Annotated in this window: 41 protein-coding genes and 1 tRNA gene (1 of these 42 only partly in view); 5 read left to right on the forward strand and 37 right to left on the reverse strand. The window is 45.1% G+C overall.

Annotation, left to right across the window (positions count from 1 at the left end):
- The 21 genes from RS891_RS31395 to rpsF form a co-directional block, all read right to left on the reverse strand.
- On the reverse strand, positions 1–321 hold the 5' end (the start) of the coding sequence (locus RS891_RS31395; protein WP_315794119.1) for a hypothetical protein. 465 nt of this gene lie to the left of the window's left edge; 321 of the gene's 786 nt are visible here — the first part of the coding sequence; it begins with the start codon at positions 319–321; the stop codon falls past the left edge of the window.
- 225 nt (positions 322–546) lie between these two features.
- Positions 547–1833, reverse strand: a complete 1287-nt coding sequence (locus RS891_RS31400) for an adenylosuccinate synthase (protein WP_076287194.1) — start codon at positions 1831–1833, stop codon at positions 547–549.
- Positions 1834–2278: 445 nt separating this feature from the next.
- Positions 2279–3640, reverse strand: coding sequence for a replicative DNA helicase (dnaB, locus tag RS891_RS31405; RefSeq protein ID WP_062327745.1), 1362 nt, complete (start codon positions 3638–3640; stop codon positions 2279–2281).
- Between the two features lies 1 nt (position 3641).
- Positions 3642–4085: a 50S ribosomal protein L9 gene (gene rplI / locus RS891_RS31410; protein ID WP_024629550.1), complete on the reverse strand. Its 444-nt coding sequence runs from the start codon at positions 4083–4085 to the stop codon at positions 3642–3644.
- Entirely contained in the window at positions 4082–6070 is a 1989-nt protein-coding gene (locus RS891_RS31415) for a DHH family phosphoesterase (protein ID WP_113053304.1), read from the reverse strand. Before RS891_RS31415 ends, rplI begins: the two co-directional genes overlap by 4 nt.
- 11 nt (positions 6071–6081) lie before the next feature.
- Complete coding sequence (locus RS891_RS31420; protein WP_076287681.1) at positions 6082–6993, reverse strand: DUF2232 domain-containing protein; 912 nt, start codon at positions 6991–6993, stop codon at positions 6082–6084.
- A 5-nt stretch (positions 6994–6998) separates the two neighbouring features.
- On the reverse strand, positions 6999–7301 hold the full coding sequence (locus tag RS891_RS31425) for a MazG-like family protein (RefSeq protein ID WP_024629547.1): 303 nt from the start codon (positions 7299–7301) through the stop codon (positions 6999–7001).
- Between the two features lie 264 nt (positions 7302–7565).
- The gene (locus RS891_RS31430; protein ID WP_063567369.1) at positions 7566–7991 is read right to left on the reverse strand and encodes a CBS domain-containing protein; all 426 of its coding nucleotides are present in this window, start codon (positions 7989–7991) and stop codon (positions 7566–7568) included.
- Positions 7992–8175: 184 nt separating this feature from the next.
- Entirely contained in the window at positions 8176–9210 is a 1035-nt protein-coding gene (locus tag RS891_RS31435) for an LCP family protein (protein WP_063567370.1), read from the reverse strand.
- A gap of 320 nt (positions 9211–9530) precedes the next feature.
- The gene (locus RS891_RS31440; protein ID WP_315794121.1) at positions 9531–11120 is read right to left on the reverse strand and encodes an MFS transporter; all 1590 of its coding nucleotides are present in this window, start codon (positions 11118–11120) and stop codon (positions 9531–9533) included.
- Positions 11121–11354: 234 nt separating this feature from the next.
- Entirely contained in the window at positions 11355–13775 is a 2421-nt protein-coding gene (locus tag RS891_RS31445) for a S9 family peptidase (protein ID WP_315796504.1), read from the reverse strand.
- Between the two features lie 164 nt (positions 13776–13939).
- On the reverse strand, positions 13940–14830 hold the full coding sequence (locus tag RS891_RS31450) for a D-alanyl-D-alanine carboxypeptidase family protein (RefSeq protein WP_113053307.1): 891 nt from the start codon (positions 14828–14830) through the stop codon (positions 13940–13942).
- A 248-nt stretch (positions 14831–15078) separates the two neighbouring features.
- Entirely contained in the window at positions 15079–16905 is a 1827-nt protein-coding gene (locus RS891_RS31455; protein ID WP_315794122.1) for an oligopeptide ABC transporter substrate-binding protein, read from the reverse strand.
- Between the two features lie 19 nt (positions 16906–16924).
- Positions 16925–17830 (reverse strand): ABC transporter permease, encoded by a 906-nt coding sequence (locus RS891_RS31460; RefSeq protein ID WP_113053309.1) that lies wholly within the window; start codon positions 17828–17830, stop codon positions 16925–16927.
- A 29-nt stretch (positions 17831–17859) separates the two neighbouring features.
- The gene (opp4B, locus tag RS891_RS31465) at positions 17860–18822 is read right to left on the reverse strand and encodes an oligopeptide ABC transporter permease (protein WP_099857737.1); all 963 of its coding nucleotides are present in this window, start codon (positions 18820–18822) and stop codon (positions 17860–17862) included.
- Between the two features lie 7 nt (positions 18823–18829).
- Positions 18830–19762 (reverse strand): ABC transporter ATP-binding protein, encoded by a 933-nt coding sequence (locus tag RS891_RS31470; RefSeq protein ID WP_113053310.1) that lies wholly within the window; start codon positions 19760–19762, stop codon positions 18830–18832.
- Positions 19763–19766: 4 nt separating this feature from the next.
- Positions 19767–20765 (reverse strand): ABC transporter ATP-binding protein, encoded by a 999-nt coding sequence (locus tag RS891_RS31475; protein WP_113053368.1) that lies wholly within the window; start codon positions 20763–20765, stop codon positions 19767–19769.
- A 732-nt stretch (positions 20766–21497) separates the two neighbouring features.
- On the reverse strand, positions 21498–22091 hold the full coding sequence (locus RS891_RS31480) for a M15 family metallopeptidase (RefSeq protein WP_315794123.1): 594 nt from the start codon (positions 22089–22091) through the stop codon (positions 21498–21500).
- Positions 22092–22311: 220 nt separating this feature from the next.
- On the reverse strand, positions 22312–22584 hold the full coding sequence (rpsR, locus tag RS891_RS31485; protein ID WP_062327715.1) for a 30S ribosomal protein S18: 273 nt from the start codon (positions 22582–22584) through the stop codon (positions 22312–22314).
- Between the two features lie 55 nt (positions 22585–22639).
- A complete protein-coding gene (gene ssb, locus RS891_RS31490) occupies positions 22640–23125 on the reverse strand; it encodes a single-stranded DNA-binding protein (protein WP_024629535.1) in 486 nt (161 codons plus the stop codon).
- A gap of 48 nt (positions 23126–23173) precedes the next feature.
- Positions 23174–23467: a 30S ribosomal protein S6 gene (gene rpsF / locus RS891_RS31495; protein WP_024629534.1), complete on the reverse strand. Its 294-nt coding sequence runs from the start codon at positions 23465–23467 to the stop codon at positions 23174–23176.
- A gap of 201 nt (positions 23468–23668) precedes the next feature.
- On the opposite strand from rpsF, the gene RS891_RS31500 reads away from it, so the two are divergent.
- The gene (locus tag RS891_RS31500) at positions 23669–23863 is read left to right on the forward strand and encodes a YjzC family protein (protein WP_024629533.1); all 195 of its coding nucleotides are present in this window, start codon (positions 23669–23671) and stop codon (positions 23861–23863) included.
- A gap of 420 nt (positions 23864–24283) precedes the next feature.
- On the opposite strand, the gene RS891_RS31505 is transcribed toward RS891_RS31500, so the two are convergent.
- From RS891_RS31505 to RS891_RS31520, 4 genes are all read right to left on the reverse strand, one after another.
- Positions 24284–24374: transfer RNA gene (locus RS891_RS31505), tRNA-Ser, on the reverse strand.
- Between the two features lie 111 nt (positions 24375–24485).
- A complete protein-coding gene (locus tag RS891_RS31510; RefSeq protein ID WP_113053313.1) occupies positions 24486–24695 on the reverse strand; it encodes a DUF951 domain-containing protein in 210 nt (69 codons plus the stop codon).
- Positions 24685–25623 (reverse strand): mechanosensitive ion channel family protein, encoded by a 939-nt coding sequence (locus RS891_RS31515; RefSeq protein WP_315794124.1) that lies wholly within the window; start codon positions 25621–25623, stop codon positions 24685–24687. Before RS891_RS31515 ends, RS891_RS31510 begins: the two co-directional genes overlap by 11 nt.
- A 14-nt stretch (positions 25624–25637) precedes the next feature.
- Positions 25638–25901 carry a putative Se/S carrier protein gene (locus RS891_RS31520; protein WP_181586567.1) on the reverse strand — a complete coding sequence of 88 codons (264 nt, stop codon included), beginning with the start codon at positions 25899–25901 and terminating at the stop codon, positions 25638–25640.
- 116 nt (positions 25902–26017) lie between these two features.
- Between RS891_RS31520 and yyaC the strand changes: the two genes are divergently transcribed.
- Positions 26018–26623 carry a spore protease YyaC gene (yyaC, locus tag RS891_RS31525; protein ID WP_099857731.1) on the forward strand — a complete coding sequence of 202 codons (606 nt, stop codon included), beginning with the start codon at positions 26018–26020 and terminating at the stop codon, positions 26621–26623.
- Here yyaC and RS891_RS31530 read toward each other — a convergent pair.
- The 12 genes from RS891_RS31530 to rpmH form a co-directional block, all read right to left on the reverse strand.
- On the reverse strand, positions 26598–27098 hold the full coding sequence (locus tag RS891_RS31530; RefSeq protein WP_315794125.1) for a DUF4446 family protein: 501 nt from the start codon (positions 27096–27098) through the stop codon (positions 26598–26600). The genes yyaC and RS891_RS31530 overlap by 26 nt on opposite strands.
- A gap of 235 nt (positions 27099–27333) precedes the next feature.
- The gene (locus RS891_RS31535) at positions 27334–28494 is read right to left on the reverse strand and encodes an aminotransferase class V-fold PLP-dependent enzyme (protein ID WP_315794126.1); all 1161 of its coding nucleotides are present in this window, start codon (positions 28492–28494) and stop codon (positions 27334–27336) included.
- Between the two features lie 155 nt (positions 28495–28649).
- Positions 28650–29495 carry a ParB/RepB/Spo0J family partition protein gene (locus tag RS891_RS31540; RefSeq protein WP_113053316.1) on the reverse strand — a complete coding sequence of 282 codons (846 nt, stop codon included), beginning with the start codon at positions 29493–29495 and terminating at the stop codon, positions 28650–28652.
- Positions 29488–30249, reverse strand: a complete 762-nt coding sequence (locus RS891_RS31545) for a ParA family protein (protein ID WP_024629525.1) — start codon at positions 30247–30249, stop codon at positions 29488–29490. The genes RS891_RS31540 and RS891_RS31545 overlap by 8 nt, the downstream gene beginning before the upstream one ends.
- A 185-nt stretch (positions 30250–30434) precedes the next feature.
- Positions 30435–31253 carry a nucleoid occlusion protein gene (gene noc, locus RS891_RS31550; RefSeq protein ID WP_076287180.1) on the reverse strand — a complete coding sequence of 273 codons (819 nt, stop codon included), beginning with the start codon at positions 31251–31253 and terminating at the stop codon, positions 30435–30437.
- 762 nt (positions 31254–32015) lie between these two features.
- The gene (rsmG, locus tag RS891_RS31555) at positions 32016–32738 is read right to left on the reverse strand and encodes a 16S rRNA (guanine(527)-N(7))-methyltransferase RsmG (RefSeq protein WP_063567385.1); all 723 of its coding nucleotides are present in this window, start codon (positions 32736–32738) and stop codon (positions 32016–32018) included.
- Positions 32738–34627 (reverse strand): tRNA uridine-5-carboxymethylaminomethyl(34) synthesis enzyme MnmG, encoded by a 1890-nt coding sequence (gene mnmG / locus RS891_RS31560; protein WP_113053318.1) that lies wholly within the window; start codon positions 34625–34627, stop codon positions 32738–32740. Before mnmG ends, rsmG begins: the two co-directional genes overlap by 1 nt.
- Positions 34628–34848: 221 nt before the next feature.
- On the reverse strand, positions 34849–36225 hold the full coding sequence (mnmE, locus tag RS891_RS31565; RefSeq protein WP_113053319.1) for a tRNA uridine-5-carboxymethylaminomethyl(34) synthesis GTPase MnmE: 1377 nt from the start codon (positions 36223–36225) through the stop codon (positions 34849–34851).
- Positions 36226–36447: 222 nt separating this feature from the next.
- Entirely contained in the window at positions 36448–37149 is a 702-nt protein-coding gene (gene jag, locus RS891_RS31570; RefSeq protein ID WP_113053320.1) for an RNA-binding cell elongation regulator Jag/EloR, read from the reverse strand.
- Complete coding sequence (locus tag RS891_RS31575; protein WP_076287175.1) at positions 37146–38030, reverse strand: YidC/Oxa1 family membrane protein insertase; 885 nt, start codon at positions 38028–38030, stop codon at positions 37146–37148. Before RS891_RS31575 ends, jag begins: the two co-directional genes overlap by 4 nt.
- A gap of 74 nt (positions 38031–38104) precedes the next feature.
- Positions 38105–38455, reverse strand: a complete 351-nt coding sequence (gene rnpA / locus RS891_RS31580) for a ribonuclease P protein component (protein ID WP_113053321.1) — start codon at positions 38453–38455, stop codon at positions 38105–38107.
- Positions 38456–38771: 316 nt separating this feature from the next.
- Positions 38772–38906: a 50S ribosomal protein L34 gene (gene rpmH, locus RS891_RS31585; RefSeq protein WP_024629517.1), complete on the reverse strand. Its 135-nt coding sequence runs from the start codon at positions 38904–38906 to the stop codon at positions 38772–38774.
- Positions 38907–39689: 783 nt separating this feature from the next.
- Here rpmH and RS891_RS31590 point away from each other — a divergent pair.
- From RS891_RS31590 to gntK, 3 genes are all read left to right on the forward strand, one after another.
- Complete coding sequence (locus RS891_RS31590) at positions 39690–40364, forward strand: GntR family transcriptional regulator (RefSeq protein ID WP_113053322.1); 675 nt, start codon at positions 39690–39692, stop codon at positions 40362–40364.
- 256 nt (positions 40365–40620) lie between these two features.
- Entirely contained in the window at positions 40621–41982 is a 1362-nt protein-coding gene (locus RS891_RS31595; protein WP_315794127.1) for a GntP family permease, read from the forward strand.
- 99 nt (positions 41983–42081) lie between these two features.
- The gene (gene gntK / locus RS891_RS31600) at positions 42082–43617 is read left to right on the forward strand and encodes a gluconokinase (protein WP_315796506.1); all 1536 of its coding nucleotides are present in this window, start codon (positions 42082–42084) and stop codon (positions 43615–43617) included.
- Positions 43618–44388: the final 771 nt, after the last annotated feature.

Below are 44388 nucleotides of genomic sequence, written 5' to 3' on the forward strand. Positions count from 1 at the left end.
GCCTGTATTCGCACCTGTTTCCCCGCTTTCTGTTCCATTGCCCATGACAGATATCGCATCTTCTGGAACATGTTCCTCCTCTGCTCCTGCCGGCTGATCTGTCGTTCCCGTTCCAGGCTTCTTCTCTTCACCGGACTTACCACCTAATGCACCCTGAAACATGGCCGTTAACCCCATGGGCTGCCCTTCCCACTGAATATTGAAACTCGCCAGCAGCGATTTTACATATGACTGAACGATTAATCCGGTTGTCAGCAGGGTCAGTGAACTGACCAGCATCACGGTAAGCAATATCTTAATGAACCATTGAAGCAACTTCATTCCCGTTCTCTCCCTCCGTTTTCCGACCCCATATCACATTCGATGTTTCAGGATCTATGAGTCTACTGTTAACCAGTATTGACGGAAATTCAGGGATTATATCAGGAAGACATGCGAAAAACCCCAGCCATCGCTAATTAAGCGATACCTGGGGCTCTATGATGCCATATAGACATATCATTTGGATGAACGTTTAACTTCGTATTGCCGGGTTAACCTAGCTGCTTATTCGTAGATAGGAAGAACCTGATTCGTTTGCTCACGGTTACGACCTACAGAGAAGATGGCGATTGGAATGCCTGTCAGTTCAGAAACACGTTTCACATAGTTCTGTGTGTTCACAGGCAGGTCTTCCAGCTTCTTCGCTGCTGTGATATCTTCGCTCCAGCCTGGAAGCTCTTCGTATACCGCTTCACATTCTGCCAGCATTTTCAGGCTTGCCGGATAGTGAGTGATAACCTCGCCGCGGAATTTGTATCCTGTGCAGATTTTCACCGTTTCCAGGCCTGTCATTACATCCAGGGAGTTCAGGGACAGACCCGTAATTCCGCTGACACGACGAGCGTGACGAACAACTACACTGTCAAACCAACCGACACGACGCGGACGTCCAGTTACAGTACCGTACTCATGTCCAGTCTCACGGATTTGGTCACCAACTGCATCATGCAGCTCTGTCGGGAAAGGACCATCTCCTACACGTGTTGTATAGGCTTTAGCCACACCGATAACCTGTTGAATACGAGCTGGGCCTACGCCAGAACCGATACATACGCCGCCTGCAGACGGATTGGATGAAGTAACGAATGGATAAGTACCTTGGTCAAGATCCAACATAACGCCTTGTGCGCCTTCGAACAATACTTTTTTGTCCTCGTCGATATATTCGTTGAGCACCACTGAAGTATCACGCACATAAGGACGCAGAATTTCTGCATATCCCAGGTAATCTTTCAGAATTTCTTCTACATCTACAGGCTCGCCGCCATAGACTTGCTCAATTACACGGTTTTTTTCTTTTACCAAATGACGCAGTTTCAGTTCGAACTCTTCCGCATCCAGCAGATCAACCATACGAATACCGATACGAGCTGATTTGTCCATGTAACATGGGCCAATTCCCTTGCCAGTTGTACCGATTTTGTTCGGGCCTTTGCTCTCTTCTTCCAATGCATCCAATACCATGTGATATGGCAGGATGATGTGTGCGCGTTCGCTGATGGACAGGTTTTTGGTCGTAAAGTCATTGTCATGAATATAGTTAATTTCTTCGATGAGTGCCTTCGGGTTGATAACCATACCGTTACCAATTACACATGCTTTATCTGTGTAGAAGATACCCGATGGGATCATCGTCAATTTATATTTTTTGTTATCGATCAGAATCGTGTGTCCTGCATTGTTACCGCCTTGGTAACGTGCAACCACGTCTGCGGATTCCGCCAAATAATCCGTAATCTTGCCTTTACCTTCGTCTCCCCATTGCGTTCCCACTACAACTACCGTTGACATAGTACATACCTCCGTGGGTGCCTTGCGCACCTTTGTATTGGTCTGTCCGTCCTCTATCTCGGCAGGAATTTGAAGTGAAATTACCAGCGGAGAAGCGTGCTAACGGACAGTGAAAATCCCCCTCGGTTTACATCCAAGGGAAGGTTTTCGCTGCTTTAACGCAGCAGTACTAGTGTACCAGTCCCTTTTTTCAAAGTCAAATCAAATGGCGAACAATTAGATATAGTCAAACTCTAATGTTCGGAATTGACTCTATATTGCGACGCAAAAAACCGGCGAAGCCAGTCAAATCTTGCTTGACGGCTAACCCCGGTTATACGCTACGCGTTTAAATCCAACGCTATATGTCGTATTCACAACGTATTTATGAGTTCATATAATCTAATGATTGATGTCGGGGACAGACGATTTCACTTTCCCAATGGAAGCAGTCTGTGCCTGTCCCCTACATGGCAAAGGCATCATTATGTGCCCGCTCGTAGTTAACGAATTTATTAAAGTTTTTTAGGAAGACCAGTTCCACCGTACCTACCGGACCATTACGCTGTTTGGCGATAATAATCTCGATAATGTTTTTCTTCTCGGTCTCCTGGTTATAGTAGTCATCCCGGTATAGGAACGCAACGATGTCGGCATCTTGCTCGATCGAACCCGATTCCCGCAAGTCACTCATCATCGGGCGTTTATCCTGACGCTGCTCTACACCCCGGCTCAGCTGAGACAAGGCAATAACCGGAACTTCCAGTTCCCGTCCAATCTGTTTCAGTGTACGCGAAATCTCGGATACCTCTTGTTGACGGTTCTCGCCGGCTTTACCGCGTCCACTAATCAGTTGAAGGTAGTCGATCAGAATCATGCCAAGGCCTTTCTCTTTCTTGAGACGACGGCATTTCGCACGAATGTCAGCTACGGTGATCCCTGGCGTATCGTCAATGTAGATATTGGCTTCATTCAAGGCTGCAATACCCATCGTCAGCTTCTGCCAATCTTCATCACCTTTGAAGTCACCCATACGCATGACACCCGCATCCAGATTGGCCTCTGCACAGATCATACGCTGTACGAGCTGTGCGGCTGACATCTCCAGACTGAATATCGCAACCGTCTCCTGCGCTCGAATGGCTACATTCTGAGCGATATTGAGGGCAAAGGCGGTCTTACCTACAGATGGACGTGCAGCTACAATAATCAAGTCACTCCGCTGGAATCCGGCGGTCATCTTGTCCAGATCGATGAACCCTGACGGAATGCCCGTCGTCGTTCCCCGGTTCTGATGCAGCGTCTCTACTCGGTCGAATACTTCCATCAGTACATCCTGAATGGCTATAAAACCGCTACTGGAACGCCGGTTGGAAATCTCCAGAATGCGCCGCTCTGCTTCTCCAAGCATAGCCGCGACATCCTCACCACCCGTGTATCCTTCACTCACAATTTGCGTAGCTGTACGAATCAGGCGACGCAGCATGGATTTCTCTTCGATAATCTGAGCGTAATAATCCACGTTCGCGGCAGTCGGAACACCATGAGCCAGCTTCGCCAGATAACTGACGCCGCCGATGTCCTCAAGCTCGCCTTTATCCTTCAGCAGCGAAGTCAGTGTCACAAGGTCAATCGGCTGATTTCCCTCGCCAAGCTGGATCATCGCTTCAAAAATTAATTGATGGGGTTTATCATAGAAATCCTCGGTTTGCACCCGTTCCATCGCTGTAATCAGGGCTTCGCCCTGCAACAGGATTGCACCCAGCACGGCCTGTTCGGCTTCCAGGTTCTGTGGGGGAATCCGGTCGAATAACATTTCGCCGCCCATCTTACTCTTCCGTTACCTGTACCTTCAAGGTAGCCTTCACTTCAGGGTGAACCTTGACGGTGACTTGTGTTACGCCGAGTGTGCGAATAGGCTCGTCCAGCTCAATTTTGCGTTTGTCGACTTTCAGACCTTTCGCTGCCAGAGCTTCTGCGATTTGTTTGCTCGTGATTGCTCCGAACAGACGGCCGCCTTCGCCAGATTTTGCTTTCAGTTCAGTCACTTCAGCTTCCAGCTTTTTAGCCAGAGCTTCCGCTTCTGCTTTTTCTTCCTGCTTACGTCTGTCTTCCGCTGCCTTCTGGTTATCCAATGTTTTCATGTTTCCATCTGTTGCTGGACGTGCGATTCCCCGTGGCAGAAGGAAGTTCTGTGCGTATCCCTCGGACACTTCCTTCACTTGTCCTTTTTTACCTTGACCCTTCATATCTTTTATAAAAATGACTTTCATTCGAACAAACCCTCTTCCTTTTCGATTTCAGCCAGTACGTTCGTCAGCCGTTTTTCCGCCTCTCCAAGCGTTCCTTCAAGCTGCACGGCAGCATTCGTCAAATGTCCGCCACCGCCCAGTCGTTCCATGACCACCTGAACATTCATGCGACCCAGCGATCTCGCGCTGATGCCAATCAGTCCATCCGGTCGTTCACTAATGACAAATGAAGCGACCACGTCGGTCATATTGAGCAATGTGTCCGCCACTTGGGCGATCATCATCTGTGGAATCTTGTTGCCAGGGTCTGTGACCGCCAGCGCAATGTTCCCGTATACCATTTTAGCATGCTTTATGATTTCTGCCTTAGCAATATATTCTGACAAATCTTCTTTCATCAGCCGCTGGATCATAATGGTATCTGCACCACTACGACGCAGGAAGCCTGCCGCTTCAAACGTTCTCGATCCCGTATGGAGTGCAAAATGCTTCGTATCCACCGTAATCCCGGCTAATAATGCCGTCGCTTCCAGTGGAGTAAATTGCACCTTGTCGTGAATATATTGGAGTAGCTCAGTCACCAGTTCTGCTGCCGAGGAGGCATATGGTTCCAGATAGATCAACACAGCATCGTTAATGAATTCTTCACCCCTACGGTGATGATCCACAACCACGACACGCGTAGCGGATTGAACCAGCTTCGGCTCCATTGTCATGGATGCCTTGTGTGTATCGACAACAACGAGCAACGTATGCTCCGTCATCATCTGGGTGGCCTGTTCCGGCGATACAAAGGCTTTGGACAGCTTTTCATCCTTATTTACCTGTTCCATCATGCGTTCAATGGAAGGATTGGGCCCATCCAGTACAATTCGTGCTTCCACATTGTACAGACTTGCCGCTTTCCATACCCCAATAGACGCACCAATCGCATCCATATCAGGCATTTTGTGGCCCATGATAATTACCCGGTCGCTCTCCTGCATCAGATCACGCAATGCATGTGCGATAACCCGGGCTCTTACCCGTGTACGTTTCTCAACCGCGTTAGACTTCCCACCGTAAAAGGACAACCGTTGTCCAGATTTGACGGCAGCCTGGTCACCACCACGGCCAAGTGCCATATCCAGACTGGACTGAGCTAGTTCTCCCATCTCACTGATGGAATCCGAACCAAATGCCAGTCCTACACTTAGTGTCATTGGCACCTTAAGATCAGCGGTCATCTCACGGACTTCATCCAGAATGACAAACCGGCTCTGCTCCAGTTCCTGCAAAGACTTATAGTTCAGCATCATGAGATAACGATCAGAGGAGAGGCGGCGCAGGTACACCTCATACCGTTTCGCCCAGGACGTGATCTCACTTGTTACGCGGGCAATCAGTGCAGTTCGCTGCTGGTCGTCCATGCCTTGGGCTGCTTCGTCCAGATTATCGAGAACCAGAATGCCCAGTGCAATGCGTTCATTCTCATATTTATCACGAAGAATGGCTAGCTCCGTAATCTCGTAGACATATACATACCGTTCCTGCGGATTATGGATAACACCATAATATCGATCATCCAGTTGGAATTCGTCATGAAGTTCCTTGGACGGCTCCTTGGTCCCATCCTTTTTTTCCTTCGGTTGAGGAAGTTTAGGAAATAAATTTTGCAGCGGATTGCCTACCATCGTCTTCTCTTGGAACATGTCCGCGACGAAGCGATTATGCCACTCTACGGTACGATCTTCGCTGTACAGCACAATACCGAATGGGAGCATGCTGACCGCTTCTCCCTCCATTCGCTTAATCCGAATGGACAGGCCATTAATGTAGTCGTTAAGCTCACGACGGAACGCGAGCTCCGCCTTAATCATGACGATTCCCAGCGCCGAAGCCAGTATCAGACTAATCAAACCAAGCGTCCAGTTGTAGATGGTCACGAACATAACAAGCAGAAGCAGCAGTATGAACGCCCATACGGTATAGTAGCCGTGCCAGCGTTTCTTCAGAAATTTAGGCATGACTCATCACCCTATCGTTTTGGTTTCGATATTGCCTCGCGAAGCGGGAACGCCAGATCGATAATCCCGATAATCCGCAGCGGTCCAATGAAGAAGACTGCTGCCGCCAGCAAATATGGTACAACCGGATTCCATTTCTTTGCATGTGAGAGAAAGAAGAAGAAGCCGATAGCTTGAATCATGAAGCCCAAATTGATTAGAGGCGACAAGTTCATGGCAATCATGGTCCAGTACGATCCGTCACTCTGTCTGGATATCACTTCGAACAACAATGCCAGGAAGTAATACCAGATCAGGGCACGCGGCATACGCCATTCACGCGCAGGTGGAAATTTCGGTACAACCACACCCATAACGTTCAGAATCGGACGTGCAATGAGATGTGTGATTAGAGCCATGACCAGAGACGTGACCACCAAGGCGAATGGAATCATAAGCTGCGTCTGTCTTGCGACATCCTGTGTCATTTCAGGTGTCCATACAAACCCATTTACCATCTGACTGGATGAATTCGTCAGCGGTTCAATCGTCAATCTGACCACATCATCAATATAACTCGACAAATCAAACTGGAAGATTACACTTCCAATCAACAGGACCAACAGATATTCGGCCAGCATGGCTCCGCTTCCTACCATTAGGGCGAATAGGGCTGACTTTTTTTTCTTGTACGCATTGCCCATAACAATGGCGGGCAGGGTGAACAAAAGCAGTAATAACAAATAAATCGGACTAAATATGACCAAAATAATCGCCACTGGGACGAGATGCCATATGAATGATTTTACCGGTAATGAAGCAAACAAAATAACTCCAGGTATCATCATGAAAAATATGGCCAGAACCGATAAAGGAGTTAACAGCGAAAGTAGCAAGAGCAGATAAACTACGCTCCAGACAGCTGATTTAAAGCTAAATTTCAACAAATTCACCTCTTACGCATGTGATCTTCTAGCGCGGAAATATCCTGGTACCAATCTTCCAACTGGTGACCTTCCTGTTTATGCTTTTTCAATTTCTCAACAAGCAGTGCATCCAGATCCTTGAAAGGAATACCGAGCCTGCGGCCCAATATGTAACTACTCATCATCAAACTGGCGAGACTGTCCCCGATTCGGGTTGTACTGCCTTCCCATAACGCTTTGAATAATCGGGATACCTGATCAAGTACTTCGGTTTTAAGCCATTCAATCACTTTAGCGCGTTTGGCTACATCCAGTTCTTTAGGCATATTGGCGAAAGTCACTCTCCCCCGAAAAAGCTTTATTCTCCATTATAGCATAAAAAGGGGGGCCGCAAAATTACCCCAAAAAGCGGAGAAGTCCTCCGAAACTTATCTCAGGTACTTTGCGGGGACCCCGTAGAACGAATTCGTATTTTATCTTGTCAAAAATTCATTTAAGTTCGCTCTTGTTCAGCTCTTCTTAAGTTTAACATGATACCGGACGGCTGTGATTATCCACGTTGCTGCAACAATATCGAAATTTGTTTCGACTTACTTCACTTTCATGGATTCCTTGGCCACAATACCCTCGCAATACTCAATAATTTGACTCCGTCTTACGATCCCAATGAAACGCTCCATATCATCAACAACCGGCACAAAGTTCTGAACTTTGGCCAAATTAATCAAATCCTCCATGTTGGCTTCTATGGATACCGGTTTGATATCCAACCGAAGTGGAACGTCCTTGAGCAGAAATTTTGAAGCGTTTTCAAATGTGATCTTTCCCTCGGCGTTCTTCATATACCATAACAGGTCACCTTCGGTAACCGTTCCGATATACTTGCCTTCCTTATTCAAAATGGGCACCGCCGTGAACCGATGATATTCCATCCGTTCCAACGTTTGCCGCAGAGTAGAATCCGACGTTACGCACGTAACTTCTTGTTTGGGCAGCAAAAAAAATGCGATGTTCATACCCTTAAGTATCCTCCTTATGAATTTCATCAGTCAGCTTATTACATTCAACTTACATAGTACGCATTAGAACGCAAGATGTTCCAAAAGGACATGATTCCTTCTACAAAGTAAAAAAAACAGCAGCCCGCCAATAAACGCACTGCTGATCGTTGTCAAAAACATAACGGCTGTATGGAATTGGTTACTCGATCTTCTGCCGGTCAGGAATCATCACTTCACCGGCTGGGGTCGACTCATCCATCCAGTTGTTAATCAGCTCTTTGGCATATTGGACGTCTTTCTCATCTGCCTTGCCATAATAAATTCCGTTTTTCCGCATCCCTTCGCCCAAAATAGTGAAGCTTGAGATCTGCGGTTTTTCCTGAGTCAATACCTGCTTGGCCAGATCAATAATGAAGGAAGGTTGCATATCCGTCTGGAAGCTGTCTCCCATAATCTGAATCAATTCAGGGATTTTGCTGATGGCGTTCAGATTAAGCATCTCGTTCGCCATGGCATTCAGGAAAATCTGCTGCCGTTTGGTGCGATTAAAATCGCTATCCTCACGGTATCTTACATAGTAAAGTGCTTCCTGCCCGTCGTAGATCGGCTTACCACCTTCTATTGTGAACTGCACATGTTCAGGGTTCTTGTTCACAATGTCCTCATCAATCGGCAGCTTCACTCCACCAAGCGCATCCACGACTTTTTTGATCCCGTCAAAGTTAATCGTTGCATAGTAACCTACATCCGCATCGAGAAATTTCTCCACCGTATTGATAGACATATTCTCCCCACCGAAGGCGTAGGCATGCGCGAGCTTATCATAATCATCCTCGCCATCCTTGTTGGCATCACGTCCAACAATCTGCACATAGGTGTCACGTGGAATGGATACCAGGAGTACGCGGGATTCTTTCGGACGAACAACGGCATAGATGACCGTGTCTGAGCGCCCACGTGTTTTCTCATAGGCACGTTTGTCTGAGCCTAGCAGCAACACCGAGAACGGTTCTTTGCGATATACTGTTGGGTCAGGCGTATTGTTGCCCTCCTGTGGTACATAGGAACGGGACAATTGGTCTTCTACTGAACCGGCGAGAAACAGATCGAAGGCCGCTACAGCAAGCTGCTGACGAAACAAATAGCCCCCGATTAACAAAACAACGAGCGATACTAGCGTTATATATAGACCTTTTCTTCTTTTCTTCTTCTTATCTTTAGTTCTGCTTGTCATCCATCGATTCCTTCTTCACTGTCAAAATGAAATTCGATACTACTATTATATAAGTTGAATTTAACTTATCCTGACCCCGCAACGGTACAGTGTTAATGATCCGTTCAACTTATATACTTACCATTAAACGTGCGCAATGGCTTGTGACACGGTGTTCTCTGAAGTTTTCTCTATCTGAAAAGAAAACGCCGCTCACGCTCGTTCTATTGTAATCATTGCTGGATGATGAAAAGTTACAATACGGTTAAATTGAAAAGAACAGCGACCTTTTTTTACTGGCAAAAGGTGCACTGTTCTCTTGATGTGGAATGGCCATCCATTCAGTTTGTTGAGGCTGTCTCCACCCGATTCCTCTTCTCTTTATGACGCTGACGTCCTGTAATAAGCGCAGCGATTAACGTGAGTACACTGAAAATAACCGCAGACCAGAACAGCCCATTATACCCCTCGCCGGTTGTCTGATGTAGAGCCTGTAGCAGCACATCTCGAATGCCCGGATCAGGGATTTGGGACAGTCCTTCGGTTATGCTGGAAATGTCGCTTCCTGAAGCTGCACCGCCAGATGCATATTGTTGAAGCGCTTCGGGCGGCACCTGAATGCCCTGATCTGCGAAACCTTGCTGAATATTGGAACCCAGGTTGGAGAACGAGCGGGCCAGGAAACCGGCAAAAATGGTTGGTGCAATCGCCATAGCCATCTGACGGAACAAGGAACTGGTCGCTACTGCAATCCCCTTGTTGTTCTCACCCGCTTGTTCAGTAACGAGCACGTTGACCGGAGCTCCCAGCATCATACCGAAGCCTATCCCCACGAGTACACTCGCAATCACGAATTGCCAGATATGTTCTACCCATAGCGGGAAGAGCAGGAAGCCGATAGCGGACAGCAATCCTGCTACAGATAACGTCCAGATTGGCCCTTTGCGGTCAACCAGATAACCACCACCACCCGCACCAATGCCTGAAGCAAGAGCAAGCGGTGTAAACCAGTAGCCGGAGGCTGTGTTGGATACCCCGAGGTACTGCTCAACAAAGCCTGGAATAAAGATCACAGATGCCAGAATGGCTCCTGAGAAAAAGGCAATCAGCAACGTCCAACGAAAGGACGCAATGCCCAGAAGCTGTGTAGATACAACAGGTTCACGTTGTGATCCTTCCAGCCTTTTTTCAAGAAAGTAGAAGAGGACCAGAATCACTACACCTGCCAAGAAGAAACCATAGAACGTCGGTGAGCCTAGACTTTGCAGCATATTTACGCCATCCAGGTTGCTAAAGCTGTACATCAGACTGAGCACACCCAGCGTCAGGACCGCGATTCCACTCCAGTCCACTGCCTTACGGCTCAGCTCCTGTTCTTCATGAATATAACGGATACCTGCAATAAACAACAAAATGGCGATCGGTACATTGATCAAGAACAACCAGTGCCAATTCCCCGTAATGTCGAGGATAAAAGCACCGATATTCGGCCCAAGAATCGCTGCAACCCCGTTCATCCCTCCCAGAAGACCCAAGGCTGTACCCTGACGCTCCGCCGGGAACTTGCTTAATACGTAAGAGCTCGCAATGATAAAAATCCCGCCACCACCCAACGCCTGGATGACACGAGCAATCAGGAAGAAGGTAAACGATGTGCTTAACGCAACGAGTAAAGACCCAATTCCGAACAAAGCCACTTCAATCAGGAACAGCTTCTTGCGTCCATAACGGTCGGAGAGCTTACCCGCAATTGGCACACTCACCGCAAGTCCAAGCGTATAAAGCGTAATTGTCCATGCTCCCCACGTCGGCGACACGCCAAACGACGCATTTAAAGTCGTCAGAGACGACGTAATAATTCCGTTATCCAGCGCAGCCATAAACACCCCGATAGCAAATAGGATAAGCGGCCATTTCATTTGTTTTTGCATCACATATTTCCTCCCCAATCAGATTGCAATCCAGTAGCGTAAGGCTGTATTGATACATATATATTAAACCGACTCGAACATTAATGACTCACTGGTCATTTTAAAACAGAAGGGTTTCATATGTCAATTTGATAATATGCTTGTATACCTCACTCAATTCCCTGCTCCACCAAATAAGGCCGTCCCTCAGGCTGAATGGAACCCGTGGGACGGCCTTCTTGTTGAACTAAGCTACTATTGCTGCATTAGGTGGCGGTTCAGGAATTTCTCAATGGCACGATATAAATCCAATTGATTTTCAACATTGCCGAAACCATGTCCTTCATTGGCTTTTAACATATAAGGCACATCCACTCCACGCTTGCGCAGAGCCTCCACGATCTGATCAGACTCAGCCTGTTTGACACGCGGATCATTAGCACCCTGTACCACGAACAATGGGGCTTTCATCTGATCAATATGGAACAGTGGTGAGACAGCTGTCAGCAGCTCCTTGTCTTTCTCAGGATCACCCATACGTTCATAGAACATGTTGCGCTCCGACTCCCAGTAAGGTGGGAGTGAATCCAGTAGCGTGAACAGATTAGATGGCCCGACATAGCTAATTCCTGCGGCATACACTTCTGGTGTGAATGCCAGTCCTGCCAGAGCAGCATATCCGCCATAAGATCCACCGTAGATGGCTACACGCTTCGCATCAACCGTTCCCTCTTCAACCAGCCAATTTACACCGTCTGTGAGATCGTTCTGCATCGCTTTACCCCACTCTTTGTTGCCAGCATCCAGGAATTCCTTGCCGTATCCAGTAGAGCCACGGAAATTCACCTGTAGTACGGCATAACCACGGCTTGCAAGAAATTGAATTTCCGGATTGAACCCCCACGAATCCCGTGCCCAAGGTCCACCATGGGGAACAACCACCAGTGGCAATTGGGAAGCCTCGGCTCCTTGTGGAAGCGTCAGATAACCATGAAGCGTTAAGCCGTCACGTGACTTGTACGTAATGGGTTTTACATCCGACATTTTACTCTCATCGATCCAAGGTGCCGCGTCAGCTAATTTATCCAGCTTCCCTGTCTTGGAGTCGTAGAAGTAATACGTACCCATGGATTTATCACTATACGCAATGAACAGAACCTGACCTTCTTCACTTATGTTTGAAATGCTTACTTCTTTACCCGGAACTTTTGCCTGAATATCCTGCATCAATTTTTTGAAATCATTATCGAAGTATTCATAGTTAACCTTGTCAGTCTCATAGACAGCTGCAAGGATTGTGCCTTTTTCTTTAGAAGGAACGAAACTGGATACATCCACATCCTTATTTTCATAGATGGTTTTCGTTACTTTTTTGCTGCTTGGGCTATATTCGACAATCGCTGTTTTATCCCGCTCCAGATTGGATACAGCATAGATGTTTTTGTTATCATACGTGAACATCACCGGCGCAAAGGTTTCCCCCAGCTTGGTGGTCATCAAATTCTCAAATGGTTTATCTTCCGATTCACGATACATCAACGAAGAGACGTTGCCATCACTCGATATGGCCACACGGATTTTACCCTCATGGTCCGTAAGCCAGCCCGTAATATTGCCCGGGTTCTCTGCAGCAAGCACAGCCTCACCTGTTTTAATGTTAATTCGGTACACGTCAAAGATCCGCGGATCACGTTTGTTCATCCCTACTAGAATTTCATCCGGAATATTCTCCAGCGAGTCTACCAGAATCGCTCTTGTATTCGGATAGGGTGTCAGATCCTTGCTGTTCTTCCCATCGATATCCGTTACATAAATATGATAGTTCTCGTCCCCTGCTTCATCCTTTACATACAACAGCTTATCCTTTGTCGCCCATACAAATCCCGCTATACTGCGTTCAATCTCACTTGTGATACGTACCGACTTGTCCTTACCATTTTCTTTTACCACAATATTCATTCGGTTGTTCCACGGCTCCATGTAAGCCAGATGTTTACCATCCGGAGACATTTGGAATCCTGCTTGAGCCGGCTGTTTGAAGAAGTCTTCCAGAGGTGTGAGACCCTCTGACTGCACATCAAGTCCAAGAGCGAGGTACAGTGCATCAGCAAACTCACCATGAGTCACTGAATTTTTGGCGTTAAACGCACTACCTTCAATAATAAAATGCTGCTTCAGACGAATGACATCCTCCGTATGTACCTTGGGAATCTGCGCCATATCACTGTATACAACCTGAATGCCATTATCCTTCAGTTCAAATGCCCGAGTAAACAATGATGCCATCTGTGCTCTTGTGAGAGGTGCATCTGGTGCATAACCTTTGGCTTGTCCTTGAATAAGACCACTTTGCTTCAGCGCGTAAATCGCAGGAGCAGCTTCATCCTTAGCCAACACATCTGCGAAACCCGTAAGAGACGCTGGATCATCCAGTTGAAGTACACGCTGCAGGATGATTGCCGCCTGAGCACGAGTAATTGGCGTTTGTGAGTCTCTCATTCCATCTGTTGTGCCATCTATGTATCCCAGTTGCTGTAGTGTCTGTGTTGCCTTCGAAGCAATGGATTCAGCGACTGTCGCCGTAGGCTTCACCGCTTCTGCTGCCTGGACCGCTGGTTGAATCAGAGCGATGGACAACGCCATGCTAAGCGTGAGAGCATAGACCTTTTTACTCATTGCGTTCAAGCTAGTTCCCCCTTTAAAGTGAATTACATCATAATTTGGAATTATACGTAAATCATTTTACCATGATCCACCATTGGTTAACAGCGTGGAACCAATCAAAGTTCCATTACAAAGCATTGTCTTGTATAACATGTCATGTAATATTCAAATATCCCTTACTTTGAACCGGAGAATCCATAATTAAATAACTTTCGTGTCTCGATAAAACGTCCTTCACGACTATCCGAACCCAGTACAACGGAGATCAGTCGCTTGCCATCTCGCTCAGCCGTTCCAACGAAGTGATAGCCGGACTCTTCATCATATCCGGTCTTCAATCCATCGTTGCCATCGTAAGCATAGGGTCCGCCAATAGAGGAAAGCATCCAGTTGGTGTTGCTCAAATACATTCCTTTTTGGTGCATCGATACCTGCATTTGGCTGGAAACTCTCAATATTTCGGGGTAGTTATTTAGCAGATAACGAGCAAGCTTGCACGCATCTACAGCGGTCATTACAGTCTGCCCTTGTATTTCCTTCGGACGATTCGGACCAAGTTGTTTTTCGCTTAAACCTGTTGCATTGGTAAACACCGTCTTGTCAGATAGACCGATCTCGGTAGCCTTCTGATTCATCTTTTGTGTAAAAGTCTGCTCTGTCCCACTGATATGTTCAGCTAGAGCAATAGCTGCATCATTCGCGGAATAGACCGCCACAATCTGGAATAGCTCCTGCACAGTAAATTGCTCGCCTTGTTTCAAACCCAAGTGGTTACCACCTACTGAACTTGCATACAGGCTGATATTCACCGGGTCGTCCCAACGCAATTCTCCGTTAATTACGGCCTCCATTATCAGTAGTTCTGTCATCAATTTGCTGATCCCTGCAGGTGCAATCTCTTCAGAACCGTTAAAGTTGATTAGAATCTGCTCGGAGTTCATATCCATTAATACAGCCGATTCGGCTTTAATTCCCGGTTTGCCCACCAGCATGTCCGGTTTTACACCCAAATATATAATGACCAGTAGAGCCAGTAGCATTCCTGCCCGTATCCACCATCTTTTCATCGGAAAATCACCTCTTACAGATATAGACGAAGTGAAGAGGCATTTTGTCTGCACTTTTTTGAAAAAAAGTTAAATTTTTTTTATTTTTTTGTTACCAAAAAAAACATGGACCCCATACCCCCATGCCAGAGTGTACGAAATCCATGTTTTTAAGACTTTTTCTATTCATATCTAGAAGAATCTTTTCAATTAGATCTAGCAACCGAATTCTTTTAAGGACCCCAATCCTTATTGTTGCTAAAGTTTTATTACTCTGCTACAACAGCTTTGTCTGCATTAACTTGAATGTCATTCAAGTAGAGTCCTGTTCCGTCACCAATCGCGTAGTTCATTACACGTTTGTTCACTGGTGCTACAACAGCACGGTACAGTGTCGGGAATACAGGAACTTCATCAACCATGTACTGCTGCCATTCGTTGTAGATTTCTTTACGCTTGTCTACGTCAAACGCTTCAGCAGACACACCTTGTGCGAGCAATTTGTCATTTTCTTCACTGGAGAATCTGGAGAAGTTGTACAGTGCATCACGCCCATACAGACCTGCTGGATCTACGTCAATACCTACGCCCCAAGCAGCTTGATACACATCAATATTCGGATCATCTTTACCTGTGTTACCTACACGGTCATAGAAGTTGTTGAACTCAACCATTTCCAGGTTTACTTTCAGACCAATTGCTGCCCACGATTGAACGTAGTAACGTGCCAGTGGTTCAGCTGTATCGCCACCTGTCATCGATACAAAGTTAATTTCAAGAGGAGAACCGTCTGGTTTTGTACGGAATTCTCCATCCAGTTTATAACCTGCTTCATCGAGCAATTTTTTCGCTGCTTCTGGATCATACGCTACACCTGGATTGTTAGAATCATGGAATTCCGGGTGAGACGGCGGAATCAGTGTTGTTGCATTCCAACGCAGACCGTTATAGAAACGTTTACCAACTTGGTCATTATCTACAGCAAGCCACATCGCTTTACGCAGATTTTTGTCAGCCATTTTTGCATCCGGGTTTGTTACAACTTTGCCGTTGTCCGCATCCCATGTGCCCAGTTTGAAGCCAATGTAGGTGTAAGCACGATCGATTGCACCCAGGAATTCAACGTTGGACATATTGGCATTATCTTTATATTGATCTGTCGGGAATGAATCCACGAGATCTACCCCGCCAGATTTCAATTCTTGAACAACCGTTGTTGGGTTGATTACTTTCAAAGTCACTTTGTCCAGTTTTGGAGCCCCACGCCAGTAGTCATCATTTTTAACGAAAGTTACAGACTCACCTGGAGTGATTGTTTCCACTTTAAATGCACCAAAACCGATTGGTTTTTCACGTACTTCTTTGGAAGAAGACATTTTTGCTACATCCATATCACCAAAGATATGTTTAGCCAGCGGATATGTCCATACGCCACCTGTCAGCAGGGAAGGTGTAGATTCCTTGTACGTAATGCTGATTTGTTTTTCGCTAAGAACTTTGATTCCAGAGATTGTTTTTGCTTTTCCAGCATGATAATCATCCATACCTACTACACTTGTGAAGTTGGAATCGTAACGTGGGCCATCATAAGCCTTGTTACCGATAACTTCATAAGCAAACTGCAAATCTTCAGCCGTTACAGGCTTGCCGTCATGCCAGTTTACATTATCACGAATCGTCAGTGTGAACGTTTTGCCATCTTCCGATGTTTCATACGTTGCTGCACCATCGTTGGTATATACATAGTCTTTGTCCCAAGTCAGCAAACCTTCGTCAAACCATTGCAGAACCATTGCATCCGGATTACCGGAATAGAAAGTATAGTTCAAAGTTCCTTCAAAAGCAGTATCGGATACAAGTCCGTATGTTATGGATCCACCCTCAATTGCAGTGCCTTCATTCGTTTTAACGTTGTTGAAGTCGTCGATGGAGTATACGCCCTCTTCGTTAGCAGGCTTTTCCTCCGTTTTTGTTTCCCCTGTGTTCGTAGAAGGCGTTGGTGTTGCCGCCTCTTTCTCTGAGCACGCCGCAAGCGCAAGTACGAAGACCAACATTATCGTGAAAAATAGTCCCCGTGAAAATAATCCCTTTTTCATGAACCTTTCCTCCCTTTTTTTAACCTCTTCTTTGTCTTGCATCAGTCGCACGCTTCAGGGCTTGTCCGACATTATTTATACTCAACATCAATACCAGAATAAGTACTGACGCAGGTAGCCATATCCACCATCTGTATTCCAGTGTTTGCGGATTACGAGCATAGCTTACGAGTGTTCCAAGACTGGGTGTACTTTCCGGGAATCCAAATCCCAAGAAGGAAAGTCCCGATTCGAGGCCAATATTGGCAGCGAGATTCAACGTCATCGTTACGATGATGATGGAGCTAAGATTAGGAAGAACCTGTGAGAGCATAATCTTAAGATGGGACGAACCTAATGTTTTAGAAGCTTTTACATAGTCCAGTTCCCGTTCCTGCAATGCTTTCGAGCGGATCAACCTGGCAATCCCCATCCAGAGAAAAGCTGTCATGATTAATGAGAAAGATACAATATTATATTTGGGTACTGCAGTAACAAACGCAATAACAATCATCAGCATCGGAAGAATCATGAAGAAATCAACAACGCGCATAAACAGGTTATCAATCATTCCACCGAAGTAACCGGATAACAGACCCACCAGGATACCTATACAACCCGTCATTAGCGTGACGATAATACCAATGGTTAGAGAGTTACGTGTACCGATAATCAGTTGTCCGAACACATCACGACCGCCGTAATCCGTTCCCAGCCAATACTGCGCGGAAGGCGGTTCATATAAAGCGAACAAATCTACCTTAACAATTTCAGCTTGATCCAGGATCAAAGAAGTACCATAGACCAGCAGTATGACCAGTCCCAAAAATATGAGCGAGATTAGTGCCACCTTATCTCTGACAAGCTCCCGCCACAAGATATTCAAGCTGGAGGGGCTCTTATCAATCTTCTGTGAAGTTATAACGACATCATTGGCCTTGCTCATCTTATTTTCACCCCGAAATCTTCAAGTTCTTACTTGATCCGGATACGCGGATCAACAATACCCAGAATAATATCAGACAGCAACGATCCTAGGATTGTAGCTATGCCATATAACAGAACGAGTGCAGTTACTACACTGAAATCCCGAAGAGAAATGGAATTCAAGAACAACTGTCCCATACCTGGATAACTGAATATACTCTCAATGAAGATGGTACCTCCGATAAGTCCCGTAATCTCATACCCGAAAAATGCGGCGATCGGCAACAACGAGTTTCTTAAAATATGCCTGTTGTAGATTCGAGATTCCGAAGCACCCTTGGCTCTCGCAGTAAGAACGAATTCCTTGTGCTTGATATCGATAATTTCACTACGCAAGTATTGGACGGTAGATACCGTTGCAATTAATGCCATGGATAGTGATGGTAATAACAAATGATAGAATTTGCTTGTAATATAGCTGAATGTGCCTGGCGTAAGTCCAGGTTCCACACTTCCCCCGGTTGGGAACCAACCAAAATGGAATCCAAAAATCCATAACATCACCAGTGCGAAGATAAACAACGGGGCTGCAAAGCCCAAGTAGGTGTAACCTGTGATCAACCGATCAGACCAGGTATCGTTGTAACGTCCACTGATAATGCCAAGTGGAATGGCAATCAGATAGGTAAACACGAGTGTCGCCAGTGCAAGCCAGAACGTATTGGCTACACGTTGACCAATCAGATCAGACACTGGCATTTTGAATCGGAAAGATTGTCCGAAATCACCTTGTGCAGCATTTTTGATCCAATCCCAATACTGTACATACCATGGATTGTTTAATCCCAGCCGTTCCCGCTGTTCATCCAGCGCTTTTGGATCAATACTCGGATCGAGTAATCCGGTAAGTGCATCCCCAGGCATCGCCTTGGCCATCAGAAAGACCAACAGGCTAAGCAAAAAGATCTGAGGGATCATAATGATAATTCTGCGTACTATCGTTTTCCACATATGGTCTTCAACCTTTCTGAGGTAGAGCTACTCGGTGAGTATCGGAAATGGATTGGAGCGAGTATGCCAGCCCTTCCTCATCAAAGAAGTTTCGGTATGAATGTTCATACTCGGATTTGACCTGCTGACGGAAGGCTACCATTTCTTCACGTTTGGTTGGGTCCATATCCGGAATGGCTGCTATTAAACGCTTGGTATAGATATGTTGTGGATTCTCAAAAATATCATCCGTTGTGCCCTGCTCAACATACCGACCTTTATACATAATTCCGATCTGATCACACATATGGCGGATAATGCCGAGATCGTGACTGATGAACAAGTAGGTCAGATTCAACTCTTTTTGAATTTCCTGCATGAAGTTAAGCACCTGTGCTTGTACAGATACATCGAGCGCGGATACTGGCTCATCTGCGATAATCAGCTTTGGCTTCAATGCAATCGCACGCGCAATACCAATCCGTTGCCTCTGGCCTCCAGAAAACTCATGAGGATACTTATAGATCGATTCGGGACTTAATCCGACCTTCTCCAGAAGATCACGGACCTGACGTTTCTCTTCAGTAGCCGTCAGTCGTTCATAATTGCGGAGTGGCTCAGCAATGATGTCGATAACACGTTTCTTGGGATTTAACGAAGAGTACGGGTCCTGAAAGATCATCTGCACATCACGCTGCAGTTGTCTATCTTTCCGCCTCTCTGTAGCCAGATCTCTTCCGTTGAAAAGAATTTTCCCGGCTGTCACATGGTTTAAGCCAATAACAGCTCTACCCGTAGTCGTTTTGCCTGAGCCTGACTCACCTACAAGGCCGTACGTTTGCCCTTGTTCAATGGAGAAACTCACATCATCAACGGCTTTGATGTTACCAATTTCACGCTTGATCAACCCTCCGCGAATCGGAAAGTGAATTTTCAGTCCTTCTACTTCGAGTAATGCCATTATGTTATTCCTCCTCAGCTTGATCAGGGAAATGAAAGTGCTGATAACAGGTACACCGTACAAAATGCCCTGGCGCAATTTCATGCATCTGTGGGTTTTCTTCATGAGCCGAATCACTTATCCATGGAATTCGAGCCTTGAATCGGCACCCTTGACGAGGAAGATTTTTCAGTGATGGAACAATACCTTGAATGACATGAAGCTTCGATTTTTCTTCAGAGATAGTTGGAATAGAGTTTAGTAGAGAACGTGTATATGGATGCTTGGCATCCGTCATAAGAGTATAGATGTCTGCAATCTCCACAATTTCTCCTGCATACATAACTGCTACGCGATCAGCCATCTCGGCAACGACTCCCAGATCATGCGTGATCAGGATGATTCCTGCGTTTATCTCGTTCTTCAATTCGCGGATAAGCTCCAGAATTTGTAGTTGGATTGTAACGTCAAGAGCTGTCGTTGGTTCGTCGGCAATCAGCAATTCAGGTTTATTGGCAATCGCAATCGCGATAACAACTCTCTGTCTCATACCACCCGATAGTTCGTGAGGATATTGCTTGTATAATTGTTCGGGACGCGGAATCCCTACTTGGTTGAGTAAATCAATGACTTTGTCTTTCTTTTCTTTCGAAGATAGCTTGGGTTGATGCAGTGTCAGAATCTCTTCGATCTGTTCACCGATCACCATCAGAGGATTTAATGCGGAAAGCGGGTCCTGAAAGATCATTCCCATCTCTTTACCGCGAAGTTTGTTTAATTTGTTGGGAGATATACCAGCAATATTCTGCCCTTTGTACAGAATCTCCCCATCAATTTTGGCTTTGTTATGCAGACCCATTATCGAAAAAGCAAAAGCACTTTTGCCCGATCCTGATTCTCCTACAATAGCCAATACTTCATTCTTTTTAACCGTAAGGTTAACGTGATCAACTGCTGCATAATAGTCATCTTCAATTCTGAATGATGTAGTTAGATTTCTGACTTCCAATAGCTCTGTATTCAAATCAATCACCCTAACCCCATAATTTCTGCAGAATGTATTCATGTGTAGAAGAATGCATCCACTGTATATTTCCATGTTCTTGAAGATAACGAACGAAAGTGTATACAAAATACCAAATCATTAGGAGAATCCATTTTTGACGACTGCTATTTAGACCGTTGGTCAATTAATGCTGACAATTCCTAGCGGGATTATAATGCAAAATAATTAATGTAATCATACGTGTAAATTTAGGTGACGTCAATGCTTAATTTGAGATTTATGGTATAAATGTTTTTTATAGCACAGTTTTGGGTATTAGTTATACTTTAAAGGGAATAAATCAAGGAATTTTAGAGTCAATCGGTTGCTTTTAATGGAAGAGTTTAAATCTTAAAAATACTAATTATCTAAATATATGACATTACTATTACACGAGTTGTGTAGTTAAATGTTAGAAATGTAGATATAACAAACTATTATGTTAGGTATGAGGGAATTGTAGAGGTCATATTCAATTTGGAAGTAAAAATGATTTCCACCCAAATTCTGTACTTTTAGAGGTGTAATTTAGATATTACTAATGGATTGAAGTTAAATTTCTAGTTATTATAGTATAGTTTCATTTAATCGCTTATGTAAAGAACAAATTGTCATCTTTTATCATTTATTTTACAAAAGAAAGAAAAAAGCCCTGCAAAATGCAAGGCTTTTCTAATATTTATACATATAGATGTATATATAGTATCCTATTTACTGTGTGTCTGGAGGTCTTTTCCCACGCTTCAAATCATTAATGCTTAATCCAAAGTCCATCTGCAAGTGAGGATAATCCGGAAAGTTAGCCCAATCTCCTCCCCACGTAAACCCTAGTTCTTTGGCTAGGTCCACAACTTCCAGCCAATCTGCCCTTCCATTGCCGTTGTCATCACGTTCCATATCCCACACTACATCTCCTTCAGGAGTCCGCAAGGCAAAATCAATGGCCAAACCATAGTTGTGATAGGATTCTCCCCCTTTGGCGTTGGTAACGATATTTCCGGCAATGGAGCGTCCTTGATTGTAGAGAGCATCTTGCTCATCAATGCTGCGAAAATCATGTGTAATCACGACTTCAATTCCTCTTCTAGCTGCCTTTCGAACCAACAACTTCTCACTTTCCGCAACTACCGGGTGAAGTTCTGTGATCGGCAATGCTTCTTGCACGTTGTTTCGTGGCCATATGTCATAGGTATCTCCTTTTTGCTGTAACCACACATATATAATGGAAAGCAAAAATGTAGCTACGAGCCAAAATCGCAGACTACTCTTGCGTCTCTGTTTTACTTTACGTTTGGATGTATTCATGTTATCTCCTGATGATGGAATCTATATTCGTTCATACTCACGCTATCTGATATCAGCAATATAATAAGACTCTATTATAAATCATTTACGTCATAATTGCTTCTATCGTCGCAGCTCCTTACGAAATCCAATTACCAGGAGATAACCCACCTTAATTATTTTCAGATGCAAAAAAGCAGCCGGCTATAAGCCGACTGCTTTGTATCCATGCTGAGTAAGACTACTCAGTTGTGTATGGCAGCAATGCGATTTGACGGGAGCGTTTGATGGCAATCGTCAGCATGCGTTGATATTTAGCGCTAGTACCTGTTACACGGCGTGGCAAAATTTTTCCGCGCTCGCTGATAAATTTACGAAGCAAGTCCGTATCTTTATAATCGATGTGAGTAATTTTGTTAGCTGTGAAGAAGCACACTTTACGACGTTTGTTACGGCCGCCACGGCGAGCCGGTCTTTTATCGTTGTCTCCGCCTTCTCTTTGCTTGAAGCTCATGCTTTTCAGTCCTTTCCTATCGTTTAGCCAATCACTCTAAGAGTGTCGGTTCACGTTAAAATGGCAAATCATCATCCGATATATCAATCGGTTTTCCGTCATCGGAAAAAGGATCCTGATTGTTGCTACGCGAATTATTGTTATTGTTCGCGCGCCCGCCGCCTCCGTAAGAAGGCTCTTCACGCATTGGTTGCCCACCGCCGCCACCGTTATTATCACGGTTAGCTGACTCCAAGAAACGGACGTTATCGGCAATGACTTCGGTCACGTATACACGTTTTCCTTCGTTATTCTCGTAATTCCGTACTTGAATGCGTCCTTCGACTGCAGCTAGGCGTCCTTTGCGCAAATAGTTTGCACAAGTCTCAGCAAGCTGTCTCCAGGTTACGACCGGAATGAAATCCGCTTCCCGTTCTCCCCCTTGGCTTGTAAACGGTCTGTCCACTGCCAAAGTAAATTGCGTAACTGCTACTCCAGCTGGAGTATAACGCAACTCAGGATCCCGGGTTAACCGGCCGATCAGAATGACACGGTTCAACAATGTAATCCCCTCCTTCAGAGCGTATTGGTGCGTTGATCACGAGTTGTCTTAAGCAGACTTAACGTCGTTTGTAATGAGATAACGAATTACTTCGTCAGAAATCTTCATGAGACGCTCAAGTTCAGTAACTACTGCTGGTTCAGCAGTGAAGTGTACCAAAACATAAACACCATCACGGAATTTCTTGATCTCATACGCAAGACGGCGTTTACCCATAACGTCGTGAGCTGTAACTTCACCACCGCCGTTGGAGATGATGCCTTGGAATTTATCGACTGTAGCTTGAACAACTTCTTGCTCAACATCAGGACGAATAATGTACATCACTTCATATTTGCGCATAATTTTCACCTCCTTATGGACTCTGGCCCTCAATCTAGGTTGAGAGCAAGGAACGAGCACAAACTCGAACTATATTAATATAACAAATATGACGTCTCAATGCAAGCAAACGTTCCCTATTCTTATTACACATGATCATAACTCCAATGGAGCACACTACAGAAGCAACATTGAAATCCATTATGCCAAGGAGGTTTTATCATGGGCGAAAAAACCGAGTTTGAACCAGGAGACAAAGCTCCAAACGATGGCGAGTACACCGAGGTTGGTGAGAAGAGCTTTCATACGGAGATTAACAATCCGAAACGGGTAACCCTGCAAAAGGGTGAAGCTTTTCCTGAAACAAGCAATCAGAATCGCAAGTGGAAGAAGCTGACCAAAGCCCGCGTCCACTAAGTGTAAAGATTTTTTCAAACTGCCGTATATAAAACGTACTAATGCACATAATACAATCAGGCGATGCACGAGAGAGGTGTGGTTCCGTTGGACAACGAAGCCGAACATTCGCTGTTGGAGATTCATCACGTAATTTAAGAAGCAAGATGGTTGTGTGTAAGGCCTTTGTCTGAAGCACGAGTATTGCTACATGCAGTACACCCAGTTTCTGATCGTTACGACCGATTGTTTCCTAACAAACCGAATGCATCGCCGAACAAAGAGCCCTTAGGGGCTCTTTGTTTTTTCAATTACAAATGGTTATCAGACGACAAAATTAAAAAATAAAAAGACCTTCCATTTGGAAGGCCTTTTTGCATGTATAAAGCTCAACACACGTTGAGTAAGTTGTTCAATTAAAATTTCAAGCAAGATCTTTAGTGGCGGAAAGGGTGGGATTCGAACCCACGCACGCTGTGACACGCCTAACTGATTTCGAGTCAGCCCCCTTGGGCCTCTTGGGTACCTTTCCGCAGCAATAATGATTATAGCATGATCATTTACAGAACGCAATACCTAAGCCATGCCTACATGTAAACGTTATTATGGAGTGCGAAAAGAGTAACATTACCGCAATTTTTCATTAGGATTCAGCCGAATCCTCTGCCGAACGAAGCACCTTTTTCATGTTTTTCTCGAATTTCGCTCTGGGTATTAATACGCTGTGTTTACATCCTACACATTTGATGCGAATATCCATGCCCATCCGGATAATCTCCATCTCATTGCTGCCACATGGATGCTGCTTCTTCATCTGCACAATGTCCCCAAGCTGGAAACTTTTACGCTCCACCTATGCCATCCCCCTCATCCTTCTCCTGAGCTGCTGCTTGCTCTAATGCTGCTTGATTGCTCATCTCATGATACTCCAGTGTTTTCTTCACATCACTCTGAATTTGGCGCTCTACAGATGCTCTGGAGTTCGGCAGACACTCAGCAACAATGCGAACCACATATTCCGAGGTAGACATCGACTGGATACCAAGTACGTCAGGTACTTTAACGATGTTCAGGTCACGATCCTCAATTCCAGTCAACGCTCGTTTCACCAGGTGCACTGACTCGTCCAGGGTCTGTTCACCCTTCATCGGAATGTCCACAACTGCAAGGGAGTTCGACATCGAGTAATTAGTTACACTTGCAATCGTACCATTTGGAATGATGTGCACCTCACCTTGCCAGCTAACCAGCTTGGTTGTTCTCAGGCCAATGACCTCAACCGTTCCTTTATAGGTACCTGTTTGAATAACATCGCCTACGGCGAATTGATCCTCTAATATAATGAAGAAACCCGTAATAACATCCTTCACCAATCCTTGGGCACCAAAACCGATAGCCAGTCCAAGTACTCCCGCGCTAGCTAACAATGGTCCAACTTTCACGTTGATCTCAGATAACAGTAACAGAATCATAATGAAATTACATGTTATAGAGGTCGCATTTTTCATCAATTCTCCCACCGTTATAAATCTCCGCGGGTTGACGCGAATCTTGCCCTCCTGCTTACGTGCCATCGTGCGATCTATAATACGTGATACAATCTTGATCACAATACGCGTAATGATGAAAATAATAACGATGCGAATCGAACTGAACAGAATGTTAAACCACATATCTGCGTCAGCGATTTTATTCCATAATCGGTCTGTCCAACTTATCGCACTTTTTACGGCTGTCTCCGCTGGCCCTTCATCCCCTGAAGCAAACTTAAATGGCAACATAGATCAAACCTCCTCTACATGGGTATGTTATCATAGCTGTCAGTAGTTTTGAAATAGAGGCCTCGGATCTCCACAAATTCGTTACGAATGATATGTTTCACTCTCTCCAGATCTTCTTTTGGAAACTGAATACATAGAGCACATCCCGCAGTGATCTCTTTCGGGGTAGGAAATAAGTCAATCTCAATCTCGGCAAACTCCAGCAGCATTTCTGCCCGCAGCGCCTGCTGGGTGGAATCAAAAGCGATCAGCATCCAATCATCAATCCACTCGTCCATGTCCTGCTCCTTTCGCGATACATTCATCCCTTTGAAAAAGCTTGTCCTCTCGAAGTATAAAACGCTCTATCCTTCCATATACTGTTACTACTATTCCAAGGGAAAGGATAGATCCTATGAATCCCATTTCGCATTCCTTCTCATCTCAAGACATGGCCAGCCTGAAAATCCCACATACAGATCCAGGCATTCACTCAGCCATCATTCATCGTTTAATGTTCCATCTCTATAAAGCCCATTCTTTGCAAAATGTAGTTGTCGTCTGTATCGGTACAGATCGCTCTACCGGGGACTGCCTCGGCCCACTCGTCGGCTCATCGCTTGCCAAGTGGGACAGCCCTCTATTCCATCTCTATGGCACATTGGATGAACCCGTACATGCAATGAACCTGCAGGACACCCTTCACAAAATACACAACACACATCACAACCCTTATGTGATCGGCATTGATGCCTGTCTGGGGCAGTCCTCGAGTGTTGGATGTATCCAGGTCGTGAATGGACCGCTCAAACCAGGAGCAGGTGTAAATAAAGAATTACCGCCGGTCGGCGATATCCATCTTACAGGTATCGTTAACGTCGGCGGCTTTATGGAATACTTTGTTTTACAGAACACACGTCTCAGTCTCGTTATGCGTATGTCTGAGATTATATCCAGCAGTCTCTACTCCGCCATTCGCGAATGGCATACCCGTTCTACTCTGCTTGCTGTGCCAGAGTAATGGCTTCCTTCTCCTCAGGGGAAAGAGTATACGTGGACTCTCCCCCTTTAAGAGGTTTAGCATATACATAGGAACCGTCTCGATTATAGATACCAGTGAGTACCATACCGTCCTGGCTATCGTTAATCATTGCCATGGAGAAACTCAGATCACTGCCAAGCTCCCCATAAGCGTTATACCGTTTCACGCCCACTTTACCCTGGATGCGAGTCAACTTCTGCATGACAGTCTGTAACTGATCCGTTTGCAGTGTATGCTCATCCTCAATGCTGTCCATCTGAATTTTCAGATTGATTAACAGCGACTCCAGATCTTCCACTCCACTGCCAGCCATCATGGCCTCATATTTCCGTTTAAACTTCCGTAGCTTTGCGCCTTGAGCAATACTTATGATAAGCAAAATCACCAAAAGTAATGCCATGCCGCCAATAATCCATATCAGCTGTTCCAGAATCAGCTCATTTAATTCAGCCATGTAGTGCAACTACCCCTCTGTTGGTTTGTTCAGGTTAACGTTTGTAGCTTCAAACGTACTCCACATCATCGATCCACTCAGCTAAGATAAGCCATCCAACGCTCTCATGTAACCCTCAAGCTTACCCTTATTATTCACCAGATAACTCATACAGCTAATCACTCGTTTTAGCCTCTTACCTCTTTTGCTTTTTGCTTATTCAAGCGATTCAAATTCATGTTTTATTAGGGCTGATTCATACCGATTTTGATGCTGTTAATTCGATAACTGCTTCGATTAACGCATCTACATCTTCTCTTGATGTACTATACCCCACGCTCGCTCTGACAGCCCCACTTGCCGTTGTACCAGCCGACTCATGGGCAAGAGGTGTGCAATGAAAACCTGAACGCACAGCGATGCCATAACTTCGGTCTAATTGAAAAGCGAGTTGAGCCGAATCATATCCTTCAACAGTAAAGGATAACAATCCGGTACGCGGCTGTCCAATTTCAGGACCAAGCATTCGAATTCCCTGTATTGATGATAACCCATCCATCATATGCTGAGTCAAATCCCACTCGTGTTTATATATGAATTCAGGTGTTAGTTCAAGCACATGCTGCACTCCTGCTGCCAGACCTGCTATACCCACGGTATTTGGCGTACCCGCCTCATAGCGATCAGGACGAACAAGTGGCTGCTCAATTGCCTCGGATTGGCTTCCTGTCCCTCCGTGAAGCAATGGTAGCACATCCAGTTCAGGAGCGATGTACAGTCCACCCGTTCCCTGCGGTCCCAACAGTCCTTTATGCCCTGGAAAGGCAAGCATATCAATGCCAAGCTGCTTCACATCCACAGGGATAATCCCTGCACTTTGAGCAGCATCAACAAGGAAAGTCACCTGGTGTTTTTGACACATCAGTGCAATTTCACCAATGGGCAGAATACTCCCCAGCAGGTTCGAACTATGCGTACAGACAACCAATCTTGTATTGGAACGAAACAAGCGTGCGAATTGGACCAGATCGATCTCCCCGGCTGCATTAACAGGCACATAATCAACCTCTACATTACGAGATTTGCGCATGTACTCCAGTGGCCGTCTGACTGAATTATGTTCAGCCATCGTAGCAATGACATGATCGCCTTCTCTTAACCACCCTTGAATAGCTAGATTCAAAGCTTCTGTGGTATTAGAACCCAGAGCAATATCATTGGCATTACGAACACCCAAAAGAGTGGATATCGCTTTTCTGGCACCAAATAAAACTCGGCTCGCCTGTACAGCCATCCGATGACCGCCTCTGCCTGGGTTCGCCCCTGCGACATCCAGAGCCTGCATCATGGCTTCCCCGACAGCAGGTGGTTTAGGCCAAGATGTTGCTGCATGATCCAGATAAATAACTCTCTCCACCTCATGACCACCTCTGTCCTTAATTGATTGTTCTGTTTGGATATAATCCCTAGAAACAAACAATGACATATCGTTTCTCCATAGTACAGAGGCGATATGTCATCACATGAAAAAGCCCCGCATGTTGTTCATCGATCATGGAATAATCATGACTATTATTGCAATAGTTCCAACAGTCGCTCCAGATCTTGTTTGCTGTAGTAGTTGAGCTCAATTTTACCTTTATCTTTGTTATGCTTAATTTTCACCGTTGTTTTAAATCGTTCACGTAAAGATTCTTCTAATGTATCAATAAATGGATCTTTTTTCTTCAACTTGGATTTGGCTTTCGCTTCACCCATTTTGGAACGATCCAATTGTTGAACAGCCTCTTCCAGTTCACGTACACTCCATTGTTGATCAATGGTTTGTTTTGCCAGTTGCTTCACAAGGCTCTCATCTTTAACACCGACGATAGCACGTGCATGACCCATTGACAATGTTCCACGTGAAACATGATCCTTCACTTCTTCCGGTAATGATAACAAACGTAGGAAGTTAGCGATGTGAGAACGTGATTTGCCCACTTTTACGGAGAGTTCTTCCTGGGTTAATCCAAACTGATCCATCAACCCCTGATAAGCAACTGCGACTTCCATCGCATTCAGATTCTCCCGCTGCAGGTTCTCGATTAAAGCAATCTCCATAACCTGCTGATCACTGAAATTACGAACTACGGCAGGCACAGTGGCATTACCGCAATATTGGGAAGCTCTGAACCGACGTTCACCAGCAATGATCTCATAACCTCTCAAAACCGGTCGTACAATAATAGGTTGTATAACGCCATGTTGACGGATCGATTCAGCAAGTTCATGTATCGCATCCTCATCAAATACTTTACGAGGTTGGTAAGGGTTTGCCCGCAGTTGACTAATCGGGATTTCTACGACTTTATCATCGTCATTAATTGAAAGCGAAGGAATGAGGGCATCAAGACCTTTTCCAAGCCGCTTACTCATAAGAAATCACTTCCTTTGCGAGCTCTAAATAAACTTCAGCCCCTCGGGATCGAGGATCATACGTAATGATAGACTGACCATGAGAAGGTGCCTCACTAAGCCGCACATTGCGCGGAATAATGGTCTGATACACCTTTTGTTGGAAATACTTCTTCACTTCTTCAATCACTTGAATACCCAGATTCGTACGAGCATCAAACATCGTCAGCAATACTCCTTCAATCTGCAGGGATGTATTCAGATGTTTCTGCACCAAACGAACCGTGTTGAGCAACTGGCTCAACCCTTCGAGCGCATAATACTCACACTGAATCGGAATGATCACCGAATCGGAAGCTGTCAACGAGTTGATCGTTAACATGCCGAGGGAGGGTGGACAATCGATCAGTATGTAATCATAGTTTTTTTTCACCATGGCGAGTGATTTTTTCAGGCGGACTTCCCGTGATATCGTTGATACCAGTTCAATCTCGGCTCCGGCAAGCTGAATCGTTGCAGGTATGATATGAAGGCCTTCAATCTGAGTTTCCACAATCGCTTCTTGAGGAGGAACTTCATTAATGATGACATCATATATACAATTGGCCACATCTGCTTTGTTGATTCCGACTCCGCTGGTTGTATTCCCCTGGGGGTCAATATCGACAAGCAGCACCCTTTTCCCGAGCGAAGCCAGTCCTGCACCCAAGTTAACAGATGTCGTCGTTTTCCCCACACCGCCCTTTTGATTTGCTACGGCCATAATCTTAGACAATTACTTCACCTCAAATAAAATAGGAGTCTTTTCTTGTAGGTTGTGAACTACAGTTAACAAAAAGCAGGTGGCTATCATCCACACAAACATCAACTACCGTTTCTTCATGGTGCTGTTCTACGCTGTTCATGCCACTCTCAACTTTATAGACAGAAAAAGCGGCCCATTGCCGCCTTAAGCTTCAATTATTTGCGTTTCGGGATATGGATAACGATCTCGTAGTGGTCCTCATGGTCCGCTTCCTTGGTTTTGATGTCTAGACCAGAGCCCGATACCATATCAATGGATTGACGAATCGTATTAAGTGCAAGTCTAACGTCCTTCGTGAAGGAGATGCGTTTGGATTTTTTGATCTTCGAGGATTCCTTGTAAAAGGCAACTCGTGCTTCCGTTTGTTTTACATTCAACTCTTTATCAATAATTTCGCCGAGCAATTTCATTTGCAACTCTTCCGTATCCAATGAAAGCAAAGCTCTGGCATGACGCTCCGAAATCTTACGTTCCATCAGTGCTGTCTTAATGCCTTCCGGTAGCTGTAACAACCGGATTTTGTTGGCGATCGTTGACTGGCTTTTACCTAATCGCTGCGCAAGACTTTCCTGTGTAAGTTGGTGCAGGTCAATCAATTTCTGATAAGCAACAGCCTCTTCAATTGAAGTGAGTCCTTCACGCTGCAGGTTTTCGATCAATGCGATGGACGCTGCCTGAGAGTCGTTGAATTCACGCACAATGGCCGGAATATGATCCAAGCCCAGTTTTCGAACTGCACGCCAGCGACGTTCCCCGGCGATAATCTCATATGATCCATTTCGTACGCGGACGACAATCGGTTGTATAACTCCATGTGTCTTGATCGTCTGCAACAACTCATCAATTTTATCATCATCAAAAATAGTACGGGGTTGATATGGGCTGCTCACAATTTCATTGACCGGAATTTGTTTAATCTCATCTCCGTTATTGCGCTCCGCCAAACCAAACAACTTCGAAAATTGTTCTTTCATTCCGTATATTACCACCTAGTTTCGTAATAGCTCCCGCAAAGTTGCAGGTGCTTCTTATTCAATATGCGACTCTTCCAAATGCTGTCGTTCTTCGAATAAGTTTTGCCTTCCATGACGCCATCTGTAAACCTATACAATAAAGCTCAAAAATCTATCTATACATATAATCTATGATCTCTGTAATCCAGGACCGGATACTTCTATTCTATCATCTTTTCTTCCATAATCCTATGTTTACCTATTCTTTAAACTCTTCTAATTTTCCTGCTTTTTCTTCACGAACATTAGCCATATGATTGCTTATACACAATAAGATATAGAGAATCTCTGCAGACAGGACCTGCTCCTAGTAGCTACGCTGTGTGCTCGTTTAATACCATTTATAAATGGATTTTCATAAGATTGCCTCAGTGGCGGAATAACCTCTTTCTTACGTGTCTTTCAATTCTATATCTACTACTATTGCCGATGCTCTTTTTCTATCCATAGGTAAGTTAATGGCCTTCATTCAAGAATAGCTTTAACAATAAAAATGATGTTTCATCAAGATGAATTTCTACGCTAATAAATTTATTATCGATTCCGTTTTTTCTCTGCTCTATGTAATTGGAATGTAAATGCTATGTATACTAGATAAAATTCAAAACAAAAAGAGGATGTTTCACGTGAAACATCCTCTTTGCTCTTATCCTAAGTTTTTCATTAAATAAACGAAGATTGATCTTCTTGCCTTTTTAAATATATACGATGTTACACCAAGAACTATACCAAAGGTGTTTTTAGTGGTGTTCCTGGTTTACGTGGATATTTAAATGGCGTCTTATCAAATTTTTGAATCAGAATGATATGACGCGCCGACTCTTCAACGGGTAGCTGGAACGGATGGACTGCTTTCACCCGTCCTTTCAGCTGGTTAAAACTGAATTCAGCTTCCTTCATTTCTTCGCGCGGGTCTCCACCCTTCATTGCAGCGAATAATCCACTTTTACGAACAAAGGGCAGACAGAATTCGTTAAGCACCGCTAGTTTAGCAACTGCACGCGCAGTAACAAGGTCGTAGCTGTCTCGATATCCTTCTTTGCGTCCAAGTTCCTCCGCACGACCATGAATCAATTCTACGTCGGTCAGGCCGAGTGTATCTACAAGATGCTGCAGAAAGCCAATACGTTTATTTAAGGAATCAATGATCGTCAGCTTGATATGCGGAAAACAAATTTTAAGCGGTAGGCCCGGGAACCCAGCCCCTGAACCAATGTCTGCTAGTTTGTTTACCTTCGACATATCTGTATAAAACGCCAGCGATACTGAATCATAGAAATGCTTTGTATATACTTGTTCACGTTCAGTAATCCCGGTTAGATTCATCTTTTCATTCCAAGCTACCAGCTCCTGAAAATATAACTCGAATTGCTCCAACTGGCGTTCATCCAGCTCCAATCCATGTTTCTTCAGGCGCCGTTGTAGCTGCTGTTGAATATCGTCCATTATTGTCCCCTTGCTGCGGTTACACGGTTATAATGCTCCAGGTAAACCAGCAGAATGGAGATATCCGCAGGAGTAACCCCGGCAATACGGGACGCCTGTCCTATCGAGATTGGACGAATGGTAGCGAGCTTCTGCTTTGCTTCCATAGCAAGGCCATGAATTTCGTCATATATAATCGTGTCCGGAATTTTCTTTTTCTCCATTTTTTGCAAACGTTCCACGTGGATCAATTGTTTCTCAATATAACCCGCATATTTAATTTGAATTTCCACTTGCTCTTTCATGTCAGCGGTCAGTTCCACCTCGGAAGGTGAGATCTGCTCAATCCAGTCATACCCGATCTCTGGGCGGCGCATCAATGTCAGAAGTGTGCTTCCATCCTGAATCGGTGTAGAACCGATCTCTTCCAGCTTCGGATTCACTTCGACAGGGCGAACTTTGGCTGCCTTCAGACGATTCACTTCCTGTTCTACTTTTGCCTTTTTGTCCAGGAATTTAGCATAACGTTCATCAGGAATCAGACCAATATCATGACCAATTTCCGTCAAACGCATATCGGCATTATCATGACGAAGCAACAAACGATATTCTGCACGAGAAGTCAGCAGACGATAAGGTTCATTCGTACCTTTGGTTACGAGATCATCGATCAGTACACCAATGTACCCTTGGGAGCGATCAAGTACAACAGGCTCTTTACCCTGTACTTTACGTGCAGCATTGATGCCTGCCATTACGCCTTGTCCTGCCGCTTCTTCATACCCGGAGGTACCATTAATCTGCCCTGCTGTGAACAGACCTGGAAGGCGTTTCGTTTCAAGTGAAGGCCACAGTTGTGTTGGCACCATCGCATCATATTCAATAGCGTAGCCATTACGCATCATTTCTACTTTTTCCATACCCGGGATAGAACGCAGCACTGCCAATTGGACATCCTCTGGCAGACTTGTAGACAGACCTTGTACATAGTATTCCGATGTGTTTTTGCCTTCTGGCTCAAGGAAAATCTGATGCTTCGGTTTGTCGCTGAAACGCACAATTTTGTCCTCAATCGATGGGCAATAACGCGGTCCCGTTCCTTCAATAACACCTGAGAACATCGGTGCACGGTGGAGGTTGTCATTAATAATCTGGTGTGTCTCCACAGACGTATACGTCAACCAGCAAGGCAGTTGCTCATTATCGGAAGATTCCGTTTCATAAGAAAAGAACTTCGGTTTGTCATCACCTGGCTGAATTTCCGTTTTGCTAAAATCAATCGTATCCTTATGCACGCGCGGTGGTGTACCTGTTTTAAAACGAACCAGGTCGAAACCAAGCTCACGCAGATGTTCGGATAACTTAAGGGAGGGCTGTTGATTATTCGGGCCACTCTCGTACATTAACTCACCCATAATTACTTTACCGCGCAGATACGTACCTGTTGTCAAAACAACGGCTTTAGCCCGGTACTCTGTGCCCGTCTGAGTAACCACACCTACGCACTGTCCATCTTCAACGATCAGCCGATCAACCATGCCTTGACGCATCGTCAGGTTGCGTTCATTCTCCATCGTTTCTTTCATCGTATGTTGGTAAGAGAATTTATCAGCCTGAGCACGAAGTGCATGCACAGCAGGCCCTTTACCTGTGTTGAGCATTCGCATCTGAATAAAGGTCTTATCGATGTTGCGTCCCATTTCTCCACCAAGTGCATCAATCTCACGGACCACATGTCCTTTTGCCGGTCCCCCAATAGATGGGTTACAAGGCATGAAGGCAACCATATCCAGATTGATTGTAATCATCAGTGTTTTCGAACCCATACGGGCTGCAGCCAGTGCCGATTCCACACCAGCATGTCCTGCCCCAACGACAATTACATCATAACTTCCGCCATCAAAAGCCATTCCAGTTTACCTCCTTTTTGCCGCCGCACGCCTAAATTCATGCAAACGATCAATTTTTTGTAAAATTGACGAAACACACTCCGCACTCAGTGGAATGCATTTCAATCTATATTAAGCCATCAAGTCTATAGGTACTTCAGACATATTCGCGGATTCTTTGACCACCCACAGATGGACTTTATTATCATACTACTTTTCAGCGCCGGTATGTTTATTAGGTGTTATTTTCCGAGGCAGAATTGAGAGAAAATTTGATCAATCAACGCATCATGTGCTGTATCGCCCACGATCTCACCCAGCTGCTCCCATGCCAGACGAACATCGATCTGGATCATATCAATGGGAATCAGCTGCTCTGCCGCTTCATAGGCATCAATAAGCGACTGCTTCGCTTTTTTGAGCAAAGCAATATGACGCACATTGCTGACATACGTCAGGTCAGCCGACTCCAGCTTGCCACTGAAGAACAACGTCGAGATGGCATCTTCCAATCGGTCCACGCCCAGATCATCTTTCACCGACATCGGAACAAGCCGTTCCTCAGGGATATAACGGAGCAGCACTTCGCGGTCCACCTGCGGCGCTAAGTCCATTTTATTCATAATAATAATTGATTGTCTACCGCGGATTTGTTCCAATAATTCAATCTCGTCCTCATGCAATGGCTCCGCAGCATTGATAACCATCAATAACAGATCAGCCTCATTCACAGCAGAACGAGAGCGCTCCACCCCAATCTTCTCCACGACATCCATCGTTTCCCGAATACCTGCCGTATCGAGCAGTTTGAGCGGTATATTGTTAATTGTAACAAATTCCTCAATGACGTCACGCGTTGTACCTGGAATGTCCGTTACAATTGCGCGGTTGTCCTGGGCCAACGTATTGAGCAATGATGACTTCCCTACATTTGGCCGACCTACGATTGCAGTTGTGATGCCTTCACGCAATATCTTGCCTTGCTCTGCTGTCACCAGCAATTTATCAATTTCAGTCATGACCTGACTGGATTTTTCTTTAATAAATTCAGATGTTAGGGACTCTACATCATGCTCAGGATAATCGATATTGACTTCGATGTGAGCAAGCGTCTCCACCAGCGTGTATCTCAGCTCGCGCAGCTTGGACGATAATTTGCCCTCCACCTGCTTGAGTGCAACGGAGAACGCCCGATCGGATTTGGAACGAATGAGATCCATGACCCCTTCCGCCTGGGACAGATCAATCCGTCCATTGAGAAAAGCACGCTTAGTGAACTCCCCAGGTTCGGCGAGGCGAATATCGAGCTGCAACAACAGATCCATTACTCTCTTAACCGACACCACTCCGCCATGGGCGCTAATCTCCACGACATCCTCTGTTGTGAAGGAACGTGGTGCACGCATCACCGTAACCAATACTTCCTCAATCTTCTCGCCAGTCCCCGGATCTACAATATGACCGTAATGAACCGTATGGGATGCTGCCTGTGTTAGTGGGGTTTTGCTGCGAAAAATCTTCTCCGTCTCCGACACCGCATCCGGGCCGCTCACCCGGATTACAGCAATACCCGCTTCTCCGACCGCTGTTGATATCGCTGTAATCGTATCACTAATCATCGTTATCTCTCCTTGCTCTATTTTAAAATTGCGCCCCTCAGGACGCTATATGAATTTCAATATATAGTTCAGTTGTCGGTTGCACTACAACGCATCTTTCCGGCATTCATATCTTGATATAGCATTTTTGTAGTCGCTCTTCCGTTTTGGAAAAGTACTTCTGTACGAAAAAAGCAATGGCTTCTGCACCGGGCAGGAAGCCATTGCGTCTTTAATTTCGTGTTATTTCGTCGTAATAACCACGCGCCGATTAGGCTCCTCGCCCTTGCTGTATGTCTTAATCTGCGAGTGATTTTGCAATTTCGCATGAATGACTTTGCGTTCGAGTGGTGGCATTGGCTCCAGCACAACTTCCTTACCAGTGCGAATAGCCTGTCCAGCCAAACGTTCAGCCAGATCCTCCAGCGTCTTGCGTCGACGTTGACGGAAATTCTCTGCATCAAGTACGATGCGGACGAAGCTTTCCGAATAACGATTTGCTACAATGTTCGTTAAATATTGAAGGGCATCCAGAGTCTGTCCACGTCTGCCAATAATCATGCCCAGGTCTTCACCGGCAATATTGAAGATATGTCCATCACGCTGTTTTTTGATATGCACTTCAACATCCAGTCCCATACCTGCTGCCACTTCTTTTAAGAAAGCAGCCGCTTCCTCATAGGGATTTTTAGCAGCCACACCCTCAAGTGTTGCTTCAACCTGAGGTATATGTGCGGCCGGCTTGATCGGCTGTAAAACAGGTTCGGGCAGCGGCAGAAGTTTCACTTCCACTTTAGCGGCCTTAACCCCGATCAAACCCAGGAATCCTTTTGACGGCTGCTCTAACACTTGTATCTCGACCTTGTCCCGGCTCACGCCAAGCTCAGCCAATCCTTGGTTTACAGCATCTTCAACGGTTTTTCCTGACGCAATGACTTTGGTCATTTCGATTTTTTGGCCCCTTTCGAACCTTTTCCAGAGACAGTTGCCTTGCCACCGTTTTTGCGTTTAGCTCCATTTCCATTTTTGGAAGAGCTGGTCTGCTTCACGTTGACCTCAGCCACGACTTTATCATTATTCCGGTAAAGGAAATAGTTTTGCACGATCGTGTAGATGTTACTGTAGAACCAGTACAGTGGCAACGCAGCTGGGAACTGATACGACATAACGAAGATCAATATCGGGTACACCCACAGCATGAATTGCATCGGTCCAACCTGTTGTGCAGGGTTCATGCGCATCATCATCCACGTTTGAACGAATGTAGTGATGGCTGCCAGCACTGGCAAAATAAACAGGTGATCGGGTGATCCGAGTTGTAGCCACAAGAAATCATGTGTTCTCAGACTGGAGTTTCCGTAAATTGAGTTATAAAGTGCGATGTAAATCGGCATCTGAATGATAAGCGGCAGACAACCGGCCATCGGATTAACTTTGTTCTCCTGAAACAACTTCATTGTTTCTTGCTGAACTTTCTCAGGTGTATCTTTATACTTGGCTTGAATTTCTTTCAATTGCGGCTGAATAGCTTGCATCGCCTTGGAACTGCGAACCTGCTTCATTGTCAGCGGCAAGATTAACGTCCGTACAATTAACACCATGACAAGGACGGCCAGTCCATATTCACCGTTAAACCAGTTGGCAAATGTATCGAGCGCCAGTGAGAACCAATAAATAACATTGGCTTGCCAAAAAGAATCACTATTCTTCAGATCTTCCGTAGTAACCCCCGAACCTTGCGGAGTACACCCGGCTAGTACAGTGACCATTGCAATGACTGCAATAAGGAGAATCCACTTCCCCTTTGATGTCTTCAATCGCGACACTTCATAACCCCTCTCTTAACCATTCCATTCCACCGTAAATCATACCATAATTAGGAGGACAAATAAACCGAAGCTTACCGCTTGCCCGACTTCAAAAGAGAGCCTTTGCGCATCGCATGCAGCAGGCTTTTTTCCATATCCTTATAGGACATGTCCAATGCACCTTTTCTGACAATAAAGATCAGATCCATCTGCGTGACAATCTCTTGCTCGTGATGACGTACAATTTCCTTAATCATGCGTCTCATCCGGTTGCGTACGACAGCGTTTCCGATTTTCTTGCTGCAGGACACACCTACTCGGAATTGTTCTGTATCTTTACGACGACAGCCATACACCACAAACTGATGATTGGCAAACGATTTCCCATACCGGTATACGCGGCTAAAGTCCGCCCGGTTTCGTAAACGCAGTCTTTTATACACGGCGCTTCTCCTTGCTGTTTTCCACCAACATTATTGACGAAGGCCTCATTACTGATTTAGTATAGGCTTTCTTGAATAACGATAAACCGTCTTGGCGGCAACTTCATTTGGGATGATTGTTGATCAGTCATTTCAACTGAACAAACATTCATCCTTATATAAGGAACGTTTTCGAAAAAACGGACATCTCATTCATTAAACATAAATGTGTACTTATGCTTTTGCGCAGCCAATTCAGACCTGACCTTTACCAGCATCCAGTCTGAAATGACCTATTTAAGAAAAAAAAGACCACCTCGGTGGTCTTCACATGCATTTAAGCACTCAGGACTTTACGGCCTTTAAGGCGACGTGCAGCCAGAACTTTACGTCCGTTGCTCGTGCTCATTCTTTTCCGGAAACCATGAACTTTTTTACGTTTGCTAACGTTCGGTTTGAATGTAGGTCTCAATGTATTGCACCTCCTCACAAGGAAATACTTATGTGATGAATCACTTTCATCTTCACAGAAAACACCTTTATACATTTAACCATGAACACCTGGAAAAGTCAACTGCGGAGCCTCCTGCCTCCTTTCTCCTTTTAATGCCTATTCCACCCTACCTAAACGACCACGGATGCGTTCTCCTGTTTATAACCTTCTTAAAGAATCAATCAGAAGCTCAAAAAGTTATCCCCATACCCGTTTCATTCACCAAAAAATCATCTTTTACGGTTATCCACACCCTCAAACTCCTTAATTCTATCTCCCAATATCATTTCAAGTTATTCACATGTGGATAAAGATTATTTATCGATGATATACTGTTTCATTGGCTCCGCTTTCGGTTAATATTCATACGTTTCTGAAGAACTTCAATGGTGCAGCTATCCATTACCTGAGCAATATATTATGGCTTTTGAATAGACATACTTTAAATTTAATGTATCCGCTTTATTCTTATGGTTTACAAGTTTTCGAGAAAGGTGTAGGATAAAAAAATCACATCTTGTATACAAGTATACTTATTGGAAGTACAGTATAGATCCTGACTCATTTAAAGGAAGACAATCATTCCAGCAGCTCTTTGAAAAATCCATTTGAAGCAGTATGACGTTCCTAAATTCAGCAGGCGCTCAGAGCATAGAACCACTTATTCTCATCATAAGGATTGATGTAAAACGCTCAATCAGCAAAATAGTTGTGCTATGATCAGTATTGAACTGATTACTTATAATAGGAGCGTTAGCCATTATGCTGTTTCCTTCATCCTGGCTTCAGGGGGCTTCCCGCGGGGAAGCCATTGCCTGCGAATTAAGACTACGGATCATTAGCGGAGCCCTTCGTCCTGGCGAAATTTTGTCAGAAAATCGGATTGCCGCAGATTTTGACAGCAGTCGCTCACCTGTACGTGACGCGTTAAAAACATTGTCGAATGAAGGGCTCATTCGGCTGGAGCGTATGGGTGTCGTTGTTATTGGATTGAAAATTAAAGATGTCGAGGAATTGTACGATGTACGTTTCCTGATTGAAAGTTTTGTGCAGCAGCGGCTTGCGGGGGATGTGCCAGATCAATTGATTATCCAGCTACGTAATGTGATAGACAAGATGGACTTGGCTGGACGCCATCAAGATGCGGTTGAATTCGCATATCAGGATCTCGTTTTTCACGAGACTATTATTGAAGCTGCCCAGCATTCCCGTATTTTACATCTATGGAGAAGCATTCGTTATGTTGTCATGACGGTTATGCTGCTCACCACCCGTAGGGTCTTTGTTCAAGGCGAGCAGAAAGTAAGCGCTGTAATCGGCAAACATCGTTTGCTGATCGAGGCTCTTGAATCGGGTGATAAAACACGCATTCAAGCTGGAGTTCGCACGTATTTTCAGGATTCAGGCAAGACGCTGCACGAAAGTTTTGAATCCTAATGCCATAATGATGAAATTACGTCCACTTCATGGCATATCTGTGAAGGGGTTTGCAATCATATCCATTGTGATTGATTGCGCATCAACTTGTCGACAAGTATACAAAATGCGATTTGTTTCAATTTTTTGGGGCATATTAAAGAGGATTTCAATGGATTGTTAGCCGCCCGCGCTGCATGAATTGTAAAGTCTCTTTCTTCCGCCTGATCATGGACTGTTGTAAGCGTTATATATCAGAAAAAAAGGAGCATACCTCATGAGCACTCTTTTTGGGCTATCCCATAATGCAACGTTATTGGTCTGGACATTAATCGCGATTGTTTTCCTGATCGTGTTGATCTCCAAATATAAATGGAATCCTTTCATTACCCTTTTGTTGTCCGCACTAATGCTTGGTTTGCTTACAGGTATGAAGCCTGCGGATGTCATTTCCTCCATTACGGGAGGACTTGGTGGAACACTTGGAACGATCGCCATCGTTATCGGTCTGGGGACCATGCTTGGTAAGATGATGGCTGAATCCGGCGGAGCCGAGCGTATTGCTACCACACTGGTGGATCGTTTTGGTGTAAAACGTGTGCACTGGGCGATGATGATTGTTGGTTTTATCGTCGGTATTCCTGTATTCTTCGAAGTCGGCGTCATTCTGCTGATTCCGATCATTTTCACCGTTGCACGTAAAACCAATATGTCGCTGCTGCAGATCGGTATTCCGATTTTGGCAGGTCTCTCTACTGTACATGGTCTCGTTCCACCTCACCCGGCTCCCATGATTGCCATCGAAGCGTTCAGCGCCGATTTGGGTAAAACGATCTTGTACTCCCTTATTGTAGGTATCCCGACTGCTATTATCGCTGGACCTCTGTTTGGTAAATTTATCGGTAAAAGAATACATACCGAACCGCCTGCAGAACTGGCTGAACAATTCGCTACGAAAAAAAGTAACAACTTGCCCGGTTTTGGCATAACCCTGTTTACCATCTTGCTGCCAGTCATTTTGATGCTTATTGGCTCCATCGCCAATATCGTAGACCCAGACGCTACAAGCGGATTTACCGTTTTCTGTGAATTTATCGGCCATGAAATTATAGCCCTGCTGATCTCCGTCGTGTTCGCCCTCTTTTCACTCGGATTCTCACGCGATTTCAACAAACATGACATCTCCCGCTTTACCAGTGAATGCCTGGCGCCTACGGCGACCATCATTCTCATTATTGGCGGTGGCGGTGCGTTCAAACAGGTCTTGATCAATAGTGGTGTAGGTAATGCCATTGCTGAGGTCGCCACACATGCCAATATTAACGTAATCCTGTTCGCCTGGCTTGTAGCTGCACTCATTCGGGTTGCTACCGGTTCAGCAACTGTGGCCATGACGACAGCAGCTGGTATTGTAGCTCCGGTTCTTGCACTAACGCCAGGGGCCAATATTGAGCTGGTTGTACTCGCTACTGGTGCCGGATCACTTGTTCTTTCTCACGTAAACGACGCAGGCTTCTGGATGATCAAAGAATTCTTCAATATGAGTGTCTCGCAGACGCTGAAGACGTGGACCGTTATGGAAACACTATTATCTGTTGTTGGACTGATCTTTATTTTGCTGCTGAGTACAGTCGTATAAATTGAATACCTATATAGAAGAAGAAAATAAATTCACACCATTGGAGTTTTACTTTTATGGGTTCAAAAGAAAGAAGGTTTGTGTAAAGTGAACAACTATATGATCGGGATGGATATCGGTACAACCAGTACCAAATCCGTACTCTTTACGGAACAGGGTGAAGTTGTAAGCACGTCGACTCAGGAATATCCTTTATACACCCCAGCTCCCGATGTCGCTGAGCAGGATCCAGAACAAATCGTGCAGGCCGCCCTTCGCTCCGTACGCGGCGTGATGGATCAAAGCGGCGTAGCTGCGGAAAAAATAATGTTCGTGTCCTGCAGCTCTGCCATGCACAGTGTTATTGCCATGGGACAAGATGGTACGCCCCTCACTCGCTGCATCACTTGGGCTGACAACCGGAGCGCTGCCTGGGCCGCCAAACTGCAGGAGAACGGAATCGGGCATTCTATCTATTTGCGAACAGGTACACCGATCCATCCCATGTCGCCGCTGACCAAATTAATGTGGCTGCGCCATGACGAACCTGAACTGTTTCAACGTACCGCCAAATTTATCTCTATTAAAGAATATTTACTCTTCCGTCTGTTCGGTCAATATGTCGTGGATCATTCCATCGCTTCCTGTACCGGTCTGCTCAATCTGGAACAACTGGATTGGGATGCAGAAGCACTTGAGGTTGCAGGCATTACACCTGACCATCTATCGCAGCTCGTCCCGACCACACATATTATAGAGGGAATGGATCACAGATGGGCTGAAAAAATGGCTCTCTCCCCCTCTACGCCCTTCGTCATCGGTGCAAGTGACGGGGTATTGTCCAATCTGGGAGTAAACGCCATTGAGCCTGGCGTTGTTGCAGCAACGATCGGCACCAGCGGCGCGATTCGCACCGTCGTTGACCGTCCTGTTACCGATCCAAAAGGTAGAACGTTCTGTTATGCCCTCACCGAGAATCTTTGGGTTATCGGCGGACCTGTGAATAACGGTGGCATGCTGTTCCGCTGGGTACGGGATGAATTCGCTGCGTCTGAAGTGGAAACAGCTAAACGGCTCGGCATCAATTCCTATGATGTACTCACCAAGATTGCGGAACGCGTCAGCCCCGGTTCGGAAGGACTTCTATTCCATCCGTACCTTTCAGGGGAACGCGCGCCTTTATGGAATCCGGACGCCCGAGGTTCCTTCTTTGGTTTGACCCTTCATCACCAGAAAGAGCATATGATCCGTTCCGTGTTGGAAGGGGTTATTTTCAACCTGTATACGGTGCTGTTGGCAATGGAAGAACAAATCGGACAACCTACCTCCATTCAGGCGACGGGTGGTTTCGCTCGTTCTCCACTCTGGCGTCAGATGATGTCCGATATATTCAACCAGGAAGTCATTGTGCCCGAGAGCTTTGAAAGTTCCTGTCTGGGGGCCGTCGTGCTCGGTCTTTATGCTACAGGGCGAATTAAGTCGCTTCATGCTGTTTCATCGATGGTTGGTACTACGCACAAGCATACCCCTATCAAAGAACATGCATCGATCTACCAGGAACTTCTCCCCATCTTTATTCGCATCTCGCGAAAATTGGAAGAAGAATATGAAGATATCGCGGAATTCCAACGTAAATTTTCCGCTCATATCGAGTAAATTATGCTTTTATAACCACCAAAAAGAGGTTGTTATCTTAGACCACCATTCCGGTCTTCAGGAACAACCTCTTTTTGGCATTCGCAAAACTACTGTAATGGGAACACATCCATCTCCAAAGTTTGCACGCTTATCCATCCTACCTCTTTTAGGAATAAATCCTACGTTCAATTCATACAAATCAGTAAACGTTCCTTGGTACCAACAGGCCCTCTTCTTGATCTCCTCTGCCTTTGATTTTGTCGTTTCCTCAATTCCTCTCTTCGAAAAAAGGAAAACAGGCATGAAGAGTCACTCCCCTGTAAATCCCCAAAACGTCCATTTTCACTTTACGGTTATCCACAGAGAGGTTATTCACAAACAGAGAATACTTTTACACACAATTCAGCATCATTTGACGAATAACCTGTGTATAAAATAATTTGGGTTTTTGGGTCATCTTGTCGAAAGTTAAACAATTTATAAACAATATATTGTGTTGTGATTAAAAATTATACACAAGTTATTGAATTTGTGGATAAAATCACGCGATACATTGAAATGCCGGGCTTCTTTTGCTATGATTGTATTACTTTTGGATGTGAATATGTGATCTGACCCATAATATTATCAACAGCCTGTGGATAAAGTTGTGAACAATTTTCCGTTGTTCATTCTTTTTTTGTTTTCGACCTGCGGGGGTTTGGGGATAAATTCAACAATATATCTCGTATTTCGACACTGCATCATGGCTTAAGCCACACTTGGAACATGTAAAAGGAGTGACAGTCT

This window comes from Paenibacillus sp. BIC5C1 (assembly GCF_032399705.1).
GTDB classification, from domain to species: Bacteria; Bacillota; Bacilli; order Paenibacillales; family Paenibacillaceae; genus Paenibacillus; species Paenibacillus taichungensis_A.

Bases quoted from the DNA above. Each gene is read 5' to 3' on its own strand.
- RS891_RS31400 (WP_076287194.1), bottom strand. From the start codon at position 1,833: ATGTCAACGGTAGTTGTAGTGGGAACGCAATGGGGAGACGAAGGTAAA.
- dnaB (WP_062327745.1), bottom strand. From the start codon at position 3,640: ATGGGCGGCGAAATGTTATTCGACCGGATTCCCCCACAGAACCTGGAA.
- rplI (WP_024629550.1), bottom strand. From the start codon at position 4,085: ATGAAAGTCATTTTTATAAAAGATATGAAGGGTCAAGGTAAAAAAGGA.
- RS891_RS31415 (WP_113053304.1), bottom strand. From the start codon at position 6,070: ATGCCTAAATTTCTGAAGAAACGCTGGCACGGCTACTATACCGTATGG.
- RS891_RS31425 (WP_024629547.1), bottom strand. From the start codon at position 7,301: ATGCCTAAAGAACTGGATGTAGCCAAACGCGCTAAAGTGATTGAATGG.
- RS891_RS31430 (WP_063567369.1), bottom strand. From the start codon at position 7,991: ATGAACATCGCATTTTTTTTGCTGCCCAAACAAGAAGTTACGTGCGTA.
- RS891_RS31435 (WP_063567370.1), bottom strand. From the start codon at position 9,210: ATGACAAGCAGAACTAAAGATAAGAAGAAGAAAAGAAGAAAAGGTCTA.
- RS891_RS31440 (WP_315794121.1), bottom strand. From the start codon at position 11,120: ATGCAAAAACAAATGAAATGGCCGCTTATCCTATTTGCTATCGGGGTG.
- RS891_RS31445 (WP_315796504.1), bottom strand. From the start codon at position 13,775: ATGAGTAAAAAGGTCTATGCTCTCACGCTTAGCATGGCGTTGTCCATC.
- RS891_RS31450 (WP_113053307.1), bottom strand. From the start codon at position 14,830: ATGAAAAGATGGTGGATACGGGCAGGAATGCTACTGGCTCTACTGGTC.
- RS891_RS31455 (WP_315794122.1), bottom strand. From the start codon at position 16,905: ATGAAAAAGGGATTATTTTCACGGGGACTATTTTTCACGATAATGTTG.
- RS891_RS31460 (WP_113053309.1), bottom strand. From the start codon at position 17,830: ATGAGCAAGGCCAATGATGTCGTTATAACTTCACAGAAGATTGATAAG.
- opp4B (WP_099857737.1), bottom strand. From the start codon at position 18,822: ATGTGGAAAACGATAGTACGCAGAATTATCATTATGATCCCTCAGATC.
- RS891_RS31470 (WP_113053310.1), bottom strand. From the start codon at position 19,762: ATGGCATTACTCGAAGTAGAAGGACTGAAAATTCACTTTCCGATTCGC.
- RS891_RS31480 (WP_315794123.1), bottom strand. From the start codon at position 22,091: ATGAATACATCCAAACGTAAAGTAAAACAGAGACGCAAGAGTAGTCTG.
- rpsR (WP_062327715.1), bottom strand. From the start codon at position 22,584: ATGAGCTTCAAGCAAAGAGAAGGCGGAGACAACGATAAAAGACCGGCT.
- rpsF (WP_024629534.1), bottom strand. From the start codon at position 23,467: ATGCGCAAATATGAAGTGATGTACATTATTCGTCCTGATGTTGAGCAA.
- RS891_RS31500 (WP_024629533.1), top strand. From the start codon at position 23,669: ATGGGCGAAAAAACCGAGTTTGAACCAGGAGACAAAGCTCCAAACGAT.
- RS891_RS31515 (WP_315794124.1), bottom strand. From the start codon at position 25,623: ATGTTGCCATTTAAGTTTGCTTCAGGGGATGAAGGGCCAGCGGAGACA.
- RS891_RS31520 (WP_181586567.1), bottom strand. From the start codon at position 25,901: ATGGACGAGTGGATTGATGATTGGATGCTGATCGCTTTTGATTCCACC.
- yyaC (WP_099857731.1), top strand. From the start codon at position 26,018: ATGAATCCCATTTCGCATTCCTTCTCATCTCAAGACATGGCCAGCCTG.
- RS891_RS31530 (WP_315794125.1), bottom strand. From the start codon at position 27,098: ATGGCTGAATTAAATGAGCTGATTCTGGAACAGCTGATATGGATTATT.
- RS891_RS31540 (WP_113053316.1), bottom strand. From the start codon at position 29,495: ATGAGTAAGCGGCTTGGAAAAGGTCTTGATGCCCTCATTCCTTCGCTT.
- noc (WP_076287180.1), bottom strand. From the start codon at position 31,253: ATGAAAGAACAATTTTCGAAGTTGTTTGGTTTGGCGGAGCGCAATAAC.
- rsmG (WP_063567385.1), bottom strand. From the start codon at position 32,738: ATGGACGATATTCAACAGCAGCTACAACGGCGCCTGAAGAAACATGGA.
- mnmG (WP_113053318.1), bottom strand. From the start codon at position 34,627: ATGGCTTTTGATGGCGGAAGTTATGATGTAATTGTCGTTGGGGCAGGA.
- mnmE (WP_113053319.1), bottom strand. From the start codon at position 36,225: ATGATTAGTGATACGATTACAGCGATATCAACAGCGGTCGGAGAAGCG.
- jag (WP_113053320.1), bottom strand. From the start codon at position 37,149: ATGACCAAAGTCATTGCGTCAGGAAAAACCGTTGAAGATGCTGTAAAC.
- RS891_RS31590 (WP_113053322.1), top strand. From the start codon at position 39,690: ATGCTGTTTCCTTCATCCTGGCTTCAGGGGGCTTCCCGCGGGGAAGCC.
- RS891_RS31595 (WP_315794127.1), top strand. From the start codon at position 40,621: ATGAGCACTCTTTTTGGGCTATCCCATAATGCAACGTTATTGGTCTGG.
- gntK (WP_315796506.1), top strand. From the start codon at position 42,082: ATGATCGGGATGGATATCGGTACAACCAGTACCAAATCCGTACTCTTT.